Raw genomic sequence first — 57446 nt, forward strand, 5'->3', positions numbered from 1 at the left:
GCGCCGAGCAGGGCGGCGACGACGACGTCGCGGCCGGTCTTGAGCTGGCCGTCGGCCTGCACCACGATGCGGTCGCGCAGGCCGTTGAGCAGCAGCGTCTGCTGGGTCTCGGCGAGGCCGAGCTCCCACGGAGCGCCGGCGTGCTTGACCGACGTCAGCGGCGAGGCGCCGGTGCCGCCGTCGTGCCCGGAGATCAGCACGACGTCGGCGTGGGCCTTGCTGACGCCCGCGGCCACGGTCCCGACGCCCACCTCGGCCACCAGCTTCACGTGGACGCGGGCGCTCGGGTTGGCGTTCTTCAGGTCGTGGATGAGCTGGGCCAGGTCCTCGATCGAGTAGATGTCGTGGTGCGGCGGCGGCGAGATGAGGCCGACGCCGGGCGTGGAGTGCCGGGTCCTGGCGATCCACGGGTAGACCTTGTGGCCGGGCAGCTGGCCGCCCTCACCGGGCTTGGCCCCCTGCGCCATCTTGATCTGCAGGTCGTCGGCGTTGACCAGGTACTCGCTGGTCACCCCGAACCGGCCGGAGGCCACCTGCTTGATCGCGCTGCGCCGCTCGGGGTCGTAGAGCCGCTCGGGGTCCTCGCCGCCCTCACCGGTGTTCGACTTGCCGCCGAGCCGGTTCATGGCGATGGCCAGGGTCTGGTGCGCCTCCATCGAGATGGAGCCGTACGACATGGCGCCGGTGGAGAAGCGCTTCACGATCGACTCGACCGGCTCGACCTCGTCGATCGGCACCGGCGGGCCGCCCGGCCGCAGCCCGAACAGTCCGCGCAGCGTCATGAGCTGCTCGGACTGCCCGTCCACGAGCGAGGTGTACTCCTTGAAGATCTCGTACCGGCGGGTGCGGGTCGAGTGCTGCAGCTTGAAGACCGTCACCGGGTTGAACAGGTGCGGCTCGCCCTCGCGGCGCCACTGGTACTCGCCGCCGACCTCCAGCCGGCGGTGCGCGTTCTCGGCCCGCGGGTAGGCCAGCCGGTGCCGCTCGATCGCCTCGCGGGCCAGCACGTCGAAGCCGACGCCGCCGAGCCGCGAGGTGGTGCCGGCGAAGCACTGGTCGATGACCTCGGCGCCCAGGCCGAGCGCCTCGAAGATCTGCGCACCGGTGTAGGAGGCGACCGTGGACACGCCCATCTTGGACATGACCTTCAGCACGCCCTTGCCGTACGCCTTGATGAGGTTGCGCACGGCCTTGCGCGGCTCCAGGTCGAGCGCGCCCGTGGCGATCATGTCCTCGGCCGTCTCCAGCGCGAGGTACGGGTTGATCGCGGAGGCGCCGTAGCCGATGAGCAGCGCCATGTGGTGACACTCGCGGGCCTCGCCGGTCTCCAGCACGAGCCCGACCCGCGTGCGGGTCTTCTCCCGGATCAGGTGGTGGTGGACCGCACCGGTGAGCAGCAGCGAGGGGATCGGCGCCCGGTCGCGGGAGGACCCGCGGTCGGACAACACGATGATCCGCGCGCCTCCGGCGATCGCCCGGGAGACCTCCTGGCGGATCTCCTCCAGCCGCCGCACCAGCGCGTCGCCGCCGCCCGCCACGTCGAACAGACCGGACACGACGTACGGCTGGAAGCCGGGCAGCGCGCCCTCGTCGTTGATGTGGATAATCTTCGCCAGCTCGTCGTTGTCGATCACCGGGTAGGGCAGCACGAGGCGGCGGCAGGAGGCCGGGCCGGGCTCGAGCAGGTTGCCCTCGGGGCCGATCGTCGACTGCAGGGAGGTGACGAGCTCCTCCCGGATGGCGTCCAGCGGGGGGTTGGTGACCTGGGCGAACAGCTGGCTGAAGTAGTCGAAGAGCAGCCGCGGCCGGTCGCTCAGCACCGCCACGGGCGTGTCGGTGCCCATCGAGCCGATCGGCTCAGCGCCGGTCTTCGCCATCGGCGCCAGGATGATCCGGAGCTCCTCCTCCGTGTACCCGAAGGACTGCTGCCGCTTGACCAGGGCCTCATGGGTGGGGTGCTCGTGCTCGCGCTCGGGCAGCTCCTCGAACCGGACCAGGCCCGCGTGGAGCCAGTCGCCGTACGGGTGCTCGGCGGCGAGCTCGGCCTTGATCTCGTCGTCCTCGATGATCTTGCCGCGGGAGGTGTCGACGAGGAACATCCGGCCCGGCTGGAGACGGCCCTTGCGGACGACCCTCTCCTGCGGGATGTCGGAGAGCACGCCCGCCTCGGAGGCGAGCACGACCAGGCCGTCGTCGGTGACCCAGAAGCGGCCCGGCCGCAGGCCGTTGCGGTCCAGAACGGCGCCGACCAGGGTGCCGTCGGAGAACGTGATCGACGCGGGGCCGTCCCACGCCTCCATCAGCGTCGAGTGGAACTCGTAGAACGCCCGCCGGGACGGGTCCATCTCGGTGTGGTTCTCCCACGCCTCAGGGATCATCATCAGCACGGCGTGCGGGAGCGAACGGCCGCCCAGATGGAGCAGCTCCAGCGTCTCGTCGAACGACGCGGTGTCCGAGCCGTCCGGGTCGCAGATCGGGAACAGCCGCTCCAGGTCTCCGGGGATGAGACCGGTGGCGAGCATGGCCTCGCGGGCCCGCATCCAGTTGCGGTTGCCCCGGACCGTGTTGATCTCGCCGTTGTGCGCGACGTACCGGTACGGATGGGCCAGCGGCCACGAGGGGAAGGTGTTGGTCGAGAAGCGCGAGTGCACCAGGGCGATCGCGCTGACGTACCGCTCGTCGGACAGGTCGGCGAAGAACGGCTCGACCTGGAGGGACGTCAGCATGCCCTTGTAGACGATCGTCCGCGACGACAACGAGGCGAAGTAGACGTCGGCCTCGTGCTCGGCGCGCTTGCGGAAGGCGTACACGACCCGGTCGAGGTCGATCCCCGACTGGCCGCCCGGCGAGGAGACGAACAGCTGCCGGAAGGACGGCATCACCGCGCGGGCGCTGGCCCCGGGCAGGCCGCGGTCGACGGGGGTGTCGCGCCAGCCGAGGACGGTCACGCCCTCCTCCGCGGCGATCTCCTCGATCAGCCGGACCGAGACCGCCGCGGCTTCCTCGTCGAGGGGCAGGAACGCCATGCCCGCCGCGTACGCGCCCTCGGGCGGCAGCGGGAAGTCGACCACGGCCCGGAAGAAGGCGTCGGGGATCTGGGTGAGGATGCCCGCGCCGTCTCCGGTGTCGGGCTCGCTTCCGCTGGCTCCGCGGTGGTCGAGGTTGCGAAGAGCCGTCAGCGCCTTGGCGACGATGTCGTAGCTGCGGCGGCCGGCGACGTCGGCCACCATGGCCACGCCGCAGGCGTCGTGCTCGTTGGAGGGGTGGTAGAGCCCCTGAGGCCCGGGAAGACCTCCGGGAAGGCCAAGGCGGGCAGCAGGCATGTAGTCACTCCCGTCGTCATCGTCTGCGCGTAACAGAGGGACGACGTTGGCCCTACTGCGGTTGTGGTGAGTAGAGATTACCGCACCCTGCCGGAATGGTGCCCCCCCGGCCCGCTTCGCGAACCTTCACGGGTTAACGTCACGGATACAGTTGCCGCATGGCCGCTGACGAGACGATCGACGAACTGCTCGCGAACGCGGGCGTGGACGCGCTCCGCCTGCGCGCGGCCCTCACCCTTATCACCGGCGACCGCTGGTGGACCCTGGCCGAACTGGTCCGGGAGACCGCCACGTCGCGGCGCACGGTCGAGGCCCTGCTGCGCGCGCTCCCCGTTGAGCGCAGCGGCGATCGCGTCCGACTCCCGGCCGCAGGATTCAACGAGCCGGTGCCGCCGGATATTTCGGATCTGGGAAATCCCGTGGCCGGCCTGGTCCACCGGTACGCCGACGTGCTCGCCCGCCTGGAAGAGCTGATCGCCGCCGCGCCCCGCGCGCGCTCCTCGCTCGACCACGTCTCCGCCACCGCCGAGACCGTCCTGCGACGGGCCCTGCTGCTCGGGCGGCGGTTCTGGCTGCCGGGCGCCCGCCTGCTCTGCGTGGGCGATCACGACCTCACCTCCCTGGCCGTACGGATGATCCACCCGGAGGTCGAGGTGGCGGTGGCCGACATCGACGACCGGATCCTCGCGCACATCGACGCCCAGGACCTCGGCGTGCACACCCGGTGGGCGGACCTGCGGCTCGGCCTGCCCGCGTCGCTGCGCGGCTGGGCCGACCTGGCCATCACCGACCCGCCGTACACACCGGACGGCGTCGGACTTTTCACCGCCCGCGCCGCGGAGGGCCTGCGCGACCGCGACCAGGGCCGCATCCTGCTCGCCTACGGCGCCTCCGAGCGGACGCCGATGCTCGCCCTGAAGGTGCAGAAGGCCCTGTCGGACCTCAACCTGCTCAGCGAGGCGATCTTCCCCGACTTCAACCGTTACCACGGCGCCGAGGCCATCGGCAGCGCCGCCGACCTGTACATCCTGCGGCCCACCACCAAGACGTGGCCGGCCGTCGCCGCCCGGGTCGACCGGCTCGCCACGGCCATCTACACCCAGGGTCCCCAGGCCGTGGAGTCCGCCGTGCGGCCGGCCCCGAAGTCCGGGGCTGAGTCTGGAGCGGGGTCGGGAGCGGAGTCCGGGGCTGCGCGTTCGGAGGACCTCGCGGAAGGCAGGGCAAAGGAGAGGGCGGAGGACGAGGCGGCGGACACAGCGGAGGGCCTGGCGGCGTTCGGCCCCGGCCTCCTGGTCGGCGACTGGCCGCGTGAGGTGCTGCCGTCCGTCCCGCGGATGCGGCTCTCCACCTGGCTGGCCAGGCCCCACGCGGCGGACCCGGAACGGGTCGCGGTGGCCGTACCGGCCGGGCTGGAAGGAGCGCTGCCCCGGCTGCTGCTGGCCACGCGGGCGCGGCACGTCCGCGCCGTGCTGGCCGCGCCCGCCAAAGAGCCGTCCTCCGTCGTCCCCGCCGCGGTCTCCCCCGGGCTCTCGTCAGTGCTCTCGTCCGTGCTTTCGTCCGTGCTCTCGTCCGTGTACGAGCTCGGCGGGCGCGGCCGGGTGATCGACGCCGTACGGCTCCCGCCGCCGGACGACCCGGCCGGCCGGGTGCTGCGGCGGATCATGGACAGCGCCCACGGCAAGGTGGCCAACGCCTGGCGGGAGGGCCTCACCGACGTCAGCGGGCTCACCCGGAAGCAGGCCAGGGCGGCCGTCACGGAAGCCGCCCCGTGGGCCGGCGACGTGTCGCTCCTCGAACTGCCCCTGCACCGGCTGGGCGAGATCGGCGCCGCCGTCCGCCGCACACTCGACATGGCCGCCGCCGTCTGAGGCACGTCGCTGCCTGGAGTCGCTGCCTGGAGTCGCTGCCTGGAGTCGCTGCCTGGGGTCGCTGCCAGGGTTACTGCGGGGGCTCGCTCGGGGTGGCCGCAGCCGTTCCGGTGCCTGTGCCTGTGCCGGGACTGCCGGTGGTCGTGCCCGTCGTCGTACCCGGAGTCGTGCTTGTGGTCGTTCCGGGGTCGGTGGGGGCGGCCTCCGACGGCTGGGCGGTGTCACCCGGGCCGGGCGCGGCGGTCACGTCGGGCAGACCGGCCACCTTCACCACGCGGCGGAACAGGGCCTTCTCCGCGCTTCGGACGGCGAGCCCGAGCATGACGAAGTCGTCCTTCTCCCCCGGCTCGGCGCCGTCGGACCTGCCGATCCAGATCACTCCGGCGTAATGCCCCATCGCCTGGGCGCTGCCCTCGCTGTAGGCGCCGAACGCCGCCTTCTGCGACTCCAGCGGCCGCACCCAGCCACCCCGGTAGAGGGTGTCCAGGCTCTGGACGAACTCATTCGCCGCCTGCTCGTCGGCCAGGTTGAACATCGTGTACTGCGCCACGTAGACGCCGTTCGCCGTGGCGTACAGGCCGCGGACCGCCTGGGTGCAACCGGCGGACGACAGCGCACCGGCCAGGGCCTCCCCCCACACAACTGAGGCGCAGCCGGGGTCGAGGCGACCGGCGATCCGCCGCAGGGTGACCTTGCCCGACGACAGTGTCCGGGCGCCGAAGAGCTCCTGGACGGTGAGGGGCGAGCCGTCGGCCTTCCGGTCGGCGATGGGCGCGAACTCCTTGACCTGCGGCCATGCCTGGAAGGCGGAGGGCCGTGCCTGCCCCAGCGCGCTGTCGGGCTGCGCCGGCGAGGCGGCGGTCTGCCCGCCCGCGAAGGCGTTCACCGTCAGCGTGAGGACGAGGGCGAGGGCGATGAGCCCGACCACCGACCCGCCCCACCTCAGGACCTTCTGCTGCCCCTCGCTCAGCCCGAACTCCGACAGCGCAGAGCCGGTCCAGCGCTCCGCCGGCGCTGTCGGCCGGCGCTTGCGCTTGGTCATAGGCCGCCGGACCCGATGAGCGAGCCGAGTCCCCACGTGAGAGCGGCGGCGACCGTGCCCACGGCGAGCTGACGCAGGCCGCTGAACCACCAGCTGCGCGCGGTGACCCGGGAGACCACCGCACCGGCCGCGAACAGCGCGATCAGCGACGCGATCGCGGAGATCCACAGGCCGCGCACGCCGAAGAGGTAGGGCATCAGCGGAATCAGCGCGCCGACGCTGAACGACAGGAAGGAGGAGACGGCGGCCAGCACGGGCGAGGGCAGGTCATACGGGTCCACGCCCAGTTCGGCCTCGGCGTGGGCCCGCAGCGCGTGCTCGGGATTACGGGAGATCTGCCGCGCGACGTCCCTGGCGGTCGACGGGTCGACGCCGCGCCGCATGTAGAGCTGGGCGAGCTCCTCCTGCTCGGCCTCGGGGTGCCGCTCGATCTCCCGGCGTTCCACGTCGATCTCCGCCTGGGCCAGCTCGCGCTGGCTGGCGACCGAGACGTACTCCCCGCCCGCCATGGAGAAGGCACCCGCCGCGAGCCCCGCGATTCCGGCGAGAGCGATGATCTTCGTCTCGGCCGTGCCGCCCGCCACGCCCGCGATCAGCGCGAAATTGGACACGAGCCCGTCCATCGCACCGAACACAGCGGGCCGTAACCAGCCGCCGTTGACATCCCGGTGCTGGTGGTGGATCTCGGCGCGGGTGCCCGTGCCGGTGTCGGTCATCGCTGACCGGCCTCCCGCTCCGCCGCCACGTCGGCCGTGGCGGGCCGGTCCGTCTCCGGCCCGTTCTCGGGCAGCCCACTTTCGGGCAGCCCGGTCTCCCGCAGCTCTTCCTCGTCCGCCTGGTCCCGCTGGTGGGCGGGGTCCGTGTCTCCGCCGAGGTCGCCGCCGGCATCGCTGAGCAGGACGGCATCGTGTTCAGCGCCGGGGCCAGTGTCGGCGTCGCTGCCGGAGCCACTGCCGGAGTCACTGCCGGAGTCACCGGCCGGCTCACCATCGCGGCCCTCGGCGGGCGCACCGTCACCGGCGTGCTCGCCGCCGGGGCCGGCGACGTCGCGCGGCTCACCCAGCGGCTCCGGGCCGGTCCGGCCGCGGGCCAGCCAGAAGTACGCCAGGGCGGCGACGAACAGCACGAGTGCGGTCCACTCGTTGAGCCGCAATCCCAGGATGTGGTGAGCCGGGTCCACCCGGAGGTATTCCACCCAGAACCGGCCGAAGGTGTACCCCGCCACGTAAAGGGCGAACACCCGGCCGTGCCGCAGCGAGAACCGCTTGGCCAGCACCACGAGGACACCGGCGAGCAGGAGGTTCCACAGCGACTCGTAGAGGAAGGTCGGGTGGTAGGTCGTGACGCCGGGTATCGTGCCCGGGCGGCCCGGGTCGATCTCCAGGCCCCACGGCAGGTCGGTGGGACCGCCGAACAGCTCCTGGTTGAAGTAGTTGCCCCAGCGGCCGATCGCCTGAGCGACCGCGACGCCGGGGGCGAGGGTGTCGGCGATCGCCGTGAAGGAGATGCCGCGGCGGCGGCAGCCGAGCCACACGCCCAGGGCGCCCAGGGCGATGGCGCCCCAGATGCCGAGACCGCCTTCCCAGATGAACAGCGCGTCTATCGGCCGCTTCGGCGCGTTGGAGCCGAAGTAGATCTGCCAGTCGGTGATGACGTGGTAGAGCCGGCCGCCGACGAGGCCGAACGGCACGGCCCAGACGGCGAGGTCCGTGATCGTGCCGGCCGCGCCGCCACGGGCGCGCCAGCGGCGCTCACCGATCCAGACGGCGACGACGACGCCGACCACGATGCACAGCGCATAGGCCCGGATCGGGATCGGTCCGAGATTCCAGACCCCCTGTGACGGGCTGGGAATCGAGGCGAGGAGGGGCATGTCACGTGACGTTACCGCAAGAGCGGGCACCATCGGTGCCGACCGCCGACGAACGCGCCCCGCTCGTCGTTCCCGGCCCGCTCCCCCACATGCCGGAGGGAGCGCGCCGAGGCTACTTGCCGGCCTTGATCACCGCGTCGCGGAGGTCGCTCGGCACGAACACGACGCTCGTGTCGAGTGGCTTGCCGTCGAGCATGACGGTCGGCGTTCCGGTGATCTTTCCGGTAGCCATGATCTTGCTGGTGAACTGCTCCTGGGCGGCGACCTTGCTCTGCCCCCGCACACAGGACTCGAACCCGGAGGAGGTGACGCCTGCCTCCTTGCCCCACTTCAGCAGGTCGTCGACGCTGAACCCGGTCTGGGTCTCGGACGGCTGCCGGCTGTAGAGCAGGTCGTGGAACTTCATGTACTCCGAGCCGTCGGTGACACATCGCGCGGCGTTGGCGGCACGCAGCGAGTTCGACCTGGTGGGCTCCTGCTGGAAGATCGTGATCACGTGGTAGACGACCTTGGCCTTGCCCTCGGCCGCCAGGTTCTTGATGGTGGAGCCGCTGGTCTCCTCCATCTGCTTGCACGCCGGGCACTGGTAGTCCTCGTAGACGTCGAGTACGGGGGCGGTCACCCCCGGCCGCGCCATGACGACCGTGCCGTCCGACTCCAGCGTCACGGGGGCGAGGTTGCCGGTGACCTTCTCCGCCGTGCCCTGAGCGACCGACCACCAGCCCGCCGCGACCGCGACGATGCCGATCACCACGACAGTGACGATCATTGTGATCCGCTTGCGGCGCTCCTGCTTGCGCAGGGCCTCCCGTTGGGCCGCGATGCGGGCACGCGCCGCCTCGCTCGTCCTCTTACTCACCGAGCCTCCCCCCTGGCCGCGCCTTCTCGTGGTTTCCCGCAGCCCCCTGTTGCGCTCCGTACTCAGCGGTGTGTTCCGCGACCGCAGCGTGTCCCGCGCCGTATCCCGATCACACGCGCCGAGTCACACACGTCACGGTCACGTGTGATCGCTCCGCGGTTCGTCGACGGGCTCGGCCTCCTCGTCGCCCGCCGAGCCGGTCAGGCCCAGCGCCGAATCCATCGCGAGACGGCCGGGCGGCCTGATCGCGATCCACGCCGCGCAGGCGAGCAGCCCCACGTCACGGAGCAGCTCCCAGAAGTAGGTCGGCTCCTGGCCCGCGGCCAGCTGGCCGCCGCCGCCGAAGCAGCCGCAGTCGATCCGCAGGCCACGCGCCCAGGCGGAGCCGATACCGATCATGAAGGCGATCATCAGGAGGCCGGAGATGACGGCCACCGGGCGGGTCAAGAGTCCGATGACCAGCAGCACACCAAGGATGATCTCCAGCACCGGCAGTCCGTAGCCGAACGCCTGGGCGAGGGAGTCGGGCAGCAGTTGATACGCGCGCACCGCCTGCACGGAGATCGCGGGCGTACCGATCTTCAACGCCCCCGCCACCGCGAGGAAACCGGCGAGCACGAGCCGCGCCGCCGTGGCGACCCAGGGGAGAACCGAATTCGTGGGCTGCTGTAACTTCCCCGACACCGATGTGCCGGACGCCAACTGAACCATAGTCTCCTCGCCCGGTAGGCAACACCGACTGAACAGTACCGGGATCCAACCTCACCATGTGTTGGATAAGAGCATGGTAAGCCGTGCCGTTTCAGCCGGCAGCGGCGCCACTGCCAGGAGAAATACCCCCGAAGGCCTCAGCGCCGGACACCCCGGGCGAGCTCCGCGGCGAGCTCCCGCACCGACCTCAGCCCCGTCGCCTCATCCGGCGCGTCGAGCAGCCGCCGGATGAACGCCGACCCGACGATGACACCGTCGGCGTACCCGGCCACCTCGGCGGCCTGCGCGCCCGTGCCGACGCCGAGACCGACGCAGACGGGCAGGTCGGTGTGCGATTTGGTCCGCTTGACCAGTCCCTCTGCGGCAACGCTGACACTCTCCCGCGCGCCGGTCACGCCCATCAGGGACGCTGCGTAGACGAACCCGGTGCAGCACTCGGCGACGCGGGCGATCCGGTCGTCCGTGGAGCTGGGCGCGACGAGGAAGACCGTGCCGAGGCCCGCCTCCTCACTCGCCGTCAGCCAGGGCCCCGCCTCCTCCGGCGTCAGGTCGGGAGTGATGGTCCCCACTCCGCCCGCCGACGCGAGGTCGCGCGCGAAGCGCTCGGCGCCGTACCTGTCGATCGGGTTCCAGTACGTCATGACCAGCGTGGCGGCGCCCGAACGGGCGACGCCCTCGACGGTGCGCAGCACGTCGGCGATCCGGGTGCCGTTGGTGAGCGACCGATGCACCGCGTCCTGGATCGTCGGGCCGTCCATGAGCGGATCGGAGTACGGCAGGCCGATCTCGATCACGTCGCAGCCCGCCTCCACCATGGCGGTCGCGGCGGCGACTGCGCCCTCCTTGGTCGGGAACCCGGCGGGCAGGTAGCCGACCAGGGCCGCCCTGTCCTCGGCTCGCGCCTTCTCGAAGACCGCTTGCAGTGTCGTCATCGGATGCCTTATCGGTACGAGCCGGCGGCTCAGAGGTTGAAGTACTTCATCGCGGTGCCCATGTCCTTGTCACCGCGCCCCGACAGGTTGACCAGGATGGTGGCCTCGGGACCGAGCTCGCGCCCGAGCCGCAGCGCGCCCGCGAGCGCGTGTGACGACTCGATGGCCGGGATGATGCCCTCGGTCCGGGCGAGCAGCGCGAACGCCTGCATGGCCTCGTCGTCCGTGACGCCCTGGTAGGTGGCCCGGCCGGAGTCCTTCAGCCAGGCGTGCTCCGGGCCGACGCCCGGGTAGTCGAGGCCGGCCGAGATGGAGTGGGACTCGATGGTCTGGCCCTCGTCGTCCTGCAGGACGTAGGTGCGGGACCCGTGCAGGACTCCGATGCTGCCCTGCGTCAGGGTCAGCGCGTGCTCGCCGCTCTCGACGCCCCTGCCGCCCGCCTCGAAGCCGTAGAGCCGCACGCCAGGGTCGTTGATGAACGCGTGGAAGATGCCGATCGCGTTCGAGCCGCCGCCGACGGCCGCGGCGACCGCGTCGGGCAGGCGGCAGGTGAGCTCCTGGATCTGGCGGCGGGCCTCCACCCCGATGATCCGGGCGAAGTCGCGGACGATCTCCGGGAACGGGTGCGGGCCCGCGACGGTGCCGAACAGGTAATGGGTGTGGTCGACGTTGGTGACCCAGTCGCGGAAGGCCTCGTTGATGGCGTCCTTGAGCGTCTGGCTGCCGTTGCTGACCGGCACGACCGTGGCGCCGAGCAGCTTCATCCGGGCGACGTTGAGCGCCTGGCGCTCGCAGTCGACAGCGCCCATGTAGATGACGCACTCCAGGCCCATCAGCGCGGCGGCGGTGGCGGTGGCCACGCCGTGCTGGCCGGCCCCGGTCTCGGCGATCACCCGGGTCTTGCCGAGACGCTTGGTCAGCAGCGCCTGACCCAGGACATTATTGATCTTGTGCGCGCCGGTGTGGGTCAGGTCCTCGCGCTTGAGAACGATGCGCGCGCCGCCCGCGTGCTCCGCGAAGCGCGGCACCTCGGTCAGCGTGGTCGGACGGCCGGCGTAGGTCCGCAGCAGGTGATCGAACTCGCGCAGGAACTCCAGGTCGTTCTTGGCCTTCTCGTACTCGGCCGCCACCTCGTCGAGGGCCGGGATCAGCGCCTCAGGGACATAACGGCCGCCGAAGACGCCGAACTTGCCGAGGACGTCCGGGTCGTCCCCGTACACTCGGCCGCCGTCCAGATCGGCGGGGGTGAGCGGGATGCCTTCCGTCGCCGTCACGCGGCCTCCTTCGCTAGCGCTGTCGTTCACGACTGGTTACTGCTGTTTACTTCTCTTACTTCTCCGACCCGCTGTCCTGCCGCGAGGCGGGGTGGGCGCCGGCCGTCACCAGATCGTTGACGGCGGCCTTCGGGTCCTTGCCCGTCACCAGGCTCTCGCCCACGAGCACGGCGTCGGCGCCCGCCCGCGCGTACGCCAGCAGGTCGTGCGGGCCGCGGACGCCCGACTCGGCGATCTTGAGGATGCCGTCCGGCACCTTCGGCGAGAGCGTGGCGAACACCTCCCGATCGACCTGCAGGGTCTTCAGGTCGCGGGCGTTCACCCCGATGATGCGGGCTCCCGCGTCGACCGCCCGGAGCAGCTCCTCCTCGGTGTGCACCTCGACCAGCGGAGCGAGCCCGATCGACTCCGCCCGCTCGATCAGCGACACGAGCGCCTGCTGCTCCAGCGCCGCCACGATCAGCAGGGCGAGGTCGGCGCCGTACGCGCGGGCCTCCCACAACTGGTAGGAGGTGACGATGAAGTCCTTGCGCAGGATCGGGATGTCCACCGCGGTCCGCACAGCGGCGAGGTCGTCCAGCGTGCCGCCGAACCGGCGCCGCTCCGTCAGCACACTGATGACGTGGGCGCCGCCCGCCTCGTAGTCGGCGGCGAGGGACGCGGGATCGGCGATGGCGGCCAGCGCGCCCTTCGAAGGGCTGGACCGCTTGACCTCGGCGATCACCGAGACCCGGTCACCGCCCAGCGCGGCGTACGCGTCGCGCGGCTCCGGCGCACGGGAGGCCCGGCGCTTGAGTTCCTCGATCGACACGGTCCGCTGCCGCTCTTCGAGATCCTCGCGCACGCCCACGATGATGTCGTCGAGAACACTCACGCGGCCTCCTCGCCTTCGGCTCGGAGCTTGCGCCACTTACCCGCCCGCTCGCTCACGCGTAAGGGTCCCTCCGGTCGGCTGCTGTCTCGCTGTCTGCCCTGCGATGGTATCGGCCCGTCTCGCGTCGTTCCGCCACCGGGGGCGTCTCACGGTGCGAGAAAAAGCCCGAACGGCGTGTTCCGCACCACGCCGAAAACGATCGCGACAGCGAGGAATCCCCACGTCACGGCGGCGTGCCCCGGAATCGGGCGGACGGGCCGTCCCTGCCATGATCGTAACGCCCAGATAGCCCAACCGGCGATAACGACGGGAACGCAAACGACAAAGAGCGGGTTCATTCCAAGTGCCCCTGACAGGTCGCCGTGGGCGAGGTCGTGCACCGCCCGCAGCGCTCCACAGGCGGGGCAGTACAGGCCGGTCAGGGCGTAGAGCGGGCATATCGGGTAGTGCCCGGGACGGTTCGGGTCGACCACGGCCAGGCAGGCCACGGCGCCCGCGAGGAGCGCGGCGGCCGCCAGCGGCGCCCGGACGGATCGTACCCGATCGCCCAGCCGCCGCCCGGACCCACGGGTTACGGCGGTACCCGCTTCCGTGCCCCATCCCATGTCCGGTTTCATGTCCGGTCCCATGTCCGCTTCCCTACCCGCCCCTGTGCCCGCTGCTGTGGCCCGCCGGTGCACTGCCCGTGCCCTGCCGGTGCACTGCCCGTGCCCTGCCGGTGCACGGCTCGCGCCCTGCGGGTGCGCAGCCGGTGCGCTGCCGTGCACGTACCCATGCCGGTTGGTCTGACCACTCAGGCCCGGACCACCACGGAACCCGCGATCTTGTCGGCGAACGTCTGCTTCTTCTCGTCCCAGATCGGCCACAGGAAGCCGATGTAGCAGGGCAGGGCGTCCACGAAGTGCGCCAGGCCGCGGACGAAGGCCATGCCGAAGCCCAGGTATTCGCCCGTTTCTTCCTTGACCACCTTGATGCCGACGACCTTCTTGCCGATCGTCTGGCCGGTCGTGCCCTCACGGAACCGCAGCCACACGGCCAGTCCGACCGAGAGCGCCATGCCGATCAGGTAGAGGATGACGCTCACGCCGAGACCCGCCGACGGCCGGAGCGCGCCGGTCTCGGGGTCGATGTCGGCGGAGCCGGCCAAGACGCCCGCGGCCACGATGTAGAGGATGAAGGCGGGGACGGCGGTGATGAGGCCGTCGATCAGGGTCGCCCCGAACCGCTGCCCCCAGCCGGCGTACTCGCCGCGCGGGTAGCCGCCGTACTGGCCGTACTGGCCGTACGGGTCTTGCTGACCGTACTGACCGTACTGACCGTACTGACCATGCTGACCATACGGATCTTGCTGACCGTACGGACCCTGCGGCGCGTAGGGGTCGTACGGCGCGGGACCGCCGGGCTGGGGGTAACCGCCCTGCTGGCCCGGCTGCTGGCCCGGCTGCTGGTAGGGCGAGGGGTGGCCCTGCTGTCCCGGCTGCGGGTACCCCGGCTGGGGAGCCTGCGGAGGCTGGGGCGGGTAGCCCGGCTGGGAGGGCTGCGGTGGATAGCCGCCGTACGGACCGGGCGGCGGGTACCCGCCGGATTCGCCCGGACGGCCCTGATCGCTGCCGTAGGTCATGATGCGCTCCTGCTCAGGAGAAGATCGGGAGATGTCTCACCCGCCCGGGGCGGCGCGCCTCCGGCCACGAGACCGGCCCAGACCGCCGCCAGGGGGAAGAGCGTGAGATCGTCAGGTCGGCCGGAAGCTTAGCGGCACCGTATGTCGCGTTCGGGCAGAAGATTGCTTTGTGTGGAATTCGTGACCTCGGGGGTTATGTCCGGTCAGGAGTGCTCTCCGACGGCCCACGCCCCGTATGATTCCGCGGGATCGTACGGCCGGTTCACGGAGCCAGCCAGCCGGTGGGCAGAGCCGGGCGGCCGGTGCACAGAGCCGTGCGGCCGCTTTGTCACGGTGGAGCCGGGCTCAGGGCCGGGGCTCGGCCGTCGGGTCCTCGCCCTCGTCGATGGCGTCCCAAAGCGCCCGCTCGCTGCCGACCTGACGGCGCGGCCGTCTGGCCGCGGCGCCGTCGCCGTCACGGTCCGCCTCCCGGGCGCCGCTTCCGGTGCCGGGCCGGTCGTAGCGGCCGGACATTCCGGGCCAACGGCCCCCCACGACGGCGGCCACCGCTCCGGCGGCCACCAGAACCAGGCCGCCAAGCGCCGTGGCCAGCGGCCACACCCAGGTCATCGCCTGCTCGGCGGCACCCGTCGCCGGGACCATGGCGGTGGCGGCGTGCTCCCGTGCCGCGGCGACGACGGCTGCCGGGCGGGTACCCCGCCACACCCCGGACAGGACGACGACGCCGCACAGCGAGATCACCGTCGCGACGATCCGCCGTGCGAGGCCGCGCGTCGCGAGTACGGCAGCCCCGGCGGCGAGCGCCGCCAGCACTGCGGGGGTGAGGACGGCGGCCAGATCGCCGCCGGTCAGCGACACGTGTCCGGCGGACAACGGGCCGGCCTGCGCGTCGAAGGTCACCGTGGCCCAAATCCGGCCTGCCGCGAGCAGCGCCAGCGCACCGGCTGCGGCGCAGGTGGCCAACCACGCCACCAGCGCCCGTCGAGCTGTGTCCGGCCTCTCGGCGACGGCCGCGGATCTCCCCGGACCGCCCGATTCACTCGAACTGCCAGCACCGCCCGACCCACCCGGATGGCGCGACCCACCCGGACCGCCCGACCCAACTGGACCGCCAGGCCCGCCCGGACTACCAGCGCCGCCAGGAGCGCCGGGAACGCCCCCGTCTGAGCCCCCGCGGGTCAGGCCGGTCATGCGCCGGCGCCCACGCCGGTCACGTCGAGCACGTGCGCGTCGAAGCAGGTGCGGTCGCCCGTGTGGCACGCCGCGCCCACCTGCTCGACCTTCAGCAGGATGGTGTCGCCGTCACAGTCGAGCGCCACGTGCCTGACCCACTGGACGTGTCCTGAGGTGTCGCCCTTCACCCAGTATTCGCCCCTGCTACGGGACCAGTAGGTGGCACGGCCCGTCGTCAGCGTCCGGTGGAGGGCCTCGTCGTCCATCCAGGCGAGCATGAGGACCTCACCCGTGTCGTGCTGCTGCACGATGGCGGGCACCAGCCCGTCGGGGGTGCGCTTGAGGCGTTCGGCGATCTTCGGGTCGAGGGCCATGCCCTAATTCTGCCGCAGCCGCCCCGCGCTCCCGGCCTGGGCCGGGCCGTTCCCCGGCCGACCGGCGATCACGCCGCCAGAGACTTGATGCCGATTCCGGACGGCTGCGTCCGACTCGTGCCTGACGTCGGCCTCCTGCGTTCGGCCCGCCATGGCTCGTATCCCCGCGCCTCGTATCCCCGCGCCTCGTATCGCCGCGCCTCGTATCCCCGCGCTTCGTATCCCCGAAGGAGGCTCCCAACCGACAGCGCGGGCATGCCGGTCTTCCGGGCGCGCCTCAGCGGGACGCGTTTCAGCGGGACGCGAGGTCAGCAAGGCATAGTTCAGTGAGCCGCGAGGCCAGCATGGTTAGCGTTCTTCGCGGCCCGGCGTCGCACCCTGTCCTATGCCGACGGGCCGCTCCTGGGCTTTTTATCCCGGGGGTGGTTGTGTCGGGGGTGGGTGGGATGGCTGTGTCGGGGGCCGGCGGGTGAGGCGTTCTTTGGGGTTGTAGAGCAGGGTCCAGGTGCCGTCGGGGTTGCGGCGAGCCGTGTAGCGGTCGGGGTGAGTGAATTTGTCGCGGTTGTGGAAGGTGCAGGCGGGGGCCAGCACGTCGAGGTTGGTGACGCCATCGTCGATCCAGCCGTAGACGTGGTCGACTTCGGCCATGTCGGCGGGGATCGGGCAGCCCTGGCAGTAGCAGGTGGCGTACTGCGCCAGCAGGGCTTTGCGCTGGGCCGGGGTCGCCAGGCGGACGGAGCGGCCCATGTCCAGCACCTGGCCCTTGGCGTCCATCACTAGCCGGGTCAGGCGTGAGGTGCGGGCCAGCCGGTGGACGTCGCTGACGGGCAGCAGGTGGCCGGTGGCGACCAGCAGCCCGGGAGCCAACCGGTCCGGAGCATGCCCACACGTCCGGCACGCGTCAGCGCGCGCCGCATCACCGCCGGACCCGGCGGCGTGGCCGGAACCTGCGCCATCAGGTTTGGCATCGTCAGGATCGGCATCGTCAGGATCGGCATCGTCAGGATCGGCATCGTCAGGATGGGCGTCATCGTTTGGGCGGTCTCGCCCTGCACCGACGGTGGGCGCGCCGGCCGTGGGCGGTGCCCCGGCGCCGCCGGGCACCCGCGCCACACTGGCGCTCCTGCTTCCACCGACTCCGCCTTTCCCGCCGTCCGTACTGCCCGTGCTTGCGGAGCTTTGCGCACCGGTCATCCGGTCGGGGTCCGGGTCGGGGTCCGTGCCGGCCGGGGAAGTCTCCTGTGTGCCGGTGCGGGCGAGGATGTCGTCGGGCAGGGATTCGACGCGGACCATGACGAGGAGTTCGGTGGAGACCTTCTCACTCAACAGCGCGGCGAACGCGTCGGCCTGACGGACCCGTAGCGGCCGGTCATCGTCCCTTGCCTTCGGCCGGGCGTAGGCCGCCATGAACTCCCGCAACCGGGCGGCCGCCTCCCTGGGCAGGCGGAACTCACCTTCCACCCCGCCGGTGCTGGACGGGCGGAGCAGCAGGAACCGGGACGCGTAGTCGTCCTCACACTCCTCGACGAGGGTGCCGGGATCCAGGATCTCCCGGATGTACCGGCCCGCCTTGGCCACCTCCGCACACGACGCACTGTCGGCCAACTCCACCAGAATCGGCTCGGCCTCCGTCACCTGCGTGTCGGTCAGCTTCGCCGTCACCGTCGTGATCGCATCCACCGCCCCGCCGGACAGGGAACCATCCCGGTAGCGGGCCTTCACCTCCGGCAGGCGGGCCACCTCACCGGAGATCCGCAACCACCGCGACGCCTGCGCACCCGTCATCCCCGGACCACGCCGCACCACCACCGGCACACCAGGCCCTCCCTGTGCCTCCGATGACCCGGCACCAGGCTCCGCGCTGCCCGACGCGGTTGCCAGCGGTGCAGTCGTGTCCCTTGGGGGCGTGCTCAGGCCGGGGGTGTTCAGGCCGGGGGTGTTCAGGCCGGGGGTGTTCAGGCCGGGGGTGCTCGGTCTGTCCGAGCGGAGCCATGAAGCGGTGGAGGCATGCCCGAACGCCTTGGCTTCACCGGTGACATGCGCCCGATGCAGCACCGCCACCATCGCCGAATTCAGCAGGTCCACCGCCTGGATCAACGTCTCGGCCCGCTGAAGACACATCGCCGAACTGTCCGGCACCTCCGCGGCGGCCCACCTGGCCGCCAACCCCAGCAACTCCGTCTCCGACAGGCACGGCCCCGGGTCTGGGGCGGTGTCGCTGGTCAGACCGGGGTCCGTCGGCTCACCGGCGCCCGAGTCCGAACCCGCATCGCCGGGATCCTCACCGCCGGGAGCGACGTCGCCGGGCCACATCGGAGGGATGGTAGGAGAACCCCCACCCCCGCCAGAGCCCGGATCTGAATTCGCATGAGGATTGACGCGGGAGTCCACGTGCGGGTCCAGACATGTGCCCTCAAGGGCAGGCGGCACCGAACCCGCCGACTGTGCCGACGGTGCTGATCGCGCAGAGACGTCTCCGGTGGAACCTGGGGGGACAGCGCCCGGGCGCGCGCCTCGAACACGACCACGGGACCAGGGAAGACCAGACTTGGGACCGCCTGATCGGGAATCACCCGACCTGCGGACGTCCGACCCGAAACCACCTGACCCGAAACCACCTGACCCGAAACCACCTGACCCGAAACCATCTGACCCGAAACCATCTGACCCGGAACCGCCCGGTCGGAGACCCCGGTCGGCAGCCGACCGACCAGAGCCCGACTGGGCCGAGCTGGACTGGTCAGGGTCTGACGGGGCCGACGCCAGCCGGGCCGAGGCTGGGCGATCACCGTAGGCGGCGGCACCACAGCCGTCGACGACAGGGTCATGGAACACCGGCACCTAGACACCCCCTCCCCACCATCAACCCGCCACGTAACTGCAACGCTACAGAACGCGACCAGCAAACCGCAAGCCTGTTCGAAATCGAGAAGAGGCTGGGAGACCATCCAACGCCTTCGACATCACCGGAAGCGGGTGGTGCCGGAGTCGCGAACCGCCGACGCGGAGACGCCCTCAGCGCACTCACGCGTTCGATGCGCTACAGACCGCGACCGAGATACCGGGACGACCACCCGATCAGGCCGGCACTCCACCCGGCCTGATCGGGCACTCGCGGCCGCGGAAAGGCGGAACGCGAGGCTCAGGACCCTCTATCGGGGCCTGCCCTACGAAGTGACGCCGGCCGTCCACGAGGCGTACAGGTCGGCGTACACCCCCGGCTCCGCCACGAGGACGGAGTGCGGGCCACGCTGGACGATGCGGCCGTGCTGGAAGACGAGGACCTCGTCGGCCGCCTGGGCGGTGGACAGGCGGTGGGCGATCGACACGGCCGTACGGCCGCGGGTCACGCCTTCGAGCGCCCGCGCGAGCCTGACCTCGGTGGCCGGGTCGACGGCGGAGGTCGCCTCGTCGAGCAGGAGCAGGTCGGGGTCGGCGAGGTAGGCGCGGGCGAGGGCGACGAGCTGCCGCTCCCCCGCCGACAACGACTCGCCGCGCTGGCCGACGGGCGTGTCCAGGCCGGCGGGCAGACCCTCCAGCCAGTCCGCGAGCCCCAGCTCGGTCAGCGCCCGCTCCACGTCGGCGCGGGTGGCCGACGGCCGGCCGAACCGGACGTTGTCCTCAAGCGACGCGTCGAAGAGGAATCCGTCCTGGGGCACCATGACGACGCGCTCCCGCAGGGAGGAGAACCGCACCCGGCGCAGGTCGACGCCGTCCACCAGGATGCGGCCCGAGCTCGGGTCCATGAGGCGGGTCAGCAGCTTCGCGAACGTCGTCTTGCCCGACCCGGTCTCCCCCACCACGGCCACCCGCGTCCGCGGCGGGATGTCGACGGACACCTCGCGCAGGACCGGAGGACCGCCCGGATAGGCGAACCCGACGTCCTCGAACGTGACCGAGATCGGGCCGCGCGGCAGCGTGGAGCCGTCCACCGGGTCGGCGACGTCGGCCGGCGTGTCGAGCACTCCGAGGATGCGCCGCCAGCCCGCGATGGCGTTCTGCGCCTCGTTGAGCACCTCGGTGGCCGTCTGCAGCGGGCTGATGAAAAGCGTGATCAGGAAGAGGAACGCGATGAGCCGCCCGGCGCTGATCGACCCGCCGACGCCGAGCACGACCCCGGCCACCACGACCAGGGCGATGGCGACGGCGGCGACCAGTTCGGTGATGGGGAACGTGAACCCGACGATCTTCTGTGCCCGGGTCTGCGCCGCCCGCTGCGCGTCGACCGCCCGGTCGATCCGCTCGGCCGTGCGGTCCTCCGTCGCGTGGGCGCGGATCACCGCGCTGCCGACGACCGACTCGCTGACCGCGGCGAGCATCTCGCCGGCCCGCTCGCGGACCCTGATGTACGCCCCGGCCACGAGCTTCTGGAAGCGGGGCAGGGCGATGATCACCGGCAGGAAGCAGCCCCAGACGATCAGTGTGAGCTGCCACGAGTAGACGGCCATCAGGGTGGTGGCGACCAGGAGCTGGCCGCAGGCGACGATGACGACCATGCCGCCCCACTGCATGAAGGCGCTGATCTGGTCGACGTCGCCGGTGACGCGCGAGACGAGCGCGCCGCGCCGCTCGCTGTTCTGGCTCAGCACCGACAGGTCGTGCACGTGCCGGAATCCCTTGCCGCGCAGCGTGGCCAGGCCCGACTCCGTCGACCGGTACAGCCGGACGTTCATCAGGTAGCCGCACAGCGCGGTGAGCAGCACGGCGAGGGCGCACAGCACGACGGCGTTCCGGATGAACGGAATGTCCGGGACGTCGCCGCGCAGCCCCCGGTCGATCACCTGTTGCACCGCGACCGGCACGATGACCTTGCCGAGCGTCGCCAGCACGGCCAGGACCAGCGTGCCGGCGAGCCCCCGGCGGAACTCCGGTGAAAGGCGCACCCCGTGCCTGAACGTCTCCAGGGCGGTGCGCTCGGCCGCCCTCAGCCCGGGGGCGGTGCGATCGGCCGCCGTCTCCGTCGTGTCCGTTTCCTCTGTTGCGGCGGTCACGCCACGATCTCCTCGTCCTCGTCCTCGTCCTCGTCCGCCTCGAGCGCGGCCCGCTCGGCCTCCTCCCGCTCGTAGGCGGTCACCAGGTCCCGGTAGCCCCGGCAGCGGTCCAGCAACCGCTCGTGCGGGCCGTGGTCGGCGACCACGCCCTGCTCCAGGTAGACGACCTCGTCGGCCAGCGCGATCGTCGCCATCCGGTACGCGACGACGATCACGGTCGAGTCCCCGGCGCCGTCGCGCAGACCGTGCAGGATCCGCTTCTCCACCTGCGCGTCGACGCTGGAGGTGGCGTCGTCGAGGATGAGCAGGCGGGGCCGGCGGACGAGGGCGCGGGCGAGCGCGATCCGCTGCCGCTGGCCGCCCGACAGGGTGGCTCCGCGTTCGCCGACGTGGGTGTCGAGCCCGGCCTGCAGCCCGCTGACGAAGCCGTCCGCCTGCGCCAGCCGCAGGGCCTCCCAGATCCGCTCGTCCGGCACGTCGAGCCCGAGCGCGATGTTGTCCCGGACGCTGTCGTCGAACAGGAACGTCTGCTGCGGGACGAGAGCCACCGAGGCGCTGACGGCGCCCTTCGCGAGGGTTCGCATGTCGGCCCCGTCGAGCCGGACCACTCCGGTGTCGGGGTCGATCAGCCGGGCCAGCAGCTGGGTGAGCGTCGACTTGCCCGAGCCGGTCTGCCCCACGATCGCGACCGTCCGGCCGGGGGCGATCGTGAACGTGACGTCCCGCAGCACCGGAGCTCCGGGAACGTATCCGTACCCGGCGCCCTCGACGTCGATCCTCGCGGGTCCCGTTCCCTCCGGATTGCGGGAGCCGTACTCCATCGACCCGGTCGCGGACAGCACGTCCTGCACCCGCGTCCAGCCGACGACGCTGCGCGGCAGTTCGGCCAGCACCCAGCCGAGCGCGCGGATGGGGAACGAGAGCAGCGTGAACAGGTACGCGACCTGGATCAGATCACCGGCCGCGACGCCGCCCGACTCCAGGCGCACCGAGCCGACCAGCAGCACCGCGAGCACGCCGAGCGTCGGCAGCGCCTCCAGCAGGGGATCGAACAGCCCGCGCACCCGGCCGACCGCGATGTTGGCGTCGCGCAACGCGTCCGCGCGCGCCTGGAAGCGGGCGGCCTCGGCGTCCTCCCGGCCCAGCGTCTTGATCACCAGCGCGCCGTCGAAGCTCTCGTGCGCGATCTCGCTGACCTCGGCGCGCAGTTGCTGCGCGCGCATGGCCAGGGGCGACAGCCGGCGTTGGTAGACCAGGTTGAGCACGGCCACGGCGGGGAAGATCAGGAAGCCGACCACGGCGAGGATCGGATCGACCAGGACGATCGCCACCGCGGCCGTCACCAGCATCACGATCACGCCCACGGCCATGGGGAGCGGCGCGAGCGGGGCCCAGGCGGCCTCCACGTCGGAGTTGGCGTTCGAGAGCAGCTGCCCGGTGGGGTGGCGGTGGTGCCACGCGAGGGGCAGCCGGAGGTACTGCCGGGTGACCGCGCGGCGGGAATGGGCCTGCATCCGGTACTGCAGGATGCCCGCGAGGATGCGCCGTCCCATGATCCCGGCCGCCTTCAGGACGGCGGTGCCGACGATGAGCAGGGCCGCGGCGGTCAGGGTGCCCGCGGCCGTCCGCCCGTCGCGGAACGCGGGCAGCAGGGCGTTGTCGGTCGCCCAGCCCAGCGCCCAGGACGCCCCGACGGTCATCCCTCCGTAGAGCGCGCTGGCGAGTACGGCGGCGGTGAAGATCCACGGTTCCGATCTGATCGCCACGCCGATGACCTGAAAACCCCGGACCATGACCGAACGGCTGTCCCCGGCGGGAGACTCCTGGGCTGGCACGCGCGGCGTTCCTCTCGTCATGGGGATGTTCCGATGGACGTTACCCGGCGGGGCGGGGCCGGCGGATCGGCCGGGGGGTCCAGAGGGAACCCCGCCTTTAGTCCTAGTCATTGCCTATCATTTCGATCAACCGTTTTATTCCGGCGACGGGCCGTCCCCGGCCGGGACCGCGGCGCCGTCCGGGTGCCGGTCGGCATAGGCTGATCACGTGACGTATGCCCGCGCCGAGCGCGCCGCGCTCTGCGACCTGCTGGACAACCTCGGCCCCGGAGCGCCGACGCTCTGTGAGGGCTGGGCGACCGAGGATCTCGCCGCCCACCTCGTCCTGCGCGAGCGCCGCCTCACGGCCGCCGCGGGGATCGCGCTCCCGTTGCTGGCCGGTCACACGCGAACGGTCCAGGAGCAGCTCAAGCGCGACCACTCCTACCCCGAGCTGGTCCGCCTGGTCCGGCAGGGCCCCCCGCGATGGACCCCGTACGGCCTCATCCCCGGCGTCGACGCGGCGGTCAACACGATCGAACTGTTCGTCCACCACGAGGACGTCCGGCGCGCCCAGCCCGACTGGGAGCCCCGGCCCCTTCCGGAGGGCCTGGAGGAGCTGTTCTGGCGGCGGCTGCGCCGCGGCGCCCCTCTCTTCCTGCGCCGCTCCCCCGTCGGCGTGGTGTTGCGCCACACCGGCGGCGCGAAGGCCGCGGGCAAGAAGGCCGAACCCGCCGTGGTGGTGACCGGGACGCCCTCCGAGCTGCTGCTGTTCTCGTTCGGCCGTCAGGAGCACGCCCGCGTCGGCTACGACGGCGACGAGGAGTCGGTCGAGCGCCTGCGGGAGGCTCACCTGGGCGTGTGATCGGCCCGTGGTGATCACCTTGTCGATCGCGTGATGTGGCGTGGCGTCCCGGTGTTACGGACGGCCCCGTTCCTGTCTTCTCGATCTCCCGGAAATGCCCCATAACGATCGCGTCATGGGGCAGCATGGGGACAGCATCACAGGTTTGGAGCCCCCGATGAACGCCAAAAAGGTGCTGACCTATGTGGCCGTCGCGTTCGTGATCTTCTATCTTTTCACGCAGCCGACGAACGCCGCGGCGGCCGTTCGGAACGTGTTCGGCGGCATCACGACCGGCGCGGAACGCCTGTCCGCCTTCTTCACCTCGCTCGTCTCCAACTGAGGGCCCGCCGGGAGAGATCGGAAGGGCCGGGACACGCCGCGGACACCTGAGGGGTGGAACGGGCTCATGGCCTTGCGGCTAGTTATGATCATTCCTGTCGCCGGGTACAAACAACCGGGAAACCGACCGCAGGAGGCCCCCCAATGCAGGTCAAGAAGGTTCTAACGTACGCGGCCATCGCGTTCGTGATCTTCTACCTCTACAACCAGCCGCAGGCTGCCGCCGGCGCTGTGAAGGGCGTGTTCGACACGGTCAACACGGGAGCCAGCCGGTTGGCCACGTTCTTCACCTCAGTACTGAGGTGAGGTGACGGCAGTTACCTTCCGAAGGCGCCCCGCCGCCCGGAGCCTCTCCCCCGGGATCGCGGCGCCTGATCGGCCGCCCACCCCGCCGTCGCGGTGGGCCGGCCGTTAGTCCGCCGGGCTTCCCGGCGGGCCCTCCGCCGGGTCTCTCCGGCGGTACCCCGGCCTCCGGCCGACAGGTGCGTGGCAGACGACTCCCCGAACCGGGGCGTCTCCCACAAACGCCACGTCTCCCCCAATCGTCGCCTCCTCCCCCCGACCGGCGTCCGCCAACAGCGAGTCGGGCCCGCCGTCGGGCCACCCCCGCGTGACACCTGCGGCAGCCCTCGGATTTAATCCATGTCGTGACCACGGTCAGCATCAGAGAAGTCGCGACACGTGCGGGCGTGTCGCCCGGCACGGTCTCGAACGTGCTGAACCGTCCCGAGAAGGTCGCCGCGGCGACCAGGGAGCGGGTCGAACGCGCGGTGCGGGAGCTGGGTTTCGTCCGGCACGGCTCCGCCTCGTCCCTGCGCGCGGGACACAGCCGGACCATCGGGCTGTCCGTGATCGACATCGGCAACCCCTTCTTCACCGACGTCGCGGCCGGCGTCGAGGAGGTCGCGAGTGACTCCGGATACGCGGTCCTGTTCGGCAACTCAGCGGGAGACCCGGCCAAGGAGGAACGCAACCTCCTGGTGCTGGCGGAGCAACGGGTGCGCGGCCTGCTGATCACTCCGTCCGGCACGCACCCCGAGCCGCTCGACCGGATCCGCGCCCGCGGCATCCACGTCGTCCTCGTCGATCACCCGGCGCACCTGCCCGACCGATGCTCCGTCGCGGTCGACGACGTGGCCGGAGGCACGATCGCGGCCGATCATCTGCTGGCGGGCGGGGCACGCACGATCGCGTACGTGGGCGGGCCTTCGTCCATCCGGCAGTGCGCGGAGCGGCTGCAGGGCACCCGCCGCGCGATGCGGCAGGCGGGCCTCGACCCCGAGACGGCGCTGCGCGTGCTGACGATGCCCATGATGAACGCGCGCTGCGGCCAGCGGGCGGCCGAGGAGATCCTCGCGGCGGGACCGCTTCCCGAGGCCGTGTTCTGCGCGAACGACCTGCTGGCGCTCGGCCTGCTGCGCGGCCTGCTGCGGGTCGGCGTGCGGGTGCCGGACGACGTGGCGGTCGTCGGCTACGACGACATCGACTTCGCCGCCGCCTCCGCCGTGACGATCACCTCGGTGCGCCAGCCCACCCATCAGCTCGGCCGGCTCGCCGCCCGGCTGCTGCTCGACGAATGCGACAACCCGGGCCGGCATGTCCATCAGCAGATCATGTTCCAGCCCGAACTGGTGATCAGGGAGTCGAGCCGCCGCTGATCAACCGGCCGGTCAGGACGTGCCGTCCCCGGCCCCGTTCTCGGCCCCGTCCTCGTTCTCGGCCCCGTCCTCGTTCTCGGCCCCGTCCTCGTTCTCGGCCCCGGCCCCGTTCTCGGCCCCGTCCCCGTCCTCGTTCTCGGCCCCGGTCCGGCGGTGCTCGGCGAGCTCGAACTCGACGAACGCTCCGATCATGGCCCGCCACACCGCCTCCGCCACGGCGGGAGACAGCCCGGCGCCGGCGGCCCGCTCCCGGGCCGCGGCCACGACCCGCTCCACCCGTGCGGGCGCCCGTACGGCGTCCTCGTCCTTCTTGAAGGCCGCGGCGGCCCGCACGAGCCGCTGCCGGTCGGCGAGTAGCGCGGTGAGCCCCGCGTCGATCGCGTCGATGCGCTCCCGGACCTCCTCCAGGGACGTCGGTTCCGTCTCGTCGAACGGAGCGTCGGACGGAGTGGCGTGCGGCACTGCGCCTCCTCGGGGGGTGAATGCGATCATCGCCCACCCTAGCGAGCCGCGGATCCGATCCCGTTGGTATGGCGGCGGTATGCGCGGGGGCAGCGGCCGCCCTCGCCGTAGGGTCCACCGGCAAGACCACCGAATCCGAGGGAATCGAATCGCGAGCCACTGCGCCCGCATCTGGTCGATCCGGCTGGACGGCCGGGAAAGGGGCGCACGAGCATGGAAAGGCCAATCCCGATCGCCGCGGACTCGCGGCCACGGATCGGATAGGAGACACCTATGCCCGCGAAGCGCGTTCCGAGCATGCTGGGCCTCGCCGTCGTCACCGCCTTCGGCCTGATGGCCGTCCAATCGGGCCAGGGCCAGTCAAGCACCCCGCGTCCTCGCCCGTACACCGCCAACCTCTCGGCGGCGGTCCAGCCCATGGACGACGTCTACCAGGCCGAAGAGAGCGAGGCCCCCGAGAGCGAAAGCACGGAGAGCGAGGGCACCGAGAGCCCGGGCACGGAGAGCCCGGAGTGGAGCCACGAGGACGGCCAGAGCCAGAGCCAGTCCGGCGGCACCTCGCAGGAGAGCAGCGCGGAAAGCTCGTCCGACTGATCTCCCTTCTCATCCGTCGATCGATCGGATGAGCGCGGGCGGCCGGTGGCCGGTCAACGGACCGGGTGACCGGCCGCCCGCAGGGTCTCCTTCACTTCGGGGATCGTGAGCTGGCCGAAGTGGAACACCGACGCCGCCAGGACGGCATCGGCGCCGGCCTCCACCGCCGGTGGGAAGTCCTCCAGCCGGCCGGCGCCGCCCGAGGCGATCACCGGGACGGTCACGGCCGCCCGGACGGCCCGGAGCATCTCCAGGTCGTAGCCCGATTTGGTGCCGTCGCCGTCCATCGAGTTCAGCAGGATCTCGCCGACGCCGAGCTCCTCGCCGCGGCGGGCCCACTCGACGGCGTCGATCCCCGTGCCGCGCCGCCCGCCGTGCGTGGTGACCTCGAACCCGGACGGCGTGGGCGGCCCGTCGGCCACCCGCCGCGCGTCCACCGACAGCACGACGCACTGGGAGCCGAACCTGCGGGCGGCCTCGGTGAGGAACTCCGGCCGGGCGATGGCGGCGGTGTTGACCCCGACCTTGTCGGCGCCCGCGCGCAGCAGCCGGTCCACGTCGTCGACGGTCCGTACTCCCCCGCCGACCGTCAGCGGGATGAAGACCTGCTCGGCCGTCCGGCGGACCACGTCGAGCATGGTCTCCCGCTCGCCCGACGAGGCCGTGATGTCGAGGAACGTCAGCTCGTCCGCGCCCTCGGCGTCGTAGCGCCGGGCCAGCTCGACCGGGTCGCCGGCGTCGCGGAGGTTCTCGAAGTTGACCCCCTTGACCACCCGCCCGGCGTCGACGTCCAGGCAGGGGATCACCCGTACCGCGACCGTCATCGTGTCACCTCCCTCGCGCGGGCCGCACGGGCCGCACGGGCCGCGCGGCCCCGGTCAGCTGCCCGCATCGGCGGTACCTCCCGGCCGGTACGCCTCGACCTCCACCTCGACCAGCATGCGCTCGTCGATGAGGCCGGCGACCTGAATGCTCGTGCAGGCGGGCCGCACCCGGCCGAAGAACTCGCCGTGCGCGCGCCCGACCGCGTCGAAGTCGTCGGCGTTCACCACGTAGAGCCGGGTGCGCACGACGTCGGAGATCGTGCCGCCGGCCTTCTCCACGGCGTCCATCGCGATGGAGAACGCGGTCAGCGTCTGGTTGTAGGCGTCCCCCACGTGCTGGACCTCACCCCCGACGGTGGCGGTGCAGCCGGACACGAGGACGTGCGGCCCGGCCACCACGGCGCGGGCGTAGCCGTAGCGGTCCTCCCAGGGGCCTCCGGACGAGATGCGGCCCGCCGGCATGTCGCCGCCGCTCATCCGCGGCTCACCGCCGTGAGAGCCTCCTGGAGCGTGAACGCCTGGGCGTACAGCGCCTTGCCGACGATGGCCCCCTCGACTCCCTCGGGGACCAGCGTCGCCAGGGCCCGCAGGTCGTCCAGCGAGGAGACGCCGCCGCTGGCGACGACCGGCCGGTCGGTCCTGGCGCAGACCTGGCGGAGCAAATCGAGGTTGGGCCCGCGGAGCGTGCCGTCCTTGGTCACGTCGGTCACCACGTAGCGCGGGCAGCCCTCCGACTCCAGCCGGTCGAGCACCTCCCACAGGTCGCCGCCGTCCTTGGTCCAGCCGCGGGCGGCCAGCGTGGTGCCCCGTACGTCGAGGCCGACGGCGATGCGGTCGCCGTACTCGGCGATGGCCTTGGCGCACCAGGCGGGATCCTCCAGCGCGGCCGTGCCGATGTTGACCCGGCGGCAGCCGGTGGCCAGGGCGGCCTCCAGGGACGCGTCGTCCCGGATGCCGCCGGACAGCTCGACCTGCACGTCGAGGGCGGCGACGACGGAGGCCAGCAGTTCACGGTTGCCGCCCCGGCCGAAGGCGGCGTCGAGGTCGACCAGGTGGATCCATTCCGCGCCGGCCTCCTGCCAGGCGAGCGCCGCGGCGAGCGGGTCCCCGTACGACGTCTCCGTCCCCGCCTCTCCTTGCACGAGACGGACCGCCTGCCCGTCCGCGACATCGACGGCCGGGAGCAAAACGAGCGACATTTGGTCAGGACCTCCGGTCAAAAAGGATGGTGACGAGCACCGGGACGAGCAGGATCGACACAAGGAAGACGCCCAGCCGGGCGATCCAGGAGCCGAGCAGGATCCAGGCGAGCACCTGGACGAGGAACCACAGCACGGCGAGGACGGCGTTCTCCGTCCGGCGCCGGCGGGCGAGGACGCCGCGCTGGCGGGCGACCCGGATCGGACGCGGCAGCACGGCGGTCACCGTGCCGGCGACCCGGCCGCGCAGCTCACGCCGCCGCGCCGCCCTGGCCTCACGCTCGGCCCTGGCCGCCGCCTGGCGCGCGCGCTCCGCCTCGCGTTCGGCCCGCCGTCGCGCCCGTTCCTTGCTCATCCGGCCTCCCGGCCCGCCCGCATGGTCACAGGGTGCTCAACCAGTTGGACAGCAGGACGGCGCCCGCGTCGCCGGACTTCTCCGGGTGGAACTGGGTGGCGGCCAGCGGCCCGTTCTCGGCCGCGGCCACGAACGGCACACCGTGTTCGGCCCAGGTCACGAGCGGCTCGGCGAAGCCGGGGCCCGCCTCGAGCGCCCAGTGGCGTACGCCGTAGGAGTGGACGAAGTAGAAGCGGGTGCCGGGGTCGAGGTCGTGGAACAGCACGCTGCCCTCGGCCGCCCGGACCGTGTTCCACCCCATGTGGGGCAGGACCGGGGCGTCGAGCCGCTCGACCGTTCCCGGCCACTCGGCGCAGCCCTGGGTGTGCACGCCGTGCTCCACGCCCTTGTCGAAAAGGATCTGCATGCCGACGCAGATGCCGAGCACCGGGCGCCCGCCGGACAGCCGCCGGCCGATGATCTGGTCGCCGCGCACGCTCCGCAGGCCCGCCATGCACGCGGCGAACGCGCCCACGCCTGGCACCACCAGGCCCTCGGCGTCGAGGGCGGCGTCGAAGTCGGCGGTCACGGTCACGTCGGCGCCCACGCGGGCCAGCGCGCGCTCGGCCGAGCGCAGGTTGCCCGAGCCGTAGTCGAGGATGACGACCCGCCTGCCTACTGCCACCACATCACCCCCGCGGTGATCGCCAGTGCCGCCCCGACCCCGGCCAGCGCGGCCATGAGCCGCAGCCCCTGCCGGATGCCGGAGATCACCCCGCCGATCAGGAACAGACCAATGAAGATCATTCCACCCGAGGCGAGCGTCATCACAGTACGCCCTTGGTGCTGGGCACGCCGCTCGCCCGGGGATCGCGTTCGCTCGCCTCGCGCAGCGCCCTCGCCAACGCCTTGAACTGCGCCTCGACGATGTGGTGGGCGTTGCGCCCGTACGGCACGTGCACGTGCAGGCAGACGGCCGCCTGCGCGACGAACGACTCCAGGATGTGCCTGGTCATGGTCGTGTCGTAGTCGGGCCCGATCATCGGGGCCATGCCCTCGGGCTCGGTGTGCACCAGGTAGGGCCGGCCGGACAGGTCGACCGTGACCTGGGCCAGGGCCTCGTCGAGCGGGCAGGACGCGCTGCCGAACCGCCTGATGCCCGACTTGTCGCCCAGGGCCTCGCGGAACGCGGCGCCCAGGGCGATCGAGGTGTCCTCGATCGTGTGGTGGGCGTCGATGTGCAGGTCGCCCTCGGTCTTCACCGTCAGGTCGAACAGCCCGTGCTTGCCGAGCTGGTTCAGCATGTGGTCGTAGAACCCGACGCCGGTCGAGACGTCGACCACGCCGGTGCCGTCGAGGCCGACCTCGACCAGCACCGACGTCTCCTTCGTGGTCCGCTCGACGCGGCCGCGGCGGGCCGCGGGCTGCGTGTCGGTCATCCGAGGACCCCTTCCAGGGCGGCGCGGAAGGCCGCCATCTCGTCCGGTGTGCCGATCGACACGCGGAGCCACCCCGCGGGACCGGTCTCCCTGATCAGTACGCCGCGCTCCAGCAGGCCGTCCCACACCGCGCGCCGATCCGGAAAGCTACCGAATAGCACGAAGTTGGCGTCGGAGTCAGCGGCCGACAGGCCACGTTGCCGTAGCCATGTCACCGTCGCGTCACGCTCGGCGCGCAGCGCGTCCACCGTGCCGAGCAGTTCCTCGCGGTGCGCGAGCGCGACCCGGGCCGCGGCCTGGGTCAGCGTCGACAGATGGTACGGCAGGCGGACCAGCAGCATCGCGTCCACGACGGCCGGGTCGGCGGCGAGGTAGCCGAGCCGGGTCCCGGCCATGGCGAAGGCCTTCGACATGGTGCGGGTGACGATCAGCCGGGGGTTGCCGGGCAGCAGGCTCAGCGCCGAGGGCGTGCCCGTCCGGGCGAACTCGGCGTACGCCTCGTCGACCACGACCATGCCGGGGGCGGCCGCGACGATCCGCTCGATGACCTCCAGCGGCAGGGCGGTGCCGGTCGGGTTGTTCGGCGAGGTCAGGAACACCACGTCGGGCCGGTGCTCCTCGATCGTCCGGACGGCCGCGGCGACGTCGATCGCGAAGTTCTCATCGCGGGCGCCGGAGATCCAGCGGGTGTTCGTGCCCCCCGCGATGATCGGGTGCATCGAGTACGACGGCTCGAACCCGAGGGCCGAACGATCCGGGCCGCCGAACGCTTGGAGGATCTGCTGGATGATCTCGTTGGAGCCGTTGGCCGCCCACAGCTGGCGGCCGGTCAGGCCGTGGCCGAGATAGTCGGCGAGGTCCTTGCGCAGGTCGACCGCGTCCCTGTCGGGGTAGCGGTTGAGCGTCGCGGCGCCGTGCCGCACGGCCCGGGCGAGGTCGTCGATCAGCGCGTCCGACGGCGGGTAGGGGTTCTCGTTGGTGTTGAGCTGCACGGGCACGTTCAGCTGCGGCGCGCCGTACGGCTGCTTGCCGCGCAGGCCGTCGCGGATCGGCAGGTCGTCGAGCGTCGTCATGCGGGCACTTCCCAATCGAACCGGGCGCGGACGGCGGCGCCGTGGGCGGGCAGGTCCTCGGCGTCGGCGAGGGCGCAGACCAGGGGCGCGGCCTCGGCCAGCGCCTCCCTGCTGTAGTCGACCACGTGGATGCCGCGCAGGAACGTCTGCACGGACAGTCCGGAGGAGTGACAGGCACACCCGCCGGTCGGCAGCACGTGGTTGGAACCGGCCATGTAGTCGCCCAGCGAGACCGGCGCGTACGGCCCCACGAAGATCGCCCCGGCGTTGCGGACCCGGGCGGCCACGGCGTGGGCGTCGGCCGTCTGGATCTCCAGGTGCTCGGCCGCGTACGCGTCCACCACGCGCAGCCCGTCGTCCAGCGAGGAGACGAGCACGATGCCGGACTGCCGGCCGCCGAGGGCCTGGGTGATCCGCTCCGAGTGGCGGGTGGCGGCGACCTGACCGGGCAGCTCCTTCTCGACCGCGTCGGCCAGCTCGGGGCTGGTGGTGACGAGCACGGCGGCCGCGATCACGTCGTGCTCCGCCTGGCTGATCAGGTCGGCGGCGACGTGGGAGGGCTCAGCGGTCTCGTCCGCGAGGATCGCGATCTCGGTCGGGCCGGCCTCGGAGTCGATGCCGATGAGGCCCTTGAGCAGGCGCTTCGCCGCGGCGACCCAGATGTTGCCGGGGCCCGTCACCATCGTCGCCCGGGGGCACTCCTCGGTGCCGTAGGCGAACATGGCCACGGCCTGGGCGCCTCCCACGGCGTAGACCTCGTGCACGCCGAGGAGCGCGCAGGCGGCGAGGATCGTCGGGTGCGGCAGCCCGCCGAACTCCTTCTGCGCGGGCGAGGTGACCGCCAGCGACGGCACGCCCGCCTCCTGGGCCGGGACGACGTTCATGACCACGCTGGAGGGATAGACGGCGCGGCCGCCCGGCACGTAGAGCCCGACCCGGTCGACCGGCACCCAGCGCTCGGTGACCGTGCCGCCGGGCACGACCCGGGTCGTGGTGTCGGTGCGCCGCTGGTCGCGGTGGACCAGCCGGGCCCGCCGGATCGACTCCTCCAGGGCCGCCCGCACGGCGGGGTCGAGCGTGCCGAGCGCCCGCTCGATCGCGTCCGCGGGCACCCGGGAGGTCTCCAGCTCGACGCCGTCGAACCGCGCCGTCAGCTCCCGTACGGCCGCGGCGCCGCGATGGCGGACCTCCGCGCAGATCGGCCGCACCCTCTCCAGGGCGGCCTCGACGTCGAGCTCGGCGCGGGGCAGCACGTCGCGCAGGTCCTCCGGAAGGGACCCGCGCAGGTCGATACGGGAAATCACCGTCCCAGTCTACGGACGGCCGGGGGCCCGCACCGTGCGTCCGCCGCCCGTGACTCCCGGCCCGCCCGCGCCGCCCGGCGCTCCGACGTGCGCGATCGTCTCCGGCCGCATCGCGTGTCGCCCCAGCTTGACAGGATTCCGGTCACTGATCCACGCTCTCGGGCGTCATCGGTCACACTCGGTCGGAGGAAGTCGCCGTGCTCCCAGCCCAGCGCCAGCAGCGGATCCTCGAAGCGCTGTCACGGTCCGGCACGGTCCGCACCGACGACCTCGCGCGCCGGCTCGGCGTGTCGCGGGAGACCGCGCGCCGGGACCTGGCCCTGCTGGAACGGCGCGCGCTCGTCGTCCGGGTGCACGGCGGCGCCGTCGCGGCCCCCTCCGGCACCGGGCAGGAGTCGTCCTATCTGGAGCGCTCGACCGCGCAGACCGACGCCAAGTCGGTCATCGCCGCGCTCGCCGCGGGGCTGGTGCGGCCCGGCCAGACCGTCGTGATCGACGTCGGGACGACGGCGGTGCACGCCGCCCGCGCCCTGCCCGCGGCGTTCCGGGGGGTGGTGGCGACGTGCTCACTGCTGGTGGCCGCCGAGCTCGCCGGCCGCGCGGGGGTGGAGGTGCTCGTGGCGGGCGGCCGCGTGCGACGGGGCGACCTCGCCGTCTCCAACGCCTGCACGCTGGGCTTCTTCACTGACCTGCGGGCCGACGTCGCGTTCCTAGGATCCGGCGGGGTGGACGCGCGCGCCGGGTTCACCGATCATTTCCTCGACGAGGTCGCGACCAAGCGGGTGATCATCGCCAACACGGAGCGGACGTACGTCCTCGCGGACGCGACCAAGCACGGCCGGGTCGCCGCCCACCGGGTGTGCGGCCTGGACGGCGTGGCCGGGCTGATCACCGATGCCGCTCCCCCGCCCCCGCTCGCCACCGCGCTGGCCGAGGCCGGGGCCGAGGTCGTCTCCCCCTGAGGCTCTTCTGGAGGGCCTTACTGAGGGTTGCTCCTGAAAAGCGCGCGGGTTCAGCACCGGGCCGGGCTGATCCCGATGTCGGGTCCGGCCGCCGCGCCCGCCGGGCGGGGCGCGACGCGCGGGAGCGTCCTGATCAGGAGCAGCCCGAATCCGAGCTGGAACGTGACCTCGCCCTGGATCAGCAGCCCGTTGGCCTGCAGCACGTAGACGGCCGCGAGCACGCCCCCGCCGAGCTGCACCAGCAGGAGCACGACGGAGAGCGGATCTCCGTGCGCCCACGCCACGAGGCGGGCGCCCAGCAGCAGCTGCAGCACGAACAGGGCGGCCCCGAGCCCCCGATGAGCCCAGTCGACGGCGCCGCCCAGCGTGTACGGCGTGAGGACGATCCCGGCGAGCAGCACCACGAACCAGTCGGCCAGGCGCCGCACCAGCACCGGGCCCGGCGTTCCCCGGGCGGTGCGGCGCAGCGCCCGGTGCATGAACAGCGCGGCCCCGGTGAGGCCCGCCGCGTAGGGCGCGACCGTCTCCCAGTGCACCCCGTAGTAACTCATGCCGTTGTTGGCGCTCAGCCCCTCGGGCCTGAACGCGACACACGCCACCAGTCCGGCGAACAGGCTGGCCTGTCCCCTGGCGACGTCCCCCACCGCCCTCATCGACAGCCCTTTCCTCCGGCCCCATGATCGATAAAGACCGGATAAAACCCTATTGTCCTCTTTTGGGAGTTCAGGAAAAGGCGGGGGGCGACTTTTACCTCTCCGTGACCGGCCGGAACGGCCGCACCGGCGCCGTTAGGCTGAGCGGCGTGAGCAAGACCAAGAGCAAGGGCGGGCAGGGCACCCCGGCGACGGTCGCCCTCGCCCAGGCGAAGGCGGAGTTCGCCCTCCACCCCTACGACCACGACCCCAACTCCCAGGCGTACGGCGAGGAGGCGGCCGACGCCCTCGGCGTGCCGTACGAGCGGATCTTCAAGACGCTCGTCGCGGAGACCGAGACGGGCCTCGCGGTCGCGGTGGTGCCGGTCGCGGGCAAGCTCGACCTGAAGGCGTTCGCCGCCGCGCTGAAGGGCAAGCGGGCCGCGATGGCCGACGCCGCCAAGGTCGAGCGCGTCACCGGCTACGTGGTGGGGGGCATCAGCCCGCTGGGGCAGCGCAAGCGGCTGCCCACGGTGGTGGACGAGTCGGCCCTCGGCTTCGAGACGGTCTACTTCTCGGCCGGCCGCCGCGGGCTGCAGATCGAGACCGCGCCGGACGTCCTGATCCGGCTCACCCAGGCGGCGACGGCCCCCATCGCCAGGGTCTGAGCCTGTCGACATTCGCCGTCGCCCGTGAGGCGCGCGCGGCCGAGACTCGGATCGGGAGCGGCGACCGAGGAGGGGACGTTAGGGATGAGCGACGAACTGGCCGACCTCACCGCCACCGAGATGTCGGTCCTGCTGCGGGCCCGCGAGGTGAGCGCTGTTGAGCTGACCGAGTCGTGCCTGCGGCGGATCGAGGACGCGAACGGCCGGGTCAACGCGATCGTGACGCTGGTGCCCGACCTGGCGCTCGACGAGGCGAGACGGGCCGACGCCGACCTGGCGCGCGGCCGGTGGCGCGGCCCGCTGCACGGCCTGCCGGTGGCCCACAAGGACCTGGTCGACACGGCCGGCATCCGCACGACGTACGGCTCGGCGCAGTACGCGGACCACGTCCCCGAGGACGACGACGTCCTCGTGCAGCGGATCAGGGAGGCCGGCGGCATCACCGTCGGCAAGACCAACACCCCCGAGTTCGGCACCGGATCCCACACGGTCAACGAGGTGTTCGGGGCCACCCGCAACCCCTACGACCTGTCGCGGAGCGCCGGCGGCAGCAGCGGCGGGGCCGCGGCGGCGCTCGCGACCCGGATGGTGCCGCTGGCCGGCGGGTCCGACATGGGCGGCTCCCTGCGCAATCCCGCGTCGTTCTGCAACGTGGCGGGGCTGCGGCCCACCCCGGGGCGGGTGCCGTCCGAGACGATCGAGACGGCCTGGTTCACCATGCCGGTGCCGGGGCCGATGGCCCGCACGTCGGCCGATCTGGCCCTCTTCATGTCCGCGATCTCCGGGTTCCATCCGGGCTCGCCGTACTCGATCAGGGAGGACGGATCGGCCTTCGCCGCGCCCCTCCACCTCGACCTGTCCGAGGTGCGGATCGGGTTCAGCCCCAGCCTCGGCGGGCTGCCGGTCGACCCGGAGACCGCCCGGCTCACCGCGGAGGCGGCGCGCGTCCTGGCCGGTCTCGGCGCCAAGGTCGAGGAGACCGACCTGAACCTGTCGGCGGCCGAGGACGCCTTCCGGATCTACCGCGCGTGGTACTACGCGCTCCGCTTCGGCGCCGAGCGCGGGACCGGCCCCAACGTCACCTGGAACGTGGCGGAGGGGCGGAAGGTCACCGGCGCCGACCTGGCGCGGGCCGAGCGGATCCGCTCGTGGCTCTTCCACCTGATGCGCGCCTTCTTCCTGGAGCACGACTTCCTGCTCGCCCCGGTCAGCCAGGTGCCGCCGTTCCCGGTCGAGCAGCCGTACGTCACCGAGGTGGCGGGGGTGCCGATGCCCGACTACCTCGCCTGGATGCGCTCGTGCTACTGGCTGACCGTGACCCACTCCCCCGCCATGTCGGTGCCCTGCGGCTTCACCTCCGCCGGGCTGCCGGTGGGAGTGCAGATCGTCGGCCGCCCCTGGGCCGATATGGACGTCCTGCGGCTCGGGCACGCCTTCGAGCAGGCCACCGGCTTCTGGCGGACGAAACCGGCCTGATCAGGCCGCCGGGTCGGCGCGCCGCTGGTAGGTCACGAGGAACTCGATCAGCCAGAAGAGGGCGGTCGCCAGCAGCGGCCAGGCCAGCAGCACACCGTGGGCGGTCACGCCGAGCGACGTCGTCGTGGTCAGCCCGCCCGGCGCGGACGCCCGTACGACGCCCTTGACCGTGCCGCCGACCAGAAGGGCGACGTACGCGGCGAGCAGGCCGCCGGCGGTCAGGCCGGTCAGGGCCTCCACGGGACGGCGGCGCGCGAGCAGGTAGGCCACCGCGGCGCAGAGCAGGCCGGCGGCCCCGGTGACGACGGCGAACCAGCCGTCGGCCGCGATGAGCGTCTGCGTCTCGGGGTCGGCAGGCTGCGGGCCCCCGTCCACGAGCACGTACCGCGTGGCGGGCGCCAGCGCGGCCCAGACGAAACCGGCCACCACTCCCAGCAGGGCGGAGGCGAGAACGGTCAGGGCGATCGTCGCCGGATTGACCCTCAAGTGCCGCACCGTCCCGATGGTACCCACACGGTGATCAGGCCCCGCACCGTTACTCTTGCTCCCACGAGCCGCTGTCAGGGAGAAAGCGTGACTGAAGAGGTATGGCAGATCGACCCGTCGGGCCCGCTGCGGGGGGACGTCGAGGTCCGGGGATCGAAGAACGCGGTGTCGAAGCACATGGTCGCGGCCATGCTCGGCACCGGGCCCAGCACGCTGCACAACGCGCCCGAGGTGGGTGAGGTCGGCATCACGGCGGCCATGCTGGAGGCCCTCGGCATCCACGTGGAGATCACTCCGGGTGAGATCACCGTCGAGCGCGGATCGGAGATCAGGCCGCGCGTCCCGGAGGAGTACACCGGGCTCAACCGGATCCCGATCCTCATGCTCGGCCCGCTGCTCCACCTGGCGGGCGAGGCGTTCGTGCCGCTGGTCGGCGGCGACCCCATCGGACGGCGGCCGGTCAACTTCCACGTGGAGGCGCTGCGGTCGATGGGCGCCGAGATCGAGGTCGGCGACAACGGCATCACCGCCAAGGCGAGCCGGCTGCGCGGTAGCCGCATCACGCTGCCCTACCCCAGCGTCGGCGCCACCGAGACCATCCTGATGACGGCCGTCCTCGCGGAGGGCAAGACCGTCATCAAGGGCGCCGCGATGGAGCCCGAGGTCGTCGAGCTCGCCCTGTTCCTCCAGCGGATGGGCGCGATGATCGAGCTCAGCCCGGACCGGCGCATCGTCATCGAGGGCGTGGAGCGCCTGCACGGGGCGTCGACGTGGCTGGCGGGCGACCGCATCGAGGCGTTCTCCTACCTCGTCGCGGGCCTGGTGACGGGCGGCGAGGTGCGGGTGCACGGCTGCCCGCAGGACCGGCTGGTCACCGCGATCACCACCCTGGCCAGGATGGGCGCGCGGTTCGAGATCACCGACGACTGGCTGACCGCCTCGGCCCCCGACGGCCTGCGGGCCGCCGCCGTGCAGACCGACACCCACCCCGGGTTCATGACCGACTGGCAGACGCCGCTCATGGTGCTGTTCACCCGGGCGGAGGGCATGTCGGTGCTGCACGAGACGGTCTTCGAGAACCGGCTGGTCTACGTGCCGGCGCTGCAGAAGATGGGCTGCGAGATCGAGGTCTTCGCCCAGTGCCTGGGCGGGCCGGCCTGCCGCTACCACGACACCAACGCCAAGCACTCGGCGGTCGTGCGGGGCGTGTCGAACCTGCGCGGCGCGGACGTCACCCTCCCGGACATCCGGGCGGGCTTCTCCGCCGTGCTGGCCGCGGCCGTGGCCGAGGGCACCTCGACCCTGCGCGGGGTCAACCACATCGAGCGCGGATACCACCGTCCGTACGAGCAGTTCACCTCGCTCGGCCTTAAGATCAACAGGCTAACGTAAAGCTTTCGGGGCTGTGCGTTTGGAAACGCCCCAGGGGTCGCACTGATAACTCCGTGACCTCTCGTCTCCTCAGCGCCGCCGCCGCGCTGTGCGTGTGCGGCGCCGCCGGAGGGCTGCTGGTCGCCGGCCTGGCCCTGCCCGTCGTGAGTGGGGCCGGCCTGGCCGCGAAAGGGGCGGCCGCGACGTTCACCCACCTGCCGCCGCCGCCCCGCGACGACCAGCTCCCCGAGATGACCCGGCTGCTCGACCGCGACGGCAGGCAGATCGCCAGGTTCTACTACCAGAACCGGCAGTCCGTGCCGCTGGGCGAGGTGGCCCCGGTCATGCGGCAGGCCATCGTCGCGATCGAGGACTCCCGGTTCTACGAGCACGGCGGCATCGACCTCCGGGGCACGCTGCGGGCGCTGATCGAGAACACCCGGGCGGGCGGGATCCGCCAGGGCGGCTCGTCCATCAGCCAGCAGCTCGTCAAGAACATCATGGTCACCCAGGCGGAGTCGGACCAGGAGCGGGCGCGGGCGCGGGTCCGCAGCATGCGCCGCAAACTCGACGAGTTGCGCTACGCGCTGGCGCTGGAGAAGAAGTACACCAAGGACCAGATCCTGGAGCGCTACCTCAACATCGCCTACTTCGGGGCGGGCGCCTTCGGCGTCCAGTCGGCGGCCCAGCGGTTCTTCGGCGTCGACGCGGCCGACCTCGATCTCGTCCAGTCGGCCACCCTGGCCGGAGCGGTGCGCACGCCGTACGAGACCGATCCCTCGATCGGCGCGCCGCAGCGCGACCGGTTGCTGGCCCGCCGCAACCTGGTGCTCGACCGGATGGCCCAGCTCAAACTGATCGACCAGGGCGAGGCGCGGGACGGGGCCAAGCGGCCCCTGGGGCTTCGGATGAAGGCGGAGCCGGGCGGCTGCGGCGACAGCGCCTACCCCTTCTTCTGCTCGTACGTCGAGCACGAGGTGCTGACCAACCCGGCCTTCGGATACACCGCGGCCGCCCGCCAGCGCCGCCTGCAGCGCGGCGGCCTCACGATCTGGACCACCGTGGATCTGGCCGACCAGCGGGCGGCCGAGCGGGCGATCGCGGCGCGGGTGAGCCCCCGCGATCATCAGGTGGCCGCCGAGACCATGATCGAACCGGGTACGGGACGCATCAGGGCCATGGCCGCCAGCAAGCACTACGGCCGCAATCCGCACAACCGGGCCAACGGGCCGAACACCACCTACAACCTGCCGGCCGACCAGGCGCACGGCGGCGGTCTCGGCCTGCAGGCCGGGTCGACGTTCAAGGCGTTCACGCTCGCGACCGCCCTCGCGCAGGGCATGCGCTTCGGCGACGGCTTCCGGATCCCCGGCGTGTTCGTGCCGTCGAGCGGCTTCCGCGACTGTTCCGGCACCCCCGTCAACGACCCCGGCACCCGGATCCGCAACGCCGGAGGCGAGGGCGGCGGCGGGCCGTACAGCCTGGAACTCGGCACCTGGAAGTCGGTCAACATCTTCTTCATGCAACTGGAGCGGCAGGTCGGGCTCTGCAACGTGGTGAAGACGGCCAAGGCGCTCGGCATCCGGCGGGCGGACGGCACACCGCTGCGGGTGGTGCCCACGTTCACGCTCGGCGCCAACGAGATGGACCCGACCACCGTGGCCGCGGCGTTCGCGGCGTTCGCCGCCCGCGGCCGGTACTGCCGGCCCATGGCCATCACGGCGATCGTCGAGCGGGACGGCACCCGCACCGAGGTGCCCCCCGTCTGCGCGGAGGCGATCGAGCCCGCCGTCGCCGACGCGGTGAGCCACGTGCTGTCCGGCGTGTTCACCAAGGGCACGATGCGAGGGCAGTCGATAGGGCGGCCGGCGGCCGGCAAGACCGGCACGAACAACGGCTACACCTCGGCCTGGTTCGCCGGGTACACGCCCGCTCTGGCCGCCGCCGTCAGCCTCGGCGACATCCGCGGCTCCTACCGCTACCCGCTGACCGGCGTGACCATCGGCGGCCGCTACTACGGGGCCGTGCAGGGCGCGTCGCTGCCAGGCCCGATCTGGGTGGACTCGATGCGGGCCGCCCTGCGGCGCGTCCCGGCGTACGGCTTCGTCCCGCCCGACATGGCGCGGTTCGGCGGCGGCTTCACTCCGGGCCTGAAGGAGGCCCTGGAGAAGGAGAAGAAGAAGCGGGAGAAGGAGAAACAGGACCGGAAAAGGAAGGCGAGCGGGGACCAGGCGGGCGGGGCCCAGACAGACGGGGAGCACACGGACCAGACCTCCCAGACAAACACGGCCCAGACAGACACGGCCCACACAAACACGGCCCACACAAACACGGCCCGAACAAACACGGCCCGAACAGCCACGGCCGGCACGAGTCCGGCTCGCGCGAACACGGCGCACTCGAACACCGCGCACTCGAACGCCGGCCATGCGAACACAGCTCACACGGCCGCCACCCGCACGAACACAGCCAGCCACGCCACCCACGCCACCCACACCGTGCGCGCCGCGCCTGTGGTGCACGCCGCCGCCGCGCGCCACCACAGCGGCGGACCCCGCCGTCACCGGCAGGGAAATCCCTGAGATCGGCGGAGGGCTGGCCAGGATGTGGCAGGCGGGCCCTCCGGCGCATCGTGGATCCATCGAAAACGACGAAGGAGACCACGATGACTCTCAGCAAGCCCCGCACCGAGCCCCGCACCGAGCCCCGCACCAAGTCCCACAGCAAGTCCCGCACCGCCGGCGCCCTCGTCCTCGGCGCGGCCGCCCTCGCCGCCCTCCTCCCGGCCGCCTCGCCGGCGCAGGCCGCCACGTGCTCCATCAAGCCGTACGGCCTGATCGGCGACTACTGGACCACCATGGGCGGCGCGAACGGCGTCTTCGGCTGCCCCACCGCCGCCGAGTACAGCCTGCCGAACGCGAACGGGCGCAAGCAGCGCTTCGCCAACGGCCAGATCGCCTGGTCCCCCGACCAGGGGACCAGGATGATCGTCGCCGCGTACGCGGCCAACGGCAAGGCGGTGTTCCGCTGGGGCCCCACCAACCCGTTCAACTACGACTACTGGCGGGTCTACTGGACCGCGAACCCCACCCAGAACATGCCGTCCTCCATGGCCCTCATGTATCCCACGTACACGGTCAAGGCCGGCTCGCGCACCAGTGGGAAGGTGACCCACCTCCCGCCGCGTGGGGTGACCAACAGCAACGGCTACGCCTCGACCTACACGTTCTGGGTCAAGGGATGCGACAGCAAGGTGCTCGGCGACACCTGCCGCCAGGGCTACACGCTGCCCGTCTCGGTGAACGTCTGACGGGCCCGGCCGCCCGCCGCGGAGGCCGGGACCGATACCCGCCGGCCGTGCCACACTGGCTCCCATGCGCGTGGTGATCTGCGACGACTCGGCCCTGTTCCGCAAGGGGCTGGCCCTCCTGCTCGGCCACGTCGGCGTCACCGTCGTGGCGCAGGCCGCCGACACCGCGGAACTGGCGTCCGTCCTGGAGTCGCAGCCGGCGGACGCCGCCGTCCTCGACGTCCGGATGCCGCCCACCTTCACCGACGAGGGGCTGGTGGCGGCCGTGGAACTGAAGAAGCGGTACCCCGCCCTCGGCGTGCTCGTCCTGTCGACGTACGCCGAGGGCGCTTTCGCGGCGCGGCTGCTCGAAGCGAGCCCGCGCGGCGTCGGCTATCTGCTGAAGGACCGCGTCGACGACGCGGCCGCGCTGCGCGACGCGCTGGAGCGGGTGGCGGCCGGCGGCGTCGCGGTCGACCCCGAGATCGTGGGGCAGCTGTTCGAGCTGCGCCGGGCCGAGACGCGCGCCGGCCGTCTCACCCCGCGCGAGCGCGACGTGCTGCGCCTGATGGCCGAGGGCAGGTCCAACGCGGCGATCGCGCGGACACTGTTCCTCGGCGCGAAGACGGTCGAGGCGCACATCGCGGCGGTGCTGAACAAGCTGGACCTGGGCCAGACCCCCGACGACAACCGCCGCGTCCTCGCGGTGCTCACGTGGCTGCGCATGGAGGGGACCGGTGCCCATCAGAATCGTGATCGCTGAGGACTCGATGCTCGTGCGCGAGGGCGTGCGGCGGGTCCTCGACCTGCAGCCCGACCTGCGGGTGGTCGCGACCTGCGCCGATCTCCCCCAGCTCATGGCGGCGGTGGACGAGCACGACCCCGACGTGGTGGTGACCGACATCAGGATGCCGCCGCTGTCGTCCGACGAGGGGATCAGGGCGGCGACCGCGCTGCGCGCGTCGCGGCCGCGGGTCGGCGTCGTCGTCCTGTCCCAGTACGCCGAGCCCGCGTACGCGACGCCGCTGCTGGCCGGTGGGAGCAGCGGCCGGGCGTACCTGCTGAAGGAGCGGATGAGCGACCCGCACCAGCTGATCGAGGCGGTGCGGACGGTGGCGCGGGGCGGCTCCGTGATCGACCCTGCCGTGGTAGAGGCCCTGGTGGCCGACACCGCGCACGCCCGGTCGTCGCCGCTGGCCCGGCTGACCACACGCGAACGCGAGGTGCTGGGGCAGATCGCGCAGGGAAAGAGCAACGCCGCCGTGGGGTCGGCGCTCTTCCTCACCGAGCGGGCCGTGGAGAAGCACATCAACACGCTGTTCGCCAAGCTCGGGCTGGGCACGGAACCGGACGTTAACCGGCGGGTGATGGCGGTGCTGATGTACCTGTCCGACCACGGTGGTGCTAGCACGCCGTGACCGTGGTGGTCGCGCCCTTGGACGGGACGCGGCGTTCGGGCAGCCTGGAGGTATGACAGGGGTCGAGGTGCTCATCGTGGACGACCAGGCGCCGTTCCGGTCGGTCGCCCGCGCGCTGATCCGGCTGCTGCCGGGGTGGCGGGTGGTGGGCGAGGCGGTGACCGGTGAGGACGCCCTGGCTCAGGCCCTCGGCGACCGGCCGTCGATGATCCTGATGGACATCAACCTGCCCGGCATGAGCGGCATCGAGGCGACGCGCCGCATCCTGGCCGAGGCACCCGACGTGAAGATCGTGCTGGTGTCCACGTACGCCGCGGAGGATTTGCCGCCCGACGCGGCCAGTTGCGGGGCGCTCGCCTACATCCGCAAGGACGACCTCACCCCCGCGCTGCTGCGCGGGCTTCCCGTCTGAGGGCCAGCCGGGCGGCCTGCCACCCGCCCATGCCGTGCACGCCGGGGCCGGGCGGGGTGCTCGCCGAGCAGATGTACAGGCCGCGCACCGGGGTGGCCCACGGGTGCGCGGAGAGGACGGGACGGCCGAGGAACTGGCCCAGGTCGCCCGACCCGCCGCCGATGTCGCCGCCCACCAGGTTCGCGTTGCGGGCCTCAAGGGCCGCGGTGTCCGTGGCGCGGCGGGCCAGGACGAGGTCGCGGAAGCCGGGGGCGAACCGCTCGATCTGCGCCTCGACCGCCTCGGTCATGTCCACCGCCGAGCCGTTGGGCACGTGGCAGTAGGCCCACAGGACGTGCCGTCCGGCGGGCGCCCGTGAGGGGTCGGCCACACACGGCTGCACGACGAGCACGTAGGGCCGTTCCGGGTGGCGGCCACGGACGACCTCGGCCTCGCCGTGCGCGATCTCCTCCAGGCGGCCGCCGAGGTGCACCGTCGCGGCGTCGCCCACCGCCGGGTCGGTCCACGGCACCGGGCCCGACAGCGCCCAGTCGAGCTTGAACACCCCGGGGCCGTAGCGGAACCGGTCCAGCCGCCTCCGGTAGGCCGGGGGCAGCCTGTCGCCGGCCACGTCGAGGACCTGGCGCGGTGTGAGGTCCAGCAGGACCGACCGGGCCCGGGGCACCTCGCCCAGATCGCGGACGCGGTGACCGGTCACGGCCTCGCCGCCGAGCTCCCTGAGCCGCCCGACGAGGGCGTCGGCGAGCCGCTGGGAGCCGCCCCGCACCACCGGCCACCCCACGTGGTGGGCGAGCGCGGCCAGCAGCACGCCGTAGCCCCCGGTGATCGGGGCGCGCAGGTCGAGCATGGAGTGCGCGGCCATCCCCGCGAGCGCGGCCCGCGCGCCGGCCGTGCGGAACGCCGTACGGGCGAGCACGGTCGCGGGCAGGACCCCGAACGCGCCGAACCGGGCCGCCCGCAGCGGGGCGCGGGGCACCGACAGCGGGGCGAGCAGCGTGTCGACCAGCGGGTCTCCCGCGCGCGCGGTCGCGCCCACGGTGGCACGCCAGGCGGCGGCGTCCCGGCCGAGCCCCAGCGCGGTCTCCTCCGCCGAGCGGTGGACCAGCACCGCCGGCCGTTTGTCGAGCGGATGCGCGGCCGGCACGCGCGGGTGGGCCCACGTGACGCCCAGCTCCCCGATGATCCGCCGGAACGCGGGCGAGGCCACGGTGAGCGGCAGCACGGTCGCGCAGACGTCGTGCCGGAATCCGGGCAGCGTCAGCTCGTCGGTGCGCAGGCCGCCGCCGAACGCGCCGGCCGCTTCAAGCAGCAGCACGCGCCGGCCGGCCTCGGCCATCGTGACCGCCGCCACCAGCCCGTTCGGTCCCGAGCCGACCACAACCGCGTCGAAGCCGTCAGCCATCGACCGGCACCTCTCCTCTGATGGTCGTGCCGGCGCCGGGCGCCGACTCGACGAACAGCCGTCCGCCGAGCGCGCCGAGCCGGTCGGTCATGTTGACGAAGCCGTGCCCCTGCCCGCCGCCCGGGTCGAAGCCCGCGCCGTCGTCGGCGACGCTGAAACGCAGCACGCCGTCCTCCGCGGTGACGCGGACCTCCACGGACGCGCCCGGCCCCGCGTGCTTGCCCGCGTTCTGGATGGCCTCCAGGCAGCAGAAATAGACCGCGGCCTCGACCTGCTCCGGGTAGCGCCGGGTCAGGCCCACCTCCACACTGTAGGGGAGCGCGACGCGCCGGGTCACCGAGCGCAGCGCCTCACCGAGGCCGTGATTGCGCAGCAGCGGCGGGTAGATGCCGTGGGCCAGCTCGCGGAACGCGGCGTTGGCCTGCTGCACGTCGGTGCGCAGCTCCTCCATGAGTTCGGCGGCCATGGCCGCGTCCTCCTTGAGGATCTCCCGGGCGAGGCCGAGCTTGACCGAGAGTGCGACGAGATGCTGCTGGGCGCCGTCGTGCAGGTCGCGCTCGATCGCCCGGCGCGAGGCGTCGGCGGCCGTGACGATGCGCAGCCGGGAGGCCTGCAGTTCCTCGTTGCGCTGCCGCAGCTCCTCCAGGGACGCCTGCAGGGCGGAGTCGAGCCGCATGTTGTGCAAGGCGAGGCCGACCTGGCGGGCCAGCTCGATGAGCACGCGGTCGTCCTCCTCGGAGAACTCGACGCCCTCGCGCGGCCGCCGTACGACCAGCAGGCCGAGCAGGTCGCCCAGGTGAGCGGCGGGCGCCACCCGGATGGGGGCCTCCCGGTCCTCGACGAGGGCGGGCAGCCACACCGACAGCCAGGCGGCGCCGCCGATGCGGGTGCGCCCGACGACCAGACGCTCCTTGGCCGTGAGAGTGATCACGTCGGCGGGGCGCTCGGGCACACTGACCTGGCGGTGGAGCACGCCGTCGGTGCCGGCCCACACCTCGGCGCCCGCCTGCCCGAGCGCCGCCCGCAGCGACTCCACCAGTTGGAGCAGCAGCTCGTCGAACGGCACCGCGCGGCTCATCCGCGCGCCGAACGACGCGAGCGCCTCCTCCGGCGACTGCCCGCGCCGGCCGAGCAGCGAAACGCCGAGCGACACGAGCCGGAAACGCACGGGCAGGGCGAGGACCACCGCGGTGAGAGCGGCGACCACGCTGGCCAGCAGCACCTCGCGCTCGGTCCCGACGGGCTCGCGGGCCAGACCGACGACCACGACCAGGTAGACGGCCACCACCAGCAGCGCGAGGCCCGCCATGACCACGGCCTCGACGAGCGCCCGCTCGGCCAGCCGGGCCGTCACGGGCGCCTGCGCCAGGGCGATGCCCGCCGGGAGCACCGCCATGGCGAGCAGCGCCCACGGGAGCACGTCGCCGGGGATGCCGAGAAGCACGTGCGCGGCGCCGATCACCACGTGGGCGGCGGCGGTGACGACCCCGGCCGCGGCGATCCACTGAAGTGTGCGGCGGCGCGGCGCCGGCGCGCTCGGGCAGCGCGCGAGTGTCGCCGCCAGCGCGATCAGCGCACCCGCGGCGGTGGCGATGACCACCGCGGGCGGCGTCACCGGCAGCCGGGCCGCCCAGGCGGCCGCCCCCGCCCAGGCCAGGCCCGCGATCACGCGCCGCGACGGCGTGCGTAACACGCCGTCCGGAAGTGAGAGGCCACAGGTCAGCCAGGCGGCGACGGCGAGCGGCGCGAGGACGGGCCACCAGGTCGCCGCCGCCTGCGCGAGCGCGACGAGCCCCGCGGTGCGGGCGAGGCCGGCCCTGCCGGCGAGCAGCGCCGTCACCGCCGCGAGGACCCAGGCGGCGGCGACGGCGGCGGACGCGGCGATCACGGTCACTCCGCCCGCAGCACGTGGGCGATCCGCAGCCGCGCGGCCACCGTTCCCGGCCAGGCCGCCAGCGCGTTGGCGATCGCGAGGGTCAGCGGCCACACGAGCAGCACGGCGCCGGCGGCGAGCGGCGCGAGGTACTGCAGCGGCCACATGTCGGCGAGGAGCCGCCACAGGGTCCGCCCGAGCGCCACCCCGAGCGGGACGCCGAACAGCAGCCCGATGCCCGCGACCAGGGTGGCCTGCGTGACCACGGTCCAGCGTGACTGCCACCGGGTCATGCCGAGCGCGCGCAGCACGGCCACCTCGTGCCGGCGCCGGCGGACGGCCGTGGCCAGCGCGTGCCCGAGGGCCCCGGTGGCGAGCAGCCCGAGGAAGACGGCCAGCAGCAGCGGCAGCTCCTCCACGTCGCGGATCTGCGGTATCTCCCCCAGTGGATCCGGCTCCCGGAACGTCACGTACTCGCCTCCGGCGGCCTTCACGGCCGCGTTCAGCCGCCCGGCGACCGCCGCCGGATCCGTGCCCGGCCGCAGGGCGACGAGGGCGCCGTGGAACTTGAAGGCGATGTTCGCGCCCGCGTAGAGGGTTTTGTCGCCCGCCGCGGTGATCCAGCCGCCGTCGGTGCGGTCGTTGTGCGGGCCGGCCGGCACGAAGCCGATCCCGGTGACGGTCATCCGCGTGGGCTTGGCGCCGCCCTTGAGGCTGATCCGGTCACCGACCCCCACCTGGAGGTCCCGGGCGCTGAACGGCGCCAGCACGATCTCGTCCGCCCTCGCCGGGAGCCGGCCCTCGGTGAGCACGGCCGGGAAGGCCCTGCCGCCCACGGGCGCGTACGTGTAGGTGGTGACGGAGACCGCCTTGCGTCCGGGTGTACGGCCGGCGGACTCGGCCACCCCGCTCCTGGCGTCCTCGACGGACTGGACGGCCGGGTCGCCGGCCACCGCCGCGAACACCGCGGAGAGCACCGCGGGGGCGGGCACGAAGTCCTCGCCGTTGAAACCCAGGTACGCCTCCAGCTGGTGGGTCCGGCCGAACCTGACCGGGTTGGCGGCCGCGTCCTTGACCCCGGCCGAGAACGTGAAGGCCGCCAGGACGCCGAGCACGCCCGCGACCGCGCCGACCAGCGCGGGCCGCACCGGCACCGCGGCGCGCCCGCTACCCGGTTCCAGGGCGAACCGCGCCCCCACCACCATCGGGACGGGCAGGCCCATCCGGGACGCGAGCAGGGCGACCGCCGACCTGCGGCCCGCGGTGGCTCCCGCGGACAGGAAGAGCGCGGCCGCGGCGGCCGACCCCGCGAGCACGAGAGCCGAGGTCAGGAGCCAGCCCGTGCCGAGCACGAGCCAGTCGAGGTCGAGCCCGGGATCGGGCTCGCGCAGCGCCGCCGCCCCGATCGGCATCCACATCGAGGCCGCCGCCGCCCCCGCGACGCCGGCGGTGGCACCCACGACGGCGGCCAGGAACGGCCCGGCCGCCGCCGAGGCCAGCGCCTGGCGGGGTGAGAGGCCGACCGCGCGCAGCACGCGCAGATCGCTCACCGTCGCCGCGGTGTACCTGGCGACCGACTGGCCGACCAGCACGATCGCGGCGGCGAGCGCGGCCAGCCCGAACGCGAGCAGGCACGCGGCCTCGAAGGTGGTCGCCCGCAGCGCGTTCCCGCCGAACTTCTCGTAGTTGTTCCACACGTCGATGTTGTTGCGCCCGGTGACGCGAGCCAGGTCCGCGCGGAACCGGGCCTCGTCGGCCACGCCGTTCTTCAGCCGGACGAGGGCGTTGATGTACCCCTTGTCCGGGTCGACGAAGTTCGTCGGGTACGTGCGGTAGAGGGCAGGGCTGGACAGGACGCCCGGTGACTGGCCGACGTCCTCGGAGTACCACGCCGACCTGATCACGCCCACTATGGTGACCGTGATCCGGGGCCCGGCGGGCTCCTCCGCCGAGGAGTCGTAGTCTTCCCGTGCCGCCTGCTCGGGCGTCATCAGCATGAGGACCAGCCGGTCGCCGACCCCCTTGCCGTACCGCTGGCGGTACTGGGAGCCGACCACGACCTCGTCGGCCCGGCGGGGGTCGGGGAGCCGCCCCTCCAGGACCCTGGGCACCTCGATGGTGCGCAGGCCCTCGTCGTCGCCGGGAGGGAAGGAACCTGCGCTGTCGGCCGGCGGGACACCCTGGACGCCGAAGCCGGACACGGGGAAGGTCGTCAGCGCGGCGACCTCGGGGAGCGCGCGGATCCTGGCCCAGTCGAAGTGCGGCTGGTTGGGCAGGACCGTGAGCGTCGCGGGCAGCGTCTCGGCGTACAGGCGGTCGACGGCCGTCGCGCCTCGGCGGGCGCCGGCGACGGAGGCCAGGACGGTCGCGGTGGCGAACGCCACGAGCAGCGCCAGCGCCGCGAGCGACCGCCATCGCCGGCGCAGCTCCAGGCGGAGCCAGGTCAGCACCACGCCCATGCTGTCTCCTCATCTCGGGGCCCGCGGCCACGCGAACGGGACATCGGCTCGCTCATACCGGCTCGACCTTCCCGTCCCGCATGCGCACGGCGCGGTCCGCGCCCGCGGCGACGTCGGGCGAGTGGGTCACCATGATGATCGTCTGGCCGTCGTCGTGCAGCCTGCGGAACAGTTCGAGCACTTCCAGGCCCCCCTCGCTGTCGAGCGCGCCGGTGGGCTCGTCGGCCAGCAACAGCGTCGGCTCGTTCACCAGCCCGCGGGCGATGGCCAGCCGTTGCCGCTGGCCGCCGGACAGCACGGCCGGCACCTGGTTGGCGCGGTCGGCCAGGCCGAGCAGGTCGAGCAGGTCGCGCGCGCGGGACTCGGCGGCACGCCGCTTCATGCCGCCCAGCACGCCCGGCATGACCAGGTTGTCCAGCGCGGACACCCCGTCGAGGAGATTGAAGAACTGGAACACGAAGCCGATGTGGTGCCTGCGGAACCGGGCCAGCCAGTCCTCGTCCCGGCCGTCCACCCGCTCCCCCGCCACCTCGACGCTGCCCTCGTCCACCGGCTCCAGCCCGGCGATCACGTTGAGCAGGGTCGACTTGCCGCACCCGGACGGCCCCATGACGGCGACGAACTCGCCGCGCCGCACGTCGAGGTCCACCCCCCGCAGCGCGCGCACGGGGGCGAGCTCCGCGGTGAACGTCCGCCTGGCCCCTCTGACCTGGACCGCGACGGTCGTCGTCACATCTGTGGCGGGCATTTCACATCACCTCGAGGTGGTAGGCGGTCACGGGGGTCGCACGGCCCTTGACCAGGCGCGGGCCGAGCGGGCGCCAGGCCCACCCGCCGCCCGCCGCCCGGACCGTCGCGTCGGAGGCCACGACGCCGGTCGGCCGGGCCAGGTCCTGCATGCGCTGCGCGAGGTTCACGGTGTCTCCGACGAGGGTGTACTCCACTCGTTCATCGCTGCCGAGCAGGGCCGCCGCTACCTCACCTGTGGACAGTCCGATGCCGAGCGTGAAGGGCGAGCGTCCCTGTCCCCTCCACTCGGCGTCGAGGCGGCGCTGGCGCACGTGCATCTCGCGGGCCGCGTGGACGGCCCTGGCGGCGTGGTCGGGGGCGGGGTCGGGTGCGCCGAAGACCGCCATCACCGCGTCGCCCACGTACTGCATGACTGTGCCGCCGGAGGTGAGGATCGCGGCGTTCATGGCCCGCCGGTGGGCGTTGAGCTGCCCGGCGAGCACGGCCGGGTCCGTGGCCTCCGCGATGGCCGAGTAGCCCCGCACGTCGGACATGAGCACGGTCACGACCAGCCGGTCGGTGCGGTCGACGGCCCCGCGGTCGCGCAGCAGCTTGTCGGCGAGGCCGCCGGGAAGCAGCCGCGACAACGTCTCGCCCTGCTCGTCGCGGCGCAGGATCGCCGTGTGGAGCATCCGCAGGCGGCGCAGCGCGCCCCTCCGTCCCGCGCTGGCCCCCTTCGCGAGCGACAGGAACAATTGCTCGATCGCGGCGTTGACGGCCTCGGGCGGCTCCCCCCGGGACGCGGCGATCGCCTTCACGGTACGGCCCGCCGCCACCTGGCCGAGCAGGTCCTCCTCGCCGGGCGACAGCTGGCCCTCGTCCCGGGCCGGCGCCACCAGCTCCCGCACGATCAGAGGATCGATGAGCGAGCCGCCGGTGGCGACCTCGCGGATCGCCGTGCCGAGCAGGCCGGCGTCCGCCACGCGATCCTTGAGGAGGTACGCGTATCCGGCGGCGCCCTCGCCCAGCAGCCGGATCGCGTAGTCGGGGTCGTCGTACTGGCTCAGCACCACCACGCCGGTGCCGGGCAGGCGCTTGCGGACCTCGCGCGCCGCCTCGATCCCCTCGTCCTGGTAGGTCGGGGGCATCCTGATGTCGGTGACCACGACCTGCGGGCGCAGCCGCGTGGCGCCTGCCACCAGCTCGGAGTAGTCCGCGGCGAGCCCCACGATCTCCAGAGCGGGGTCGCGGCCGAGCAGCGCGCGCACACCTTCGCGGACGATCAGGTTGTCGTCCGCGAGCACCACCGTGATGCGTTCCACGACCCGCATTACACAGTGACCGGAAGCCTCCGGAAAGGGTGCCAGGACGACGGGCCGGGGGGTGCTGGCACCACGGCCGGTCCGCAGGGTGGCGCCCTGGCCCGCCGGGGCGGGAATTCCTACGTTCGGGGACATGCGAGTCGAATCGACGATCACCTCGATCTCCTGGATCCCGTCCGAGGCCGTGGCGGGGTACACGAAGCCCGCCTTCTCGGTGGGACTGACGCACTACGACGATCCGCCGCCCGACGCGATAGCCGATCTGGACGCGCTGCGCGACTCCGACCGGTTCCGGTTCGCCAACCGGCTCACGGTGTGGGCCGAGTTCGACGGCGACCGGGTGTCCGGCCACGGCGCCGCCGGGGGTCTGGTCATGGGCGCCACGACCGTGCGGCTGGGCCCGCTGGGCGTGACGTTCGCCGCGGTCGGCCTGCCCGACCTGCGGCCGGAGCCCCGGATGGGCGACGGGTGGATCAGGTTCACGCAGACCGCCGGAGGCCGGACGGCGCTGCCGTTCCCGCGCCGCGTCGCCCGGCCGCCGTACCTGCGGCTGCAGTCACCGCTGGTGTGGACGACGCTCTCGGTGACGCTGTACTCCGACGGCCGGGCGGAGGCCATGCTGGAGGGCGCCAGCCCGTTCCCCCGGCACTGGGTCTACGGCCCGGACCACCGGCTGACGATGAAGGCCGGGCTCACCGACTTCGCGGCGTGGGCGACCCAGGATGGGCCCGAACGGACGCCCTGGGGCGACGAGGACTCCCCCGTGCTGGTCACCGCCGCCGAGACCGCACTGGAGCGGGAGCTGTCGCTGCTCATCATGCGCGGCGGCGTCCGGCCCCAGATTCGTTCGCTGCCCGCCGGCTCCCAGCTGGTGCGGCAGGGCGAGCCGGGCTCCTCGCTGTTCCTGCTGCTCGACGGGGTGCTCGGCGTGGACGTGGACGGCCGCGCGCTGCCGGAGCTCGGCCCGGGCGCGATCCTGGGCGAGCGGGCCGTGCTGGAGGGCGGCACCCGCACCGCGACTCTGACCGCGCTCACGCCGATCAGGGTGGCCGAGGCCCCGGCGGAGTCGGTCGACCGGGGAGCGCTGGCCCGGCTCGCCGAGGGGCACCGCAGAGAGGACCAGCTCACGTGAGGCTCGCGATGCTCGGCGTCCGCGGATCCACCCCGGCGCCGGGCCCCGCCTTCACGCGGTACGGCGGCAACACCAGCTGCGTCGCGGTTCTTCCAGACGGGGTTCCGGGCGGGCTGCCAGGTGAACTGCCCGGCGACGGCGACGTCCCCGCCCTCGTTCTCGACGCGGGCACCGGCCTGCGGGGGCTCGGCCGGCTGCTCGGCGACGCGGCGTTCCGCGGCTCGATCGTGCTAACCCATCTGCACTGGGACCACATGCAGGGCCTGCCGTTCTGCCCGGCGCTCGACCGCCCGGACGCCCGGGTCGACCTCTACCTGCCGTCGCCGCGGCCGCTGGAGACGCTGACCCGGGTCATGTCCCCGCCGCACTTCCCGATCACGCCGGACGGCCTGGGCGGCGCGTGGCGGTTCCTGACGTCCGCCTCCCGCCCGATCGAGGGGTTCGACGTCACGGTCGCCGAGATCTCCCACAAGGGCGGCACCACTCTCGGCGTCCGCGTCGAGCGCGACGGCCGGTCGATCGCGTACCTGCCCGACCACTGCCCGCAGGCGGGGTGCGAGGCCGCGGCCGAGCTGGCGGCGGGCGTGGACCTGCTGCTTCACGACGGCCAGTTCCTGCCGGGCGAGCGGGCCCTGGCCGACGCCTACGGCCACGCCACGACGGCGGACGCCGCCGCCTTCGCCGCGCGCTGCGGCGCCCGGCGGCTCGTCCTCACCCACCACGCCCCGACGCGGACGGATGACGCGCTCGACGTGCTGGCCAAGGAGTTCGAGGTCGCCCGCGAGGGCGACGTCCTCGTCGTCTGACCTCCCGGAGCCAGGTCGCCGGAAACCGCGCGCCCTGTCGGAAGAACCTACGCGTGATCACGAACCCATGAGATCAGGCGAGTCAGATCCTATCCGGCCCCCGTGGGAAACCGACACCGGCCAGGTCAGAGGCGTCCGCCACGGGCCGTCCACCCGGTCACACCAATCCGCAAGATATCTCCCAAATCCCGAAATAAGGGACGATGGGTCGGCGCGGTCAGGTTGATCCCTTTGCCATCCGTGGGACCATTCATGGGTCCAGGAAGGGGTTCGATGTCGCGTGCGGAAGGCCGGCTCGTCGGAGGCCGGTACCAGTTGATGGAGCCGATCGGCCGGGGCGGCATGGGCGTCGTTTGGCGCGCGCATGACCAGCTCCTCGACCGACCCGTGGCGGTCAAAGAGGTCCGCTACGACAGCGCGATGGGCGACGAGCTCAGCGACCTGAACCGCCGCACCATGCGCGAGGCCCGCGCCGCCGGGCGGCTCACCCACCCCAACGTGGTGGTGGTCCACGACGTGATCGAGGAGGACGAGCGCCCCTGGATCATCATGCAGCTCGTCCAGTCGCGGTCGCTCGGCCAGGTCATCCGGGAGGACGGGCCGCTGCCGCCCGAGCGCACCGCGGAGATCGGCCTGCAGATCCTGGACGCCCTGCGCGCCGCCCACCGGCAGGGAGTGCTGCACCGCGACGTCAAGCCGGAGAACGTGCTGCTCACCGAGGACGGACGGGTCGTCCTCACCGACTTCGGCATCGCCCGCCTGGAGGCCGACTCGACCATGACCCGCACGGGGCTGGTCGGCACCCCGGCCTTCATCGCCCCGGAACGGCTCCGCGGCGCTCCGGCGCAGCGGGAGTCCGACCTGTGGTCGCTCGGCGCCACGCTCTACACCGCCGTGGAGGGCAAGCCGCCACACGACCGGGGCATGGCGATGGCCACCATGCACGCCGTGCTCAACGAGGATCCGGCCCCCGCCGCCCGGGCGGGCGATCTCGGGCCGGTGCTGGGGCGCGTGCTCGCCAAGGAGCCGGCCGACCGGCCGGGGTACGACGAGCTGACCCGCCTGCTGAAGCAGGCCATGCGCCCGGCCCCGCCGCGGACCAAGGTGATGCCCGTCATCCCCGGCGACGAGCCGGCCGCCTCCCCGTCACCCGCGGCGTCCCCCTCAGCGTCCCCCGCCCCCCGCCCCGCCCCGTCACGTCCGCCCGCGCCGCAGGCACGGGGGCAGCGCGGCGGCTCTCCGGGCAGGCAGCCCTACTCCGGCGGCCCGGCCGGTGGCTCCGCCAGTGGTTCTGCCGGTGGTTCTGCCGGTGGCGCGGCTCGTGGCCCGGTGGGTGGCCAGGCGGATGGCCGGCGGGACGACTCCGCACGTGACGCGGCCCGGAAGAACGCCCCGGCACCGGGACCGGTCGCCGAGACCGGCGCCAGGATCAGCACGGGGGCCGGTTCGCCCGGCACCCGTGATGCGGCCGCCCGTGAGGCCGATGCCCGTAATGACGCGGGTGCCCGTGATGCGCAGGGCGACGCGACTTCCGAGCCTGCCGTCAAGGGCGGGAAGAGCGGGACGGGCGCGGCCTCCGCCAAGGACGGAACGGGAGACGCCGCGAAGTCCGCGAGCGCCCCGGCGGCGCGGAACCGGGCCGAGGACGCCCGCGAAGACCGCCGCGTAGACCCCGCCGAGGACCCCCGCCAGGGCCCGCACAGGGACACCGGCGCCGACACAGGCGACGGCACAGGCGAGGACATCGGCGACATCGGCGACACCGGCGAGAACGCGCCGGAGAGTTCCGCGGCCGGCGACCCGCCCGCAGCGACGCCCACAGCGGCACCCAGAGCGGCACCCAGAGCGGCATCGGCCGGCGCGGGCGTCACCGGTGACGACGCGGAGCCCCGTGCCGCGGATGAGACCGGCTCCGCCGCGCCGGACGACGTGGAGGCCGGCACGCGTGCCGTCAGGAGGGCCGGCAGCGACCCGTCCGTCGCCGCGGAGGGGATGGCCAGGGACACGGGCAAGAGCACTGGCACTGGCACTGGCAAGGTCACAGACAGAGGCTCGGGAGGAGTCCCCCGCCGGGATTCGGGACACACCAGACACACCCGGGACGGCCTGGACAGCCCGGCCCGGCAGTACGTGCGCGACAGGATGACCGCGCCCGCGCCCGCGGGTTTCGCGGAGGTCCCCACCCGGCCGCGCACACCCGAGCCCGGGGCGGGGATCCCCCCGCGGCCGAGCCCCGACTGGGGCACTCCGACGGTGCCTCCCCTTCCTCCCCGGGAGCGGCGGGGGCTGAGCCCCGCCGCGAAGGTGGCGCTCGTCATCGCGCCCGCGCTGGTCGCCATCGCCGGGGTGGGCGGCTACCTGGGTATCCGCGCCGGTCAGGAGCCGGAAAACGACGGCGCGATCTCGGCCACGACGAGCGGCGGCGGTTCCGCGAAGCCGCCGTCTCCGGGTTCAGGGGCGGCCGGCGCGGCGCCCGGGACCGGCCCGGGGTCGGCCACCCCCTCGCCGTACGACGACGAGAAAGACACACCCTCGCCCACGCCGACGTCGTCGGAGCCCTCCGACGTCCCCGACGGCTGGCACCGCTACAAGGACCCGACCGGTTTCTCGGTCGCGCTGCCCAAGGGCTGGAAGCCCACCTCGCACACCGGTAGCGGCGTCTGGTTCTCCGGTCCCGGCACCCCGGGCTCGTTGCTGATCGACCAGACCCACACGCCGAAGGCCGACGCGGAGAAGGACTGGAAGGAGCAGGAGCCGTACCAGAAGGGCAACTTCCCCGGCTACAAGCGCGTCAAGATCAAGGCGGTGGACTACTGGAAGACGGCCGCCGACTGGGAGTTCACCTACGCCTCCGGCTCGGGACGGACACACGTGGTCAACCGGGGGTTCGTCACCAGCAAGCGGCACGGCTACGCCATCTACTGGCGGACCCCCGACAGCCGCTGGGACAAGGACTACCACTACTTCGAGACGTTCACCGCGACCTTCAAACCCGCCAAGTGAGACCGGGCCGCCACGGAGCTACGACCTCGGCGACGCCGCGACCCACGCACGGCACAGGGCGAGGCCGCCGGCCCTGACGGGAGTTCCGTCGATCCGGCCGCCTCGCCCGCGGGCCCGGTCAGGGCTGGCCGACGAAGTCGACCTTCACGGCGGTGGCCCGCGCGGTGGCGCTGGTGGGCACGGGCGTGAACGTCAGCTCGCCCGTGCCGTAGCAGGGCAGCGTCATCGTGGTGGGGATCTCCGCGGCCACCGCGTAGGTGTGGAGCACGATCGGCCGGGACGCCGTCGAAGCCAGGGGGCCGGTGACCGCGACGCCGTCGGCGGCGGTGCCGGTGTAGCCGAGAGCCCACGCCGAGTAGGACGGGGCAGGCAGCACCTTCACCGTCTGCCCGGCCATCGGATGGCCGGTCTGCCCTTCGTAGACCGGGCCGAAGCACGCCATCTTGATGACGGCGTGACCGGTCTGCCCGTTGACGACGCCGTAGAAGAGCTGACCGGGGCCGATGGGCGCGGGGTCGACGATCTCGGCCGAGGCGGGCAGCGCGGCGACCGCCACCAGGGCGGCGGCGGCCAGCGGGACGAGACGCATCACGGGAGAAAGAGACACGGTGGCTCCGGCTGACGAGACGGGAAGCGGCAGACCGGGACGCTAAACGCGTCCCTCCGGCGGGTCAACGTCCCGTCGCACGTCCGGCCGGACGTCCCAGGCGGCGCGGGGCGAACGGTTGAACGGTTCACTCCCGCGCCGGGGCGTACGGGCCTACCAGGTGGCAGGCTTGCCCTTCTGGTAGAGCCAGACGTCGAAGAACCGCGTCAGGTCCTGGCCCGAGGCCTGCTGCGCCGCCGCGACGAAGTCGGCGGTGCGGCCGTTGCCGTGCCTGTGGGTCGTGGCCCAGTCCTTGATCAGTTTGAAGAACACCGCGTCGCCGATCTTGCCGCGCAGCGCGTGCAGCGTCATCGCGCCCCGGTTGTACGGGACGTTGCCGAACATGTCCTCGGGGCCGGGGTCGGCCGTGACGGTCTGCCAGAACGACGAGGTCGCGGCCCTGCCGTAGTTGCCGGCGCTGTCGAACGTCTGCTGTGCGGTGGCGCCGCCGGTGTGCTCGGTCCACAGCCACGACGCGTACGTGGCGAAGCCCTCGTTGAGCCAGATGTCCGACCAGCGCCCGACGCTGACGCTGTCCCCGTACCACTGGTGGGCCAG

Annotated in this window: 53 protein-coding genes (2 of these 53 cut by a window edge); 18 read left to right on the forward strand and 35 right to left on the reverse strand. The window is 72.7% G+C overall.

What is annotated here, in order from left to right; all coding sequences use genetic code 11:
- On the reverse strand, positions 1-3323 hold the 5' portion of the coding sequence (gltB, locus tag JOL79_RS00520; protein ID WP_210153592.1) for a glutamate synthase large subunit. 1204 nt of this gene lie to the left of the window's left edge; 3323 of the gene's 4527 nt are visible here — the first part of the coding sequence; its start codon is at positions 3321-3323; its stop codon lies off the left edge, out of view.
- 158 nt (positions 3324-3481) lie between these two features.
- On the opposite strand from gltB, the gene JOL79_RS33605 reads away from it, so the two are divergent.
- Positions 3482-5191 carry a bis-aminopropyl spermidine synthase family protein gene (locus JOL79_RS33605; protein ID WP_230984000.1) on the forward strand — a complete coding sequence of 570 codons (1710 nt, stop codon included), beginning with the start codon at positions 3482-3484 and terminating at the stop codon, positions 5189-5191.
- 70 nt (positions 5192-5261) lie between these two features.
- Here the strand turns inward: JOL79_RS33605 and JOL79_RS00530 are convergent, their stop codons facing one another.
- From JOL79_RS00530 to JOL79_RS00600, 15 genes are all read right to left on the reverse strand, one after another.
- Positions 5262-6233 carry a hypothetical protein gene (locus JOL79_RS00530; RefSeq protein ID WP_210153593.1) on the reverse strand — a complete coding sequence of 324 codons (972 nt, stop codon included), beginning with the start codon at positions 6231-6233 and terminating at the stop codon, positions 5262-5264.
- Entirely contained in the window at positions 6230-6949 is a 720-nt protein-coding gene (locus tag JOL79_RS00535) for a VIT1/CCC1 transporter family protein (protein WP_210153594.1), read from the reverse strand. Before JOL79_RS00535 ends, JOL79_RS00530 begins: the two co-directional genes overlap by 4 nt.
- A complete protein-coding gene (gene lgt, locus JOL79_RS00540) occupies positions 6946-8106 on the reverse strand; it encodes a prolipoprotein diacylglyceryl transferase (RefSeq protein ID WP_210153595.1) in 1161 nt (386 codons plus the stop codon). The genes JOL79_RS00535 and lgt overlap by 4 nt, the downstream gene beginning before the upstream one ends.
- Before the next feature lie 112 nt (positions 8107-8218).
- Positions 8219-8965, reverse strand: a complete 747-nt coding sequence (locus JOL79_RS00545; RefSeq protein ID WP_307848209.1) for a DsbA family protein — start codon at positions 8963-8965, stop codon at positions 8219-8221.
- Between the two features lie 138 nt (positions 8966-9103).
- Complete coding sequence (locus JOL79_RS00550) at positions 9104-9676, reverse strand: MauE/DoxX family redox-associated membrane protein (RefSeq protein ID WP_210153596.1); 573 nt, start codon at positions 9674-9676, stop codon at positions 9104-9106.
- Positions 9677-9813: 137 nt separating this feature from the next.
- A complete protein-coding gene (gene trpA, locus JOL79_RS00555; protein WP_210153597.1) occupies positions 9814-10608 on the reverse strand; it encodes a tryptophan synthase subunit alpha in 795 nt (264 codons plus the stop codon).
- 29 nt (positions 10609-10637) lie between these two features.
- Positions 10638-11843, reverse strand: coding sequence for a tryptophan synthase subunit beta (trpB, locus tag JOL79_RS00560; RefSeq protein ID WP_230984063.1), 1206 nt, complete (start codon positions 11841-11843; stop codon positions 10638-10640).
- 94 nt (positions 11844-11937) lie between these two features.
- Positions 11938-12756: an indole-3-glycerol phosphate synthase TrpC gene (trpC, locus tag JOL79_RS00565; protein ID WP_210153599.1), complete on the reverse strand. Its 819-nt coding sequence runs from the start codon at positions 12754-12756 to the stop codon at positions 11938-11940.
- A 146-nt stretch (positions 12757-12902) separates the two neighbouring features.
- Positions 12903-13385 (reverse strand): DUF2752 domain-containing protein, encoded by a 483-nt coding sequence (locus JOL79_RS00570; RefSeq protein ID WP_230984001.1) that lies wholly within the window; start codon positions 13383-13385, stop codon positions 12903-12905.
- A gap of 164 nt (positions 13386-13549) precedes the next feature.
- On the reverse strand, positions 13550-14377 hold the full coding sequence (locus tag JOL79_RS00575; RefSeq protein WP_210153600.1) for an RDD family protein: 828 nt from the start codon (positions 14375-14377) through the stop codon (positions 13550-13552).
- Positions 14378-14722: 345 nt separating this feature from the next.
- Positions 14723-15349: a TIGR02234 family membrane protein gene (locus JOL79_RS00580; protein ID WP_210153601.1), complete on the reverse strand. Its 627-nt coding sequence runs from the start codon at positions 15347-15349 to the stop codon at positions 14723-14725.
- 215 nt (positions 15350-15564) lie between these two features.
- A complete protein-coding gene (gene hisI / locus JOL79_RS00585) occupies positions 15565-15924 on the reverse strand; it encodes a phosphoribosyl-AMP cyclohydrolase (protein ID WP_210153602.1) in 360 nt (119 codons plus the stop codon).
- A 411-nt stretch (positions 15925-16335) separates the two neighbouring features.
- The gene (locus JOL79_RS00590; RefSeq protein WP_210153603.1) at positions 16336-18237 is read right to left on the reverse strand and encodes an HNH endonuclease signature motif containing protein; all 1902 of its coding nucleotides are present in this window, start codon (positions 18235-18237) and stop codon (positions 16336-16338) included.
- A gap of 854 nt (positions 18238-19091) precedes the next feature.
- The gene (locus JOL79_RS00595) at positions 19092-20915 is read right to left on the reverse strand and encodes an ABC transporter ATP-binding protein (RefSeq protein ID WP_210153604.1); all 1824 of its coding nucleotides are present in this window, start codon (positions 20913-20915) and stop codon (positions 19092-19094) included.
- A complete protein-coding gene (locus tag JOL79_RS00600; RefSeq protein ID WP_230984066.1) occupies positions 20912-22708 on the reverse strand; it encodes an ABC transporter ATP-binding protein in 1797 nt (598 codons plus the stop codon). Before JOL79_RS00600 ends, JOL79_RS00595 begins: the two co-directional genes overlap by 4 nt.
- Before the next feature lie 250 nt (positions 22709-22958).
- On the opposite strand from JOL79_RS00600, the gene JOL79_RS00605 reads away from it, so the two are divergent.
- From JOL79_RS00605 to JOL79_RS00620, 4 genes are all read left to right on the forward strand, one after another.
- A complete protein-coding gene (locus JOL79_RS00605; protein WP_210153606.1) occupies positions 22959-23594 on the forward strand; it encodes a TIGR03085 family metal-binding protein in 636 nt (211 codons plus the stop codon).
- 157 nt (positions 23595-23751) lie between these two features.
- The gene (locus tag JOL79_RS00610) at positions 23752-23916 is read left to right on the forward strand and encodes a hypothetical protein (protein WP_210153607.1); all 165 of its coding nucleotides are present in this window, start codon (positions 23752-23754) and stop codon (positions 23914-23916) included.
- 143 nt (positions 23917-24059) lie between these two features.
- Positions 24060-24221: a hypothetical protein gene (locus JOL79_RS00615; protein WP_210153608.1), complete on the forward strand. Its 162-nt coding sequence runs from the start codon at positions 24060-24062 to the stop codon at positions 24219-24221.
- A gap of 341 nt (positions 24222-24562) precedes the next feature.
- On the forward strand, positions 24563-25573 hold the full coding sequence (locus JOL79_RS00620; protein ID WP_210153609.1) for a substrate-binding domain-containing protein: 1011 nt from the start codon (positions 24563-24565) through the stop codon (positions 25571-25573).
- A gap of 12 nt (positions 25574-25585) precedes the next feature.
- On the opposite strand, the gene JOL79_RS00625 is transcribed toward JOL79_RS00620, so the two are convergent.
- A complete protein-coding gene (locus tag JOL79_RS00625; protein ID WP_307848210.1) occupies positions 25586-26035 on the reverse strand; it encodes a chorismate mutase in 450 nt (149 codons plus the stop codon).
- A 273-nt stretch (positions 26036-26308) separates the two neighbouring features.
- Here JOL79_RS00625 and JOL79_RS00630 point away from each other — a divergent pair, with 273 nt between their 5' ends.
- Entirely contained in the window at positions 26309-26629 is a 321-nt protein-coding gene (locus JOL79_RS00630; RefSeq protein ID WP_210153611.1) for a hypothetical protein, read from the forward strand.
- 53 nt (positions 26630-26682) lie between these two features.
- On the opposite strand, the gene hisF is transcribed toward JOL79_RS00630, so the two are convergent.
- From hisF to hisD, 9 genes are read right to left on the reverse strand one after another with little or no spacing between them, the layout of a single operon-like run.
- Positions 26683-27453: an imidazole glycerol phosphate synthase subunit HisF gene (gene hisF, locus JOL79_RS00635; RefSeq protein WP_210153612.1), complete on the reverse strand. Its 771-nt coding sequence runs from the start codon at positions 27451-27453 to the stop codon at positions 26683-26685.
- A gap of 54 nt (positions 27454-27507) precedes the next feature.
- Complete coding sequence (locus JOL79_RS00640; protein ID WP_210153613.1) at positions 27508-27930, reverse strand: RidA family protein; 423 nt, start codon at positions 27928-27930, stop codon at positions 27508-27510.
- A complete protein-coding gene (gene priA, locus JOL79_RS00645; RefSeq protein WP_210153614.1) occupies positions 27927-28652 on the reverse strand; it encodes a bifunctional 1-(5-phosphoribosyl)-5-((5-phosphoribosylamino)methylideneamino)imidazole-4-carboxamide isomerase/phosphoribosylanthranilate isomerase PriA in 726 nt (241 codons plus the stop codon). Before priA ends, JOL79_RS00640 begins: the two co-directional genes overlap by 4 nt.
- 4 nt (positions 28653-28656) lie before the next feature.
- Positions 28657-29007 (reverse strand): hypothetical protein, encoded by a 351-nt coding sequence (locus JOL79_RS00650; RefSeq protein ID WP_210153615.1) that lies wholly within the window; start codon positions 29005-29007, stop codon positions 28657-28659.
- Positions 29008-29032: 25 nt separating this feature from the next.
- A complete protein-coding gene (hisH, locus tag JOL79_RS00655; protein WP_210153616.1) occupies positions 29033-29671 on the reverse strand; it encodes an imidazole glycerol phosphate synthase subunit HisH in 639 nt (212 codons plus the stop codon).
- Positions 29662-29793, reverse strand: coding sequence for a CG2302 family histidine operon protein (locus JOL79_RS34815; RefSeq protein ID WP_269143688.1), 132 nt, complete (start codon positions 29791-29793; stop codon positions 29662-29664). The genes hisH and JOL79_RS34815 overlap by 10 nt, the downstream gene beginning before the upstream one ends.
- Before the next feature lie 20 nt (positions 29794-29813).
- On the reverse strand, positions 29814-30425 hold the full coding sequence (hisB, locus tag JOL79_RS00660) for an imidazoleglycerol-phosphate dehydratase HisB (RefSeq protein WP_210153617.1): 612 nt from the start codon (positions 30423-30425) through the stop codon (positions 29814-29816).
- Complete coding sequence (locus tag JOL79_RS00665; RefSeq protein ID WP_210153618.1) at positions 30422-31498, reverse strand: histidinol-phosphate transaminase; 1077 nt, start codon at positions 31496-31498, stop codon at positions 30422-30424. Before JOL79_RS00665 ends, hisB begins: the two co-directional genes overlap by 4 nt.
- Positions 31495-32802 carry a histidinol dehydrogenase gene (gene hisD, locus JOL79_RS00670; RefSeq protein WP_210153619.1) on the reverse strand — a complete coding sequence of 436 codons (1308 nt, stop codon included), beginning with the start codon at positions 32800-32802 and terminating at the stop codon, positions 31495-31497. Before hisD ends, JOL79_RS00665 begins: the two co-directional genes overlap by 4 nt.
- Before the next feature lie 197 nt (positions 32803-32999).
- Between hisD and JOL79_RS00675 the strand changes: the two genes are divergently transcribed.
- Complete coding sequence (locus JOL79_RS00675) at positions 33000-33764, forward strand: DeoR/GlpR family DNA-binding transcription regulator (RefSeq protein WP_210153620.1); 765 nt, start codon at positions 33000-33002, stop codon at positions 33762-33764.
- A 50-nt stretch (positions 33765-33814) separates the two neighbouring features.
- On the opposite strand, the gene JOL79_RS00680 is transcribed toward JOL79_RS00675, so the two are convergent.
- A complete protein-coding gene (locus JOL79_RS00680; protein WP_210153621.1) occupies positions 33815-34417 on the reverse strand; it encodes a hypothetical protein in 603 nt (200 codons plus the stop codon).
- 149 nt (positions 34418-34566) lie between these two features.
- Between JOL79_RS00680 and ybaK the strand changes: the two genes are divergently transcribed.
- Together ybaK and JOL79_RS00690 are read left to right on the forward strand one after the other, a co-directional pair.
- Positions 34567-35064, forward strand: coding sequence for a Cys-tRNA(Pro) deacylase (ybaK, locus tag JOL79_RS00685; RefSeq protein WP_307848211.1), 498 nt, complete (start codon positions 34567-34569; stop codon positions 35062-35064).
- Positions 35065-35148: 84 nt separating this feature from the next.
- On the forward strand, positions 35149-36540 hold the full coding sequence (locus JOL79_RS00690; RefSeq protein WP_210153623.1) for an amidase: 1392 nt from the start codon (positions 35149-35151) through the stop codon (positions 36538-36540).
- Here JOL79_RS00690 and JOL79_RS00695 read toward each other — a convergent pair whose 3' ends face one another.
- Positions 36541-37035, reverse strand: coding sequence for a hypothetical protein (locus JOL79_RS00695; RefSeq protein ID WP_210153624.1), 495 nt, complete (start codon positions 37033-37035; stop codon positions 36541-36543).
- Positions 37036-37113: 78 nt separating this feature from the next.
- On the opposite strand from JOL79_RS00695, the gene murA reads away from it, so the two are divergent.
- The 6 genes from murA (at position 37114) to JOL79_RS00725 (ending at position 43516) form a co-directional block, all read left to right on the forward strand.
- Positions 37114-38418 (forward strand): UDP-N-acetylglucosamine 1-carboxyvinyltransferase, encoded by a 1305-nt coding sequence (murA, locus tag JOL79_RS00700; protein WP_210153625.1) that lies wholly within the window; start codon positions 37114-37116, stop codon positions 38416-38418.
- A 53-nt stretch (positions 38419-38471) separates the two neighbouring features.
- Positions 38472-40979: a transglycosylase domain-containing protein gene (locus JOL79_RS00705; protein ID WP_210153626.1), complete on the forward strand. Its 2508-nt coding sequence runs from the start codon at positions 38472-38474 to the stop codon at positions 40977-40979.
- 83 nt (positions 40980-41062) lie between these two features.
- Positions 41063-41707 carry an LGFP repeat-containing protein gene (locus tag JOL79_RS00710; protein WP_210153627.1) on the forward strand — a complete coding sequence of 215 codons (645 nt, stop codon included), beginning with the start codon at positions 41063-41065 and terminating at the stop codon, positions 41705-41707.
- Positions 41708-41771: 64 nt separating this feature from the next.
- Positions 41772-42449: a response regulator transcription factor gene (locus tag JOL79_RS00715; protein WP_210153628.1), complete on the forward strand. Its 678-nt coding sequence runs from the start codon at positions 41772-41774 to the stop codon at positions 42447-42449.
- Entirely contained in the window at positions 42424-43104 is a 681-nt protein-coding gene (locus JOL79_RS00720) for a response regulator transcription factor (protein WP_307848212.1), read from the forward strand. The genes JOL79_RS00715 and JOL79_RS00720 overlap by 26 nt, the downstream gene beginning before the upstream one ends.
- Positions 43105-43156: 52 nt before the next feature.
- On the forward strand, positions 43157-43516 hold the full coding sequence (locus JOL79_RS00725) for a response regulator transcription factor (protein WP_210153629.1): 360 nt from the start codon (positions 43157-43159) through the stop codon (positions 43514-43516).
- Here JOL79_RS00725 and JOL79_RS00730 read toward each other — a convergent pair.
- Genes JOL79_RS00730 through JOL79_RS00750 form a run of 5 tightly spaced genes read right to left on the reverse strand, consistent with a single transcriptional unit; the run spans position 43482 to position 51301 of the window.
- The gene (locus tag JOL79_RS00730) at positions 43482-44918 is read right to left on the reverse strand and encodes a phytoene desaturase family protein (RefSeq protein WP_210153630.1); all 1437 of its coding nucleotides are present in this window, start codon (positions 44916-44918) and stop codon (positions 43482-43484) included. The genes JOL79_RS00725 and JOL79_RS00730 overlap by 35 nt on opposite strands.
- A complete protein-coding gene (locus JOL79_RS35285) occupies positions 44911-46806 on the reverse strand; it encodes a sensor histidine kinase (RefSeq protein WP_210153631.1) in 1896 nt (631 codons plus the stop codon). Before JOL79_RS35285 ends, JOL79_RS00730 begins: the two co-directional genes overlap by 8 nt.
- A 2-nt stretch (positions 46807-46808) precedes the next feature.
- Positions 46809-49250 (reverse strand): ABC transporter permease, encoded by a 2442-nt coding sequence (locus JOL79_RS00740; protein ID WP_210153632.1) that lies wholly within the window; start codon positions 49248-49250, stop codon positions 46809-46811.
- A 52-nt stretch (positions 49251-49302) separates the two neighbouring features.
- Complete coding sequence (locus tag JOL79_RS00745) at positions 49303-49998, reverse strand: ABC transporter ATP-binding protein (protein WP_210153633.1); 696 nt, start codon at positions 49996-49998, stop codon at positions 49303-49305.
- A gap of 1 nt (position 49999) precedes the next feature.
- Positions 50000-51301: an adenylate/guanylate cyclase domain-containing protein gene (locus tag JOL79_RS00750; protein WP_210153634.1), complete on the reverse strand. Its 1302-nt coding sequence runs from the start codon at positions 51299-51301 to the stop codon at positions 50000-50002.
- Positions 51302-51434: 133 nt separating this feature from the next.
- Between JOL79_RS00750 and JOL79_RS00755 the strand changes: the two genes are divergently transcribed.
- The 3 genes from JOL79_RS00755 to JOL79_RS00765 all read left to right on the forward strand — a co-directional run bounded on the left by JOL79_RS00755 (position 51435) and on the right by JOL79_RS00765 (position 56242).
- Positions 51435-52433: a cyclic nucleotide-binding domain-containing protein gene (locus JOL79_RS00755; protein ID WP_210153635.1), complete on the forward strand. Its 999-nt coding sequence runs from the start codon at positions 51435-51437 to the stop codon at positions 52431-52433.
- A complete protein-coding gene (locus JOL79_RS00760) occupies positions 52430-53239 on the forward strand; it encodes an MBL fold metallo-hydrolase (RefSeq protein ID WP_210153636.1) in 810 nt (269 codons plus the stop codon). The genes JOL79_RS00755 and JOL79_RS00760 overlap by 4 nt, the downstream gene beginning before the upstream one ends.
- A gap of 273 nt (positions 53240-53512) precedes the next feature.
- A complete protein-coding gene (locus tag JOL79_RS00765) occupies positions 53513-56242 on the forward strand; it encodes a serine/threonine-protein kinase (protein WP_210153637.1) in 2730 nt (909 codons plus the stop codon).
- A gap of 118 nt (positions 56243-56360) precedes the next feature.
- Here JOL79_RS00765 and JOL79_RS00770 read toward each other — a convergent pair whose 3' ends face one another.
- Positions 56361-56849, reverse strand: a complete 489-nt coding sequence (locus JOL79_RS00770) for a hypothetical protein (protein ID WP_210153638.1) — start codon at positions 56847-56849, stop codon at positions 56361-56363.
- 153 nt (positions 56850-57002) lie between these two features.
- Positions 57003-57446, reverse strand: the end of a protein-coding gene (locus JOL79_RS00775; protein WP_210153639.1) for a M1 family metallopeptidase. Its footprint extends 972 nt past the window's final position; the window shows 444 of its 1416 coding nt (coding positions 973-1416); its start codon lies off the right edge, out of view; the stop codon is at positions 57003-57005.

It is taken from the genome of Microbispora oryzae, from assembly GCF_017896165.1.
Lineage (GTDB): Bacteria > Actinomycetota > Actinomycetes > Streptosporangiales > Streptosporangiaceae > Microbispora > Microbispora oryzae.

What these genes read in the sequence shown, in the direction of transcription:
- JOL79_RS33605 (WP_230984000.1), top strand. Translation starts at nt 3,482, where the DNA reads ATGGCCGCTGACGAGACGATCGACGAACTGCTCGCGAACGCGGGCGTG.
- JOL79_RS00530 (WP_210153593.1), bottom strand. Translation starts at nt 6,233, where the DNA reads ATGACCAAGCGCAAGCGCCGGCCGACAGCGCCGGCGGAGCGCTGGACC.
- JOL79_RS00535 (WP_210153594.1), bottom strand. Translation starts at nt 6,949, where the DNA reads ATGACCGACACCGGCACGGGCACCCGCGCCGAGATCCACCACCAGCAC.
- lgt (WP_210153595.1), bottom strand. Translation starts at nt 8,106, where the DNA reads ATGCCCCTCCTCGCCTCGATTCCCAGCCCGTCACAGGGGGTCTGGAAT.
- JOL79_RS00550 (WP_210153596.1), bottom strand. Translation starts at nt 9,676, where the DNA reads ATGGTTCAGTTGGCGTCCGGCACATCGGTGTCGGGGAAGTTACAGCAG.
- trpA (WP_210153597.1), bottom strand. Translation starts at nt 10,608, where the DNA reads ATGACGACACTGCAAGCGGTCTTCGAGAAGGCGCGAGCCGAGGACAGG.
- JOL79_RS00570 (WP_230984001.1), bottom strand. Translation starts at nt 13,385, where the DNA reads ATGGGACCGGACATGAAACCGGACATGGGATGGGGCACGGAAGCGGGT.
- JOL79_RS00575 (WP_210153600.1), bottom strand. Translation starts at nt 14,377, where the DNA reads ATGACCTACGGCAGCGATCAGGGCCGTCCGGGCGAATCCGGCGGGTAC.
- hisI (WP_210153602.1), bottom strand. Translation starts at nt 15,924, where the DNA reads ATGGCCCTCGACCCGAAGATCGCCGAACGCCTCAAGCGCACCCCCGAC.
- JOL79_RS00590 (WP_210153603.1), bottom strand. Translation starts at nt 18,237, where the DNA reads ATGTGGCCCGGCGACGTCGCTCCCGGCGGTGAGGATCCCGGCGATGCG.
- JOL79_RS00600 (WP_230984066.1), bottom strand. Translation starts at nt 22,708, where the DNA reads ATGGTCCGGGGTTTTCAGGTCATCGGCGTGGCGATCAGATCGGAACCG.
- JOL79_RS00610 (WP_210153607.1), top strand. Translation starts at nt 23,752, where the DNA reads ATGAACGCCAAAAAGGTGCTGACCTATGTGGCCGTCGCGTTCGTGATC.
- JOL79_RS00615 (WP_210153608.1), top strand. Translation starts at nt 24,060, where the DNA reads ATGCAGGTCAAGAAGGTTCTAACGTACGCGGCCATCGCGTTCGTGATC.
- JOL79_RS00630 (WP_210153611.1), top strand. Translation starts at nt 26,309, where the DNA reads ATGCCCGCGAAGCGCGTTCCGAGCATGCTGGGCCTCGCCGTCGTCACC.
- hisF (WP_210153612.1), bottom strand. Translation starts at nt 27,453, where the DNA reads ATGACGGTCGCGGTACGGGTGATCCCCTGCCTGGACGTCGACGCCGGG.
- JOL79_RS00640 (WP_210153613.1), bottom strand. Translation starts at nt 27,930, where the DNA reads ATGAGCGGCGGCGACATGCCGGCGGGCCGCATCTCGTCCGGAGGCCCC.
- priA (WP_210153614.1), bottom strand. Translation starts at nt 28,652, where the DNA reads ATGTCGCTCGTTTTGCTCCCGGCCGTCGATGTCGCGGACGGGCAGGCG.
- JOL79_RS00650 (WP_210153615.1), bottom strand. Translation starts at nt 29,007, where the DNA reads ATGAGCAAGGAACGGGCGCGACGGCGGGCCGAACGCGAGGCGGAGCGC.
- JOL79_RS34815 (WP_269143688.1), bottom strand. Translation starts at nt 29,793, where the DNA reads ATGATCTTCATTGGTCTGTTCCTGATCGGCGGGGTGATCTCCGGCATC.
- hisB (WP_210153617.1), bottom strand. Translation starts at nt 30,425, where the DNA reads ATGACCGACACGCAGCCCGCGGCCCGCCGCGGCCGCGTCGAGCGGACC.
- JOL79_RS00665 (WP_210153618.1), bottom strand. Translation starts at nt 31,498, where the DNA reads ATGACGACGCTCGACGACCTGCCGATCCGCGACGGCCTGCGCGGCAAG.
- JOL79_RS00680 (WP_210153621.1), bottom strand. Translation starts at nt 34,417, where the DNA reads ATGAGGGCGGTGGGGGACGTCGCCAGGGGACAGGCCAGCCTGTTCGCC.
- JOL79_RS00690 (WP_210153623.1), top strand. Translation starts at nt 35,149, where the DNA reads ATGAGCGACGAACTGGCCGACCTCACCGCCACCGAGATGTCGGTCCTG.
- JOL79_RS00710 (WP_210153627.1), top strand. Translation starts at nt 41,063, where the DNA reads ATGACTCTCAGCAAGCCCCGCACCGAGCCCCGCACCGAGCCCCGCACC.
- JOL79_RS00715 (WP_210153628.1), top strand. Translation starts at nt 41,772, where the DNA reads ATGCGCGTGGTGATCTGCGACGACTCGGCCCTGTTCCGCAAGGGGCTG.
- JOL79_RS00725 (WP_210153629.1), top strand. Translation starts at nt 43,157, where the DNA reads ATGACAGGGGTCGAGGTGCTCATCGTGGACGACCAGGCGCCGTTCCGG.
- JOL79_RS00730 (WP_210153630.1), bottom strand. Translation starts at nt 44,918, where the DNA reads ATGGCTGACGGCTTCGACGCGGTTGTGGTCGGCTCGGGACCGAACGGG.
- JOL79_RS00740 (WP_210153632.1), bottom strand. Translation starts at nt 49,250, where the DNA reads ATGGGCGTGGTGCTGACCTGGCTCCGCCTGGAGCTGCGCCGGCGATGG.
- JOL79_RS00745 (WP_210153633.1), bottom strand. Translation starts at nt 49,998, where the DNA reads ATGCCCGCCACAGATGTGACGACGACCGTCGCGGTCCAGGTCAGAGGG.
- JOL79_RS00755 (WP_210153635.1), top strand. Translation starts at nt 51,435, where the DNA reads ATGCGAGTCGAATCGACGATCACCTCGATCTCCTGGATCCCGTCCGAG.
- JOL79_RS00765 (WP_210153637.1), top strand. Translation starts at nt 53,513, where the DNA reads ATGTCGCGTGCGGAAGGCCGGCTCGTCGGAGGCCGGTACCAGTTGATG.